The organism is Paraburkholderia sp. NMBU_R16 (genome assembly GCF_013282575.1).
Lineage (GTDB): Bacteria > Pseudomonadota > Gammaproteobacteria > Burkholderiales > Burkholderiaceae > Trinickia.
In genome coordinates, this window is record NZ_JAAAYE010000014.1 from 1 (window position 1) to 57,671 (window position 57,671).

The window sequence follows — 57,671 nt, forward strand, 5'->3', positions numbered from 1 at the left end:
ATGACGGGGGACTGCTCGGCGCGGCGTGGCGGCAGCGGTTCCGGGCTACGCCCTTCACCGCTGCCGCCACGCCAGTACTCTCATCCTGATTGACGCGCTGCTCTCATCTTGTTTGACGCGCGGCATCTGAGCCGATTCTGAGCCGATTTGTGCGCCGGCCCCCCAGATGCTGCGCCTTTGCTTGAGTCGTTACCCGCTGCATCCCGGGAACCTTGCCGCCAAACGAGGGCCTGAGAAGCGATCCGACTGCGCCGGAACGGCGCTCCCATACTTGAACGAAATGATCTGTACATCCCGACAAAGACATATTCCGCACTGCGCGACGCTCTGTGGCGCGTTGCTTTTCGCCTGCCTGCCGGCCGGCGCGCTCGCACAAGCCGCGCCCGCGGCACCGGCAAGATCGGCTATGCCCGCGTCCGCTCCTGAGCCGGCACCCGTCGATCAGGCGGCCTTCGATACCTGGAAGGCACAGTTTCGCAACGACGCGATTGCGGCCGGCATTACACCGCAAACGTTCGACCGTGCGTTCACCGATGTCAGGCCCGACTTGGACGTGATCGCACGAGATCAGGCGCAGCCAGAGTTCGTCGCGCCCATCTGGGACTATTTGGACAACGTACTATCGGCCCAGCGGGTACAGCGCGGGCGCGATGCGTTGGCGGCCAACATTTCGACGCTGGCGGCAGTGTCTTCGCGCTATGCGCCGCCGCCACGAATTCTTGCCGCGATCTGGGGAATCGAAAGCAACTACGGTCAGCAGATGGGAGACCTGCAAGTCATCAGATCGCTCGCCACGCTGGCGTACGACGGACGTCGGCGTGCCTTCGCTCAAACAGAATTGATCTCTGCGCTCAAAATCCTGCAGCACGGCGATGTGACGCCGGGCCAGATGTTGGGCTCGTGGGCTGGCGCAATGGGGCAGACGCAATTCATCCCGTCGACTTACAATCGCTTCGCAGTCGATTTCGACGGCGACGGCAAGCGCGATATCTGGACGTCCAGCGCCGATGCAGTGGCGTCTGCGGCCAATCTTTTGCAATCGCTCGGCTGGCAAGCCGGCCAGCCCATCGCACTGGAAGTCACGCTTGCGGACGGCTTCGACTATGCGCAGGCCGACCTCGGCATCAAAAAGACAGTAGGCGAGTGGACTCGCGCGGGCGTCCGCCTCACTGGCGGCTCACCATCGTCGTTACGCGAAGGCGAGCAGGCATCTGTCCTCTTGCCAGCGGGGTATAAGGGCCCGGCATTTCTCGTGTTCGACAACTTCCGCGCGATTCTCGGCTACAACAACTCGACATCCTATGCGCTCGCCGTGACGCTGCTTGCTCAGCGTTTCGACGGGCAAGGACAGGTACGCGGCGCATGGCCGAAGGACGATCCACCGCTCGGCCGTACCGATCTGACGCAGCTTCAGACTTTGCTCGGACAGCAGGGCTACGATGCGGGCACTGCCGATGGGATGCTGGGGCCGGCTACGCGTGCGGCCATTCGCGCGTACCAGGCAAAAAATGGACTGCCGGCCGATGGGTATGCGAGTGCCTCGCTGCTCGAACGAGTGCGCGGGCATTGATTCGGCGCATGCGGCGCAGGGCTCGCATGCGGTACCGATCCGAACGTCACTGTTCACGGGGCGATTGGTCTGCTTTGCGGTGAAGGCGGCAATGTGCTGCACGAGATCGCGTTCGCAGCGGCCGAAAGCTTCCATACAACGAACCAACCGTCTGGCGCGTCGCCCGCAGGGACATAGTTTTGCATATATGGAAACTTTGAGGTCATCGCGCGGCCCGCATCAATAGTTTCCATTTATTCAAAACTATTGACGCAGGGGGCGCGTCACCGGTGCGATTCGAGGAATTCTTTCAGGCGAGCCATCCCCGCGTCGATCCGCGCTACATCGCACGCGTAGCACCAGCGCACGAATCCTTCGCCTTCGGGCCCGAACGCGCTTCCCGGCGCGAGACCGAGCCCCGCCTCGCGTACGAGCGCTTTGCACAGTGCAAGGCTCTGCTTCGCGCCGGGCATGGAGAAAGAGACATACATGGCGCCGGGCGGCGACGCGGCATCGATACCGGGCAACGCCCTTAGCGCCGCGACGAGATGATCGCGCGACGCGCGCAACTCGCGTACGAGCGTACGCGGGGTCTGCCCATCGTCGCCGAGCGCCGCGATCCCTGCCTGTTGGACGAACGCCGGCGCGCACGACGTGTTGTACTCGATGAGCTTCGCGAGGTCATCCATCAGCGATGCGGGGGCGACGAGCCAGCCGAGGCGCCACCCCGTCATCAGATAAGCCTTCGAAAACGAGTTCACGCAGATGACCCGCTCGTCGCGCGATGCCAGATCGAGAAAAGACGGCGCACAGACGTCCTCATGAACGTCGCCGTAGTAGAGACGCTCATAGACTTCATCGGCGAGGATCCAGATTCCGTGTCGCCGGCAGTGATCGAGGACCGCTTGTTGCTGCTCGGGGGGCATCACCCAGCCCGACGGGTTGTTGGGTGAATTGATGATGACAAGGCGCGTATCGGGCGTCAGCGCGCCAATGAGGCGATCGACGTCGAGCTGCCAACCGCTCGCGCCGTACTCGAGCGACACCGTCTCGACGCAAGCACCGAGAATTTTCGGCATTTCGACGATGTTCGGCCACAGCGGCGTGACCGCGACGACCCTGTCGCCCGCGCCGACGACGAGTTGCGATGCGAGCATCAGCGCGTTGACGCCGGCGCTCGTGACGGCAACATCGCCTGCATCGGTCGGACCATGCCAGGCCGATACGTGGCGAGCGATGGCCTCGCGCAATGGTGCGATCCCGAGGTTGTGCGTGTAGAAGGTATCGCCGGCAGCCAGCGCGGCGCACGCCGCATCGCGGATGAATCGTGGCGTGGCGCGATCCGACTCGCCGAACCAGAACGGCAATACGTCGGGATTTCCGAACCCTGCGTTGGCCACCTCGCGGATTTGCGAAGGTCGCAGCGCGCGAACCGCGTCGCGCGCATGAGGTGCGCCGACGAGCGGTGCGGTCAATGATGATTGGAGTCTTGTCATGGACAGATATCGCCGCGCCCGGACCGGGCGCGGCGCCTGCGGACAACGTTGCGAAGGTTACGCCGCCAGCAACGAGCGCAGCACGTACGGCAGAATCCCGCCGTGCTTGTAGTAGTCGACTTCGATCGGCGTATCGATGCGCAACAACACCGGCACGCGCTGCGACTTGCCATCCTTGCCATGGATGACGAGCGTGACTTCCTGCTGCGGCTTGAAGTCGGCTCCGAGCCCCTCGATATCGTACGTCTCCTCGCCGGTGATACCGAGCGATTGCACGCTGTCCGTTCCCTTGAACTGCAGCGGGAGCACACCCATGCCGACGAGATTCGAGCGATGAATCCGCTCGAAGCTGCGTGCAACGACAGCTTTCACGCCGAGCAATTGGGTGCCCTTGGCGGCCCAGTCGCGCGACGAGCCCGTGCCGTACTCTTCGCCCGCAAACACGATCGTCGGCGTTCCTTCATCGATGTACTTCATCGCCGCATCGTAAATGGAAAGCTGCTCGCCGCTCGGCTGGTGAATCGTCAAGCCGCCTTCCACACGCGTGCCGTCGACCTTCGGCGGGATCATGAGGTTCTTGATCCGCACATTCGCGAACGTGCCGCGCATCATCACGTCATGATTGCCGCGGCGCGAACCGTAGCTGTTGAAGTCGGCCTTTTGCACGCCATTGGCCTTGAGCCATTTGCCGGCCGGCGAGTCTTCCTTGATCGACCCCGCGGGACTGATGTGGTCGGTCGTCACCGAATCGCCGAAGATGCCGAGGGCTCGCGCGCCCGCGATGGCCGCAATCGAGCCGGCCGGCTGCATCGAGAACTCGCTGCCAAAGAACGGCGGCTCGGCAATGTAGGTCGACTTCGGCCAATCGTAGACTTGGCCTTCCTCGCCTTCGATCTTGCTCCAGAGGTCGCCTTCCTTCGTCAGTTGCGAATAGTTCGTGCGGAACGCATCGGCGTCGAGCGCGTACTTGAGCAGCGCGTTGACTTCCTCGCTCGACGGCCAGATGTCGCCAAGATAGATGTCCTTGCCACCCGTGCCTTGACCGACAGGCTCGGTCATCAGGTCGCGCGTAATGGTGCCGGCGATCGCATAAGCGACCACGAGCGGCGGCGAAGCCAGGAAGTTCGCGCGGATGTTCGGATGAATGCGCGCTTCGAAGTTGCGGTTGCCCGACAGCACCGCTGCAGCCACGACGTCGTTATTCGTGATGGCTTCGTTGAGCTCGGGCGTCAGATCGCCCGCGTTACCGATGCAGGTCGTGCAGCCGTACGCGGCCAGCTCGAAGCCGAGCTTCGAGAGGTACGGCATAAGCCCGGTCTTCGTCAGATACTCGGTGACGATGCGCGAGCCCGGCGCGAGCGATGTCTTGATGTGCGGAGCAACCGTCAAGCCGGCTTCGACAGCCTTCTTCGCAAGCAGGCCCGCGGCCAGCAGCACGCTGGGGTTCGACGTATTCGTGCACGACGTGATCGCTGCGATCAGCACGTCGCCGTTCTTCAGCGAAATACCGTTCGACGTCCTGTACTGCGCGTCGAGATCGGCGGGCTTCTTCGCAAAGCCGTTTTCGCCGACAGGCTTCGAGAACAGATCGGCGAATGTCGACTTCACATGGCCGATTTCGATGCGGTCTTGCGGGCGCTTCGGACCGGCGAGCGAGGGCGCGACCGTAGCGAGATCGAGCGTGACGACCTTCGTGTAGTCAATCTGGCCGGCCTTGGGGATGCCGAAGAGCTGTTGCGCCTTGAAGTAGTTCTCGAAGGCGGCAATCTCGGCCTCGGTGCGACCCGTGCCCTTGAAATACTCGATCGTCTTTGCGTCGACGGGGAAAAAGCCCATCGTCGCACCGTACTCGGGCGCCATGTTCCCGATCGTCGCGCGATCCGGCAGCGCGAGCGAAGCGGTGCCGTCGCCAAAGAATTCGACGAACTTGCCGACGACCTTCTCCTTGCGCAGCAATTCGGTAATCGTGAGCACGAGGTCCGTGGCGGTCACGCCTTCGCGTAGCTTGCCCTTGAGTTCGACGCCGACAACGTCCGGCGTGAGGAAATACACGGGCTGCCCAAGCATGCCGGCCTCGGCCTCGATGCCGCCGACGCCCCAGCCCACCACGCCGATGCCGTTGATCATCGTGGTGTGGCTGTCCGTACCGACGAGCGTGTCGGGGTAATAGACGGTATCGCCGCCCTCGGCCTTCTTGTGAACGCCGCGCGCGAGATATTCGAGGTTGACCTGGTGCACGATGCCGACGCCCGGAGGCACGACCTTGAACGTGTCGAACGCCTGCATGCCCCACTTCATGAACTGATAGCGCTCGTTATTGCGCTGAAATTCCAGTTTCATGTTCAGATCGAGCGCGTCCTTCTGGCGGTAATAATCGATCTGGATGGAATGGTCGACGACGAGATCGACCGGCACGAGCGGTTCGATCGCCTTCGGGTCCTTGCCCGTGCGCTGGGCCACGCCACGCATCGCGGCGATATCGGCGAGCAGCGGCACGCCCGTGAAGTCCTGCAACACGACACGCGCGACAACGAACGGAATTTCGTCGACGCGCGCCGCGTTCGGCTTCCAATTGGCGAGTTGCGCGACGTGCTCCGCGGAAACCTTCTTGCCGTCGACATTGCGCAGCACCGATTCGAGCACGATACGGATCGATACCGGCAGACGATCGATCTCGACGTTCAGGGCGCGGCCGAGTTCCGGCAGCGAGTAGAACTTGCCTTTGCCGCTTCCGCTATCGAATTCCTTGAGCGTGTTGTGGAGGTTGTGGGCCATGGTTTTTCCTAGGTTTGGAGCGAGGAAATGACGTTATGACGTTTCTAAAACCTGATGTTGATGCGTTGAAACGATTGCATGCCTGGCGCTAAATCACATAGAGGTCGACGTACTCGTGAACCGGCATGGCTTCGAGCCGTGCCTGATCGAGCGAGACGTCGAGAATCGCTTGCTGCTGTTTGCCGGGAAACCGACGCGCGAGATTCGCCCTGAACTTCTCGACGAGCAGCGGGATGCCTTCGGCTCGGCGGCGTTTGTGTCCGATCGGGTATTCGACGACGACTTCCTCGAGCGACGAACCGTCGTCGAAGACGATCGTCAACGCGTTGGGGATCGAACGTTTGTCGGGATCGTGATAATCCTTCGTGAACTGCGGGTCCTCGACGCATTCGATTTTCGCGCGCAATGCATCGATACGTGGGTCGGCCGCGAGCGCGTCTTCGTAATCGGCCGCCGTCAGGCGCCCGAAAATGAGCGGTACGGCAACCATGTACTGAATGCAGTGATCGCGATCGGCCGGATTCGCGAGCGGGCCTTTTTTGTCGATGATGCGAAGCGCCGCTTCATGTGTGCGGATCGTGATTCTGGCGATATCGGCAACACGCTTGCCGCTCGATCGGAGGCGCCCGTGTAAGGTCATGGCCGCTTCGACCGCGGTCTGCGCATGGAATTCGGCCGGAAACGCGACCTTGAACAGGACGTTCTCCATCACGTACGAGCCGTACGGACGCTGAAACCGGAATGCGTTGCCTTTGAACAGGACGTCGTAAAAGCCCCAGGTCTTCGCGGTCAGTGCCGATGGGTAACCCATCTCGCCGGTCCTCGCGATGAGCGCCAGCCGCACGGCGCGCGAAGTGGCGTCTCCCGCGGCCCACGACTTGCGTGAGCCCGTATTCGGTGCATGCCGATAGGTGCGCAGCGCATGACCGTCGACGAACACGAGCGAGACGGCGTTGATCAATTCGTCGCGCGTCAGGCCCAGCATCTGCCCCACCACGGCTGTCGATGCCAGTTTGACGAGCAGCACGTGATCGAGACCGACGCGGTTGAACGCGTTTTCGAGCGCGACGACGCCCTGGATCTCGTGGGCCTTCACCATGGCGACGAGCACATCGCGCATGACGAGCGGAGGCCGCCCGGCGGCAACGGCGGTACGCGAGATCCAATCGGCCACGGCCAGGATGCCGCCGAGATTATCGGAGGGATGGCCCCATTCCGCGGCGAGCCAGGTGTCGTTGAAATCGAGCCACCGGATCATCGCGCCGATGTTGAACGCGGCCTGAACCGGGTCGAGCTGGAACTGCGTGCCGGGCACTTTCGCCCCGTTGGGGACGATCGTGCCCGGCACGATGGGCCCGAGCAATTTAGTGCAGGCCGGATAGGAAAGTGCCTCCAGTCCGCAGCCGAGCGTGTCGATCAGGCAATTGCGCGCGGTATCGAGCGCAAGCGTGCTCTCGATCCTGGTGTTCAGGACATAGTCGACGATGTCGACGAGCACCTGATCGGGCACTGGCCTGACGTTTTCGATCGCGGCGGACATGGAGGAAGGCTGGCGCCCTGGCGCTCAGTTCGACTTCTGGATGGCGGTGGCCTGTGTCGGCGCCGGCTCGCCTTGCGTCATCGCCGCGGTCTTGCACTCGTCGGCGAGGCGCGCGCTGTCCTTGTCGGAGAACAGCATGGCCTTCGTCGGGATCACGACGAGATCCATGCCCGTCGCGGCATCGTGGAAGCGATCGGCACCCGTCGTCGTCGTTTCGCGCGGCAGCTTGTAGTTCTTGGTGCCCCAGTGCATGGTGACGATCTGATCGCGTTTCATGTCGCCCTTGACCTCGAAGTGCTGACTTTCAGCGCACGACCATTCGACCGAGCCCTCTTCGATGGGATCCGCTTTGGCGGGCGTGGCGCCCGACTTGCGTTTGACGGCATGGTGCTTCGGCGCCGGCTTCTTCACCGTGGCCGAATGGGTGCTCGTCTGGGCGGCCGCGTCGGCGCTGACCAGCAGCATCGTGGCGGACAGCGTGCCGATGAGGGAAGCAAGCAGCAATTTCTTCATGGGAATCGAGACCTTTCGAGTAACTTTGAGACGGAAACGGCCCTGGGTCGATATCTCACCGTCAATTTGGACGGGGGGCGACCTCAGGTGGCCGGGTCTTTTGAGACGCGGCGCTCGCTATTTTCTCCTATTTGGCCGGCCCCGCGAAAAACGATGCTGTTTCTATGGGAAGCGTTTTGCCCGTCGCTCGCGCGCGGCGCAGTACCGACCAGTAGTAGCGGTAGCTCGCGCGGTCATGCAGCGTGTCGCCGTGACGCGTCGGGCCCCACTGCGCGGCCTGGGCTGCAAGCAGAATGTCGGCGGCGAGTGCAACGGCCTCGTCGCGCGGCGCGAAGGCGGCGACGATGACCGGCACTTGCGCGGGATGGATGCTCCACATGCGCGTGTAGCCGAATTCGTCGCGTGCCCGCTCCGCATCCGCTGAGACGATGCCCATATCGCGGACCTCGGTGCTCACGTTGTGCGACGGCACGCGTCCGTGAGCATGGCACGCCGCTGCAATTTCGAGCTTGGCGCGCCGTACCAGCGGATGGTCGAACTGTCCCGGCGAGCGCATGGCCGTATCGGGGATGGCACCGTCGTGCGCCGAGACGAAATCCATGAGGCCGAACGACAGCGCCTCGACGGTCGGCAGCGCGGCCAGCTCGAAGACCCGAGCGAGCGCACCGTGCGTTTCGATCAGCAGTTGCGTCGGGATCGGCGAAGCGATGCCGAACTCACGCCGTGTGGCCTCGATGAAGGCGCACATCTCGGCCGCATCGGCGACATGGCGAATCTTCGGCAGCGTGACGTAGGCCGGCGCGCGCTTCGCGGCGCGCAGGATGAGCCGAACGTCGTCGCGCCAATGCGGATGATGGAAGTCGTGTATACGTACGCCGACGCGGCCGAACGCATCGTGCTCGCTGCCGATGAGCGACGCCACGAGTTCGGCATGCTCGGCCTCGCGGCCGACTTGCGCGCCGTCCTCGCAATCGAGCGTGACATCGAAGACCGGCCCGAGCTCGGTCTGCAGCGCGAGCGATTTGAGCATCAGCTTTTCGCTGCCCGCATAGTGGTCGCAAACGGGCAGGACGCTCGGCGGAGCTTCGCCGTCAAACAACACTTCGGCGGGGGAGAGGGCGCGCATCTTCAGCGTCACAAAGCGTCAGTCGTCGTGAACAAGAGCGGATTCGGGCGGGCTCTGCGGGTACGTGCTCGAATGCAAGGATGCAAGGCAAAGCACGCGCGAATCCACTGCGAAGTCTTGCGGGCGGCGGCGCGTCTGTCAAAGCATGCTGCCGGCGCACCGCGCACCGCGCACTGCAAGGAAGGACTACCCAGGCACGGCGCACCGGTTTTTTGGGCGCCCGCTACTGCGGGCGGACCGGCGCGCTCCGGGCATCGGCTGCGATCAGCCGAGCAGATGCTGAACGCCGTCGCGCTCTTCGAGCAGCTCTTTGAGCGTGAAGTCCATCTTTTCGCGCGAGAAAGCGTCGATTTCGAGGCCTTCGACGCGCTTGTATTCGCCGTTTTCGCAGGTAACGGGCACGCCGTACACGATGTCTTCCGGAATGCCGTAGGATCCGTCCGACGGAATGCCCATCGTAACCCATTTGCCATTCGTACCGAGAATCCAGTCACGCACGTGGTCGATCGCGGCATTGGCCGCCGACGCGGCCGACGACAGGCCGCGCGCCTCGATGATGGCCGCGCCGCGCTTGCCGACGGTCGGGATGAAGACGTTGCGGTTCCACTCGTCGTCGTTGATCAGCTTGGTGAGCGATTGGCCTTCGGCCGTCGCGAAGCGGAAATCGGGGTACATCGTCGGCGAGTGATTGCCCCACACGGCGAGCTTTTCGATCGATGCCACAGGCTTGCCCGACTTGGCGGCCAGTTGCGAGAGCGCACGGTTATGATCGAGGCGCAGCATGGCGGTGAAGTTCTTCTTCGGCAGATCGGGTGCCGACTTCATCGCGATATAGGCGTTGGTGTTGGCCGGGTTGCCGACCACGAGAACCTTCACGTCGCGGCTTGCCGCTTCGTTGAGCGCACGCCCCTGCACCGTGAAGATTTCGGCGTTCGCGGAAAGCAGGTCCTTGCGCTCCATGCCCTTCGAGCGCGGGCGGGCGCCCACGAGCAGCGCGACGTCGGCATCCTTGAAGGCGACCTTCGGGTCGTCGGTCACGACCACGCCCGCGAGCAACGGAAACGCGCAGTCTTCCAGTTCCATTACGACGCCTTTGACGGCGGCTTGCGCTTGCGGCAGATCGAGCAATTGCAGGATGACGGGCTGGTCCTTGCCGAGCAGATCGCCGTTGGCGATGCGAAAGAGCAGCGAGTAACCGATTTGACCTGCGGCGCCGGTGACGGCAACGCGCTTAGCGGACTTAGCCATTGAGAACTCTCCAGGACGATGCGTTGGTGCGTTTTGACTAGGGAAAACGCCATTTTATGCGCGTTACGCGAAGCGTGTAGGCCCAAGCGGCTCGGGGCGAGCGGCATGCCGATACGCGGCGCGCCCCGCGGTTCGCGCTGGAGTGTAGGAGCGCAGTGGAGCAAAGTCAACCTTATCTTATGTCTTATATAAGACACATGAATCGATACGAAGACCTGGACGCGCGAGCCGCGTTTATGTTGAAATGCGCGGCATGAATGCGAACCAGGCGAGCGCTGCGAATCAGAACGGCCAACCCGAAGACGGGGCGGCCGCGCAGGCCACTTCGCCGACGTTCAGCCCGCTTTATCGGCAAATCAAGGCACTTATCACGCAAAGTCTCGAGTCGGGCGAATGGAAGCCTGGCGAGATCATTCCCAGCGAGGTCGAGCTGGCGGTGCGCTACAAGGTGAGTCAGGGCACGGTCCGCAAAGCCATCGACGAACTCGCGGCCGACAATCTGCTCGTGCGCCGTCAGGGGAAGGGCACATTCGTTGCGACGCACAACGAAGAGCGCGCGCAGTTCCGCTTTCTGCGACTGCTGGCCGATGACGGCGCCGAGCACGCGCACGTGAGCCGGCTGCTGGAATGCCGGCGTTTGCGCGCGCCGGCCGAGATTGCGCGCCAGCTCGAATTGAAGCCGTCCGATCCGGTCGTGCAGATCCGGCGCTTGCTCGAGTTCGACGGCGCGACGACGGTTTTCGATGAGATCTGGTTGCCCGGCGGCGTTTTTCGCGGTCTGACGTTCGAGCGGCTCAGCGAGTACAAGGGGCCGCTTTACGCGATGTTCGAAGCGGAGTTCGGCACGCGGATGATCCGCGCGTCCGAGAAGATCCGCGCCGTGGCGGCCGAGGCTCCGGTTTCCGGTCTGCTCGGCGTGCCGGCAGGATTTCCGTTGTTGTCCGTGGAGCGCGTGTCCTATACGTACGGCGATCGCGCGGTCGAAGTGCGCCGCGGTTGGTATGTCACAACCGGGTACTACTATCAGAACGACCTGAGCTGAGGCGCTGCGGTGGCACTGCCAAGCGCTGACAAACCCCCGCTGCGCGGGGCATGTCCGGTTCGGCGAAGTCTCCGCGCGGGCGATCGCCGTCATGAGGTTCGAGGTTTTTCGCTGCGCCGCGGTATGAAAAGGCGCTAAAATCGCGGGTTAGTGTGACTACATAGTAGGGGTCTAGTATGGCAGAAGCCGTAAAAAAGCCGAGGCCGGAGTTCCGGAACATCGGCATCGGTCAGATATTGACGGCGTATCGTCTTCCTCTGGCGGGGCGTGTATCGATTCTGCACCGCGTGAGCGGTGCGCTATTGTTCGTATTCCTTCCGTTTCTGCTCTACCTCTTCGATCAAAGCCTCACCTCCGAACTGAGCTTCGAAGTCTTCAAGCTCTTTCTCTCCAACATCCTCGTCAAGCTCATCACGCTCGTTCTCGCGTGGGCTTTTCTCTTTCATTTCTGCGCCGGTATCCGCCATTTGCTGATGGATACGAACCACGATGCGGTCTCGAAGGAGAGCGGCAAGCGCACTTCCATCGTTGTCTTCGTAGTCTCGTCGGTCCTCACGATCGCCTTCGCGCTCAAACTGTTCGGAGCATTCTGAGAAATGGCAGCCAATAATCGAATCGGCTCGAAGCGCCTCGTCGTAGGCGCGCATTACGGTTTGCGCGATTGGCTCGCGCAACGCATCACCGCCACGATCATGGCGATCTATACCGTCATCCTGCTCGTCTGGTTTTTCGGCGCGCGCGATTTCTCGTACGAGGGCTGGGCATCGATCTTCGCCACGCAGTGGATGAAGCTCGCGACCTTCGTCACGCTGCTCTCGCTCTTCTATCACGCCTGGGTCGGCGTGCGCGACATCTGGATGGATTACGTGAAGCCCACCGGCGTGCGTCTCACGCTGCAAGCGCTGACGATCGTTTGGCTGCTCGCGTGTGCGGGCTACGCTGCGCAGATTCTCTGGAGAGTGTAAAAGAATGGCTGCAATCAAGAATTCTCTGCCGCGTCGCCGCTTTGACGTGGTCATCGTGGGCGCCGGCGGTTCGGGGATGCGCGCTTCGCTGCAACTGGCGCGCGCGGGCCTGTCGGTCTGCGTGCTGTCGAAGGTGTTCCCCACGCGCTCGCATACGGTCGCCGCACAAGGCGGCATCGGTGCATCGCTCGGCAACATGAGCGAAGACAACTGGCACTACCATTTCTACGACACGATCAAGGGCTCCGACTGGCTCGGCGACCAGGACGCGATCGAATTCATGTGCCGCGAAGCGCCGAATGCCGTCTACGAACTGGAGCACTTCGGCATGCCGTTCGACCGCAATGCGGACGGCACGATCTATCAGCGCCCGTTCGGCGGCCACACCGCGAACTACGGCGAAAAACCCGTGCAGCGCGCTTGCGCGGCCGCGGACCGCACCGGTCACGCGCTGCTGCATACGCTCTATCAGCAAAACGTCGCCGCGAAGACGCAGTTCTTCGTCGAATGGATGGCGCTCGATCTGATTCGCGACGCCGATGGCGACGTGCTCGGCGTGACGGCGCTCGAGATGGAAACGGGCGACGTCTACATTCTCGAAGGCAAGTGCACGCTGTTCGCGACGGGCGGTGCGGGCCGGATTTTCGCGGCATCGACGAACGCGTTCATCAACACGGGCGACGGTCTCGGCATGGCCGCACGCTCGGGTATTGCGCTGCAGGACATGGAATTCTGGCAATTCCATCCTACCGGCGTGGCCGGCGCGGGCGTGCTGATCACGGAAGGCGTGCGCGGCGAAGGCGGTATCTTGCGCAACGCCAACGGCGAGCGCTTCATGGAGCGTTACGCGCCGACGCTGAAGGACCTCGCGCCGCGCGACTTCGTCTCGCGCTCGATGGACCAGGAGATCAAGGAAGGCCGCGGCGTGGGCCCGAACAAGGACCACGTGCTGCTCGATCTCTCGCACATCGGTGCGGAGACGATCATGAAGCGTCTGCCGTCGATCCGCGAGATCGCGCTGAAGTTCGCCAACGTCGATTGCATCAAAGAGCCGATTCCCGTCGTGCCGACTATCCACTATCAGATGGGCGGTATTCCGACGAACATTCACGGTCAGGTCGTCGGTACGTCGCGCGGCCACGAAGATCCGGTCAACGGCTTTTACGCCGTGGGCGAATGTTCGTGCGTCTCCGTGCACGGCGCGAACCGCCTGGGCACCAATTCGCTGCTCGATCTCGTGGTGTTCGGCCGCGCGGCCGGCAACCATATCGTCAAGCACGTCAAGGACATCAAGGAGCACAAGCCGCTGCCGCTCGACGCCGCCGACTTCTCGCTCGCGCGCCTCGACAAGCTCGACAAGTCGAGCTCGGGCGAATACACGCAGGCGATTGCCGGCGATATCCGCACCTCGATGCAAACGCACGCGGGCGTTTTCCGCACCTCGAAGCTGCTGGCCGAAGGCGTCGAGAAGATCAAGGAGCTGGCCGAGCGCGTCAATCATGTGCACCTGAAGGACAAATCGAAGGTGTTCAACACGGCACGCGTCGAAGCACTGGAGCTCGCCAATCTGATCGAAGTGGCGCGCGCGACGATAGTCTCGGCCGAGGCCCGCAAGGAAAGCCGCGGCGCGCACGCGCAAAGCGATTACGAGCACCGCGACGACGACAACTGGCTGCGCCATACGCTGTGGTTCAGCGAAGGCGATCGCCTCGATTACAAGCCGGTGCACATGAAGCCGCTGACGGTCGAATCGGTGCCGCCGAAGGCGCGGACGTTCTAACGCGGCCCATTCCAAGGACAGCTGAAAATGGCAAAACGAATTTTCGAAATCTATCGCTACGACCCCGATAAAGACGCGGCGCCGCGCATGCAGACGTACGAGCTCGAACTCGAGCATGAGCGGATGCTGCTCGACGCGCTCGTCAAGCTGAAATCCGTCGACGAAACGCTTTCGTTCCGTCGTTCGTGCCGCGAAGGCGTCTGCGGCTCGGACGCAATGAACATCAACGGCAAGAACGGTCTGGCATGCTTGACCAACCTGAACGAGCTGCCGCAGAAGATCGTGCTGCGCCCGTTGCCCGGCCTTCCCGTGGTGCGCGATCTGATCTGCGACTTCACGCAGTTCTTCAATCAATACCACTCGATCAAGCCGTACCTCATCAACGACACGCCGCCGCCCGAGAAGGAGCGTTTGCAATCGCCTGAGGAACGTGACGAACTCGATGGGCTGTATGAGTGTATCTTGTGTGCGAGTTGCTCCACCTCGTGCCCGAGCTTCTGGTGGAATCCGGACAAGTTCGTCGGCCCGGCGGGGCTCTTGCAGGCGTACCGGTTCATTGCGGACAGCCGCGACCAGGCGACGGGCGAGCGGCTCGACAACCTGGAAGATCCGTATCGTCTGTTCCGTTGCCATACGATCATGAACTGCGTCGACGTGTGCCCGAAGGGTCTCAATCCGACGAAGGCGATCGGCAAGATCAAGGAATTGATGGTCCGTCGTACCGTTTGAGATGGAAGACACCGCGCATCAATCCGACCCACTGCGCCGCGCGCGCCTGCGCTGGCGCGCGCGGCGGGGTCTGCTGGAAAACGATCTTATCTTCGAGCGTTTTTTCAGCCGTTACGAGCAGAGCCTCAGCGACGACGACGTGGGCGCCTTGACGCGCCTGTTCGAGCTGAGCGACAACGACCTGATGGACTTGCTTCTCGCTCGCAAGGAACCGGAAGGCGAACTTTCCGACCCGGCTGTCGTCCGGGTGCTGGGGCTTTTGCGCGCTGTATGAGCGTCGCAGGTGTGGGGCGCCGCGCGCGCATGATCGGAAAACCGTTCCAACTTCGATTGAGGATGCCATGACTCCGTCAGATGTTAAAGCCACGCTATCGTTCAGCGATAATTCGCCGAGCGTCGAACTGCCGATTTACAAGGGCACGATGGGCCCGGACGTGATCGACATCCGCAAACTGTACGGTCAGACCGGCAAATTCACGTACGACCCGGGCTTCATGTCGACGGCATCGTGCAATTCGGCCATTACGTACATCGACGGCGATAAGGGCGAACTGCTCTATCGCGGCTATCCGATCGACGAGCTTGCGCAAGTCGCGGATTTCCCCGAGACGTGCTATTTGCTGCTGAAAGGCGAGCTGCCGAACAAGGCGCAGAAGGCAGAATTCGTGGGCACCGTCACGCGTCACACGATGGTGCACGAGCAGATGCAGTTCTTCTTCCGCGGGTTCCGTCGCGACTCGCATCCGATGTCGATTCTCGTCGCATCGGTTGGCGCGCTGTCGGCGTTCTACCACGACTCGCTCGACATCACGAATCCGCATCATCGCGACGTATCGGCGATCCGCATGATCGCCAAGCTGCCGACGCTCGTGGCCATGGCCTACAAGTACAGCATCGGTCAGCCGTTCGTCTATCCGAAGAACGACCTCTCGTACAGCGCGAACTTCATGCGGATGATGTTCTCGAACCCGTGCGAGGACTACAAGATCAACGACGTGCTGGTGCGCGCGCTCGATCGGATCCTGATCCTGCATGCGGATCACGAGCAGAACGCATCGACTTCGACGGTGCGTCTGGCAGGTTCTTCCGGGGCAAACCCGTTCGCATGTATCGCTGCCGGTATCGCTTGTCTGTGGGGCCCGGCGCATGGCGGCGCGAACGAAGCTGCGCTCAACATGCTCGAGCAGATCGGCTCGCCCGACAACATCCCCGAGTTCATCAAGCAGGTGAAGGACAAGAATTCGGGCGTGAAGTTGATGGGCTTCGGCCACCGCGTCTACAAGAACTACGACCCGCGTGCGAAGCTCATGCGCGAGACGTGCCACGAAGTGCTCGAAGAGCTCGGCCTGCATGACGATCCGCTCTTCAAACTGGCGATGCAGCTCGAGAAGATCGCGCTCGAGGACGAATACTTCGTCTCGCGCAAGCTTTATCCGAACGTCGACTTCTATTCGGGTATCGTGCAGCGCGCACTCGGCATTCCGACGTCGATGTTCACCTGCATCTTCGCAATGGCCCGTACTGTCGGCTGGATCGCTCAGTGGAACGAAATGATTTCGGAGGCCGAACAGAAGATCGGTCGTCCGCGTCAGCTCTTCATCGGCGAAAGCCCGCGCGAAGCCAAACCGATCGATAAGCGTTGATCACGAAGTCTTGATGGGGCCCTGGTATGCCATGGCCTCGACAGCGCCCCGGCAAGTGATTTGGCCGGGGCTTTTTTGCATCCGCGGTCCGCGTGCGTGGAGCAAGCCAGGCGGACCACTCGCAGCTCATCGATGAACGCAGAACGATGATTCCGCGGCAAACAGTTCACTCGTTTTTCAAGCCATCGACAAATGCCGAAAAGCCGAGCCCGGTCTTGCTGTCCAATCGCGCTGCTCGATCGCCGATCGCGTCCCAATCGAGGTCGGGGCGGCCTTTCCAAAGTGCCATCACGCCTTGGACGGGCGAGATCGAAATGAATTTTCTGCACGTGAATACGCTCGATACAGTCGACATGAATCGAGCGGCCCACTCGGCGGTCGGCTCGTAGACGTTCACCGTCATCACACCGCCCGGGCGCAAGATTCGATGACATTCCCGGTAAAAGTCCGGCGTGTGCAACGCATCGACCGGGCGGTAGCCCTCGCCGAACGCATCCGACAGAATCAAGTCGCACTGTTCGTCGCCATGGTTTCGAACAAAGTCGGCGCCATCCTGGACCACCACACGCAATCGTTCATCGTCAGGAGGAAGCCCGAAATGCGTGCGCGCGAGTTCGACCACTTCCGCGTCTATCTCCAATCCAATCGTTCGCAGCTCGGGCAGGTATCGGTGAATGAATTTGGCCTGCTGGCCTCCGCCGAGTCCGATCAGCAAGACGTCGGTCGCTGAGGGGATGAAGGCCAGCGGCAGCAACATCTTTCGCGTGTAGAGAGCGGGAAGATCGTTCGGCTGCGCGAGTTCCATGACCGTCATGGCACCGTTCTCGTCGTTCGCCAAATGCAGAAAGAGGCGCCCGTCGCTCACCTGGACGCGATATTTCTCCGTCCTCTCCACGCAAGAATCGTCAGCCATCGTTCGGTAGCCTGGGTCAGTGTTCGACATGAACGAACCCTAATCTGCGCGATGGATTGCTTCGCTGCCGCGAGGCGAACATTGCGGTTCGTCAGCGAACCGGGAGCCTGCCGGAAGCGAGCAGCGTTTCCGACGCCTCCTTGACATCCGCGATCGTCGTATCGCGCGTCGCCGCACGAATGCCCAATCCGAAGTGCCTCGCGACGCCTGCCGCACGGACATCCGCCATGATCGATGCCGGCTGATCCGTCGCACGCCCGGGCCGCGTTTGCGCGTCCCTTACGGCTTGAACGAATACATGGCTGAGTACCGACATCGGGGAATAAGCCCCGCGGATTGTCTCGAAGTTCACGCCGGGTCGCGACGCTAAGCGGACCCATTTCGATGTCATACGCCGCGCGGTATCTTCGAACGTCCGCATGATTCGCCGATCGTTTTGCATCGCATTCGCCATCTTCCCGACGCCGCTCGCAAACAACCGGGCGCTCGCCTGGGTCAGGGCAAGGTCCAGCGTGACATCGCCTATGACGACCGGCTGATACGGGCTGCCGTCCTGCGTAGGCGGCGAATTCGACGCGACATGCGGCCCCTGACGACGAGAGTCTTCGGCAAGTATTGCGGGCCCCTCCGCCCATGAGTCGAGAATCACCTGTTGTCCTGCGCCGCGCCTTCGTTCGACGTTCGCCCACGTATGTGGAAACGGCGAATAGGCCCCGACGATTGTCAGCATCTCTCGTGCGCCCAGTTTTGGCGCATGTTGGACCAGCGACACATAGGCATGAGCGTCGCAGTATCCGCTTTCGTTCACGATGGAGCCGGCCGCGAGCGCCATGTAGGAACCCATGGCGGCGACACGGCCTGGGGCATCCCCAGTCAGGCCAGTGATCTCTTCTTGCGGCAGCGTATTCGATAGACGCACGCCGGCCGGGTCTTTGGTGCGGCTCTGGAGCACCGATTGCAGCGCGCGCTGCCCAACGAGTGCGGCCTGCGAGCGGCCTACCGCCACGAAATTCGTTTGCAGGTTGTCGTGACGACATTGCCGCGCCCTTTGCGCAGGATCGCTCTGGTTTCCGTCAGCGTGTCTTGCCCGTCGATCAGTGAGGCAGCGTCTTGTGCATCGATCGTTCTTCGAATGGACGCTCGCGCATACAAATATCCGGCGAGCGGTAGACGGGCACGGCCGATCGTCGGTTGCGCGACTTGGGAGCCGGATCCGCCCTCAGTGCGGTCCGCGCGGGGCCGCAGATTTTCGAAGACGGACGATGTCGCGGCACGCATCGCGTTGCCGCCTGGATGCTGAGCGACGGCGTTCCCGATCGCTGGATTGCTGCTGCTCGTCTGTGAAGACGTAGCGCCTATTCTCCGCACATCAAGACTCCTTAGGACGGCGCCGGTCAAGCCGCCGCCCGGAGCGGATGGCCCGGTTGCCCGCTGGGGGCGTGGGCTCGAGGGTGCAGCGCGGCGCAAGACGTACAACGTAGCTTTGAATAGTGTGTCTATCGTTTGCGCACAGCGAAATAACGGCGAAAAACGCGAGACGACCGCGGTTGCAAACGCGCCTCGACGACTGCCATTCGCCGAACTCGCATCTATTTCGCTCGTCAGCCCGAGCGGCCGCGCGCGCATTGCTAAGGTCGGTCCGTCATCGTCGTAGGGACCGGCCATCAGTGCGGAGAAAAACATGAGCAAAGATGTGCGCCTTAGCTCTGCGCAACCTCTAACCAACGACGGACCCTCGATAACGAGCGAACGGCGGACTGCAGATAAGCGTGACGGGCGTTCATCGTCCCGCGCACGGAGCGTCTCGTCGATGCTGGAGCGGCTCAATCCGCTGCGTCGCGCGGGCAAAAAAGCGGGCGCTTCCGAGAACCCTGGCCCGATCACTCAGCCGGTTGCGACTGCTGGGCTCTTGCAGAACGAGACGACCGGACGCCCTCGGGTTTCGTTACGAGAATTGCTTGAAGTAGAGGCGCGGCAAGGCACCGCACCGGCTGGAACGACCGGTGCTCGTCCAGAAGCGCAACCGGCGCAATCAGCCCATCGTTCGGATGTCCTGGCGCCGCCAGCGATGCCGCTCGGCCGCGGCACCGGTGATCCGAGCCGGTCGCTCGATGTGCTCGCCGAGGACGATGAGGAGGAAGTCGACGATGATGGCGGCGCCGAACACGGGTCACTATCCGCAGTCCCTTCTCCGGCGCACGGCACGTCTGCACACGAGGACTTCGGCCTTGCCGATGGCGGACATCCTCATCACGTCGAGCGACACGAGGAGCTCCCGCTAGCCGGCTATCTGCTGGCGCGCGAGATCGACGGCCGCGCCGTGCCGGAGCAGGAGCTTGGGCGCCTGAGGTCCGCCCACGAAACCGTCGTGCAGACGCGCAAGCTGCTTCCATGGGGACGCGGCAACGTCCGTTCGGACGTCGAAGCCACCGGTGGCGAGTCCCTCGCGCGCGCGTACCTCGCTCAGGAACTGGCCCAGGACCTGGCGAAAGGCAAGGCACCCGGATTCGAAGATGCGCCGAACGTTGCAGGTGCGGCGATGTTCGCGCGGGCGGGCGTCTGCAGCAACCACGCTGCTGTCGCCATGCATCTGCACGCTGGGAAGCTGGATGCCCCCGACGAAGCCGTCCATTTCGCAGCGCGCCCGCTGGTCGACCATGCCTGGAGCGAATTGCGCAAGGGCCGGGGCCGCAAGAACGTGATCGTCATGGACGCCTGGTCGGAAGGTTCCGCGGTGTACGCCGAAGACGCGCGCCATACCCGCCTGGCGCTCGGCGTCAAGAGCTACGGCCGCTATGGTGCTTCAAACGGTCCGGCCGCGGCCGACCGGGCCTTCGAGGCGGCGGCGAAACTCACCGAACTTGCGCCTCACGAAACGATCGATGAAATTCGTCATGCGCTCAAGGAGCAGCCGCCGAGCGCCGACAAGATGCTCGACGCCCGAACGGTGCTGGACAGGCGGTTCACGCAGCGGATCGAAAAGAGGATGGCCGCGCCGCTGACGGCGACCCAGGCCCAGCAGATCGGACGCAATCGTTCGGGGCTGGGCGGTGCGTTGAAGGGCAGCCTCTCGGCGCTCGGCATCGCGAAGCGCGATCCGAGCGGGCGGCCGCGCGGCGCGGAACTCGAGCGGGAGGCTCGGCAAATTGCGACGCGACGCATGCAGCGGGCTTCGGGCGCGCCGCGCGACACGGATTGGCCGACGGCTCAACGCGAAGCGAAAGCGCAACTGCGCACCGACTACGCGAAGGCAGAAAAGCGCTTTGCCGCCGCGCAGGCAAGCGTTCGAAACGAGATCAAGGCAATCGGGGTGGCTCGCTCCCTTGGCTGGGCGACGACAGTGAAGGATGCCGTCGCCGATGCGAAAGCGATCGTTGCCGCGGCCCGTGATCTGGAGCGCGCGACGCGCGTGCAAACGTTGCCGAAAGCGGGGGCCACGCAGCAAGACGAGGAGACATGAGCCGAATGCCGGCGCCAGTGGCACAAGTCGCTTTTGCGGCCCTCGGCTCAGCTTCAATTCAACGCTTCAGGGCTGCGGAACAGCGGTTCGATTGGCCGGTACGATCTGCGGCTGAAACGAGAACACCTCACGGCTGCGGTCATCGACGAACACTTTTAACCAATGCACATCGTTGTTGCCGTGAGCCTGGTTATCGCCGAACGTTTCGACGCGGGTGAAGTTCTCGAGCCGTCTGCCTTGCGCGTCAAGAAATGGGCGATCGATGCGGAAATAGTGCGAATCGCCATGCACGTAGGCAACGGGTTTTCGGAAGGCAATCACTTCGTCGCGCAGTGCAAGCAGGAAGTCCTTGAAACCATCGGGAGTGGGGCCGGGATAGGCGGGGTCGGAGCTCGGTAGCGAGTCGTTTTCGACCAGGGTCTTGGGGTCGCGCGTAGGTGCGCGCGTCGCGTCGGAGTTATCCCACCCCGGGTCGGCCTGCGAAATAAACATGACAGCTGAAGCGTGGCGCGCTATGGCCTCCTGAAACGTCTGCTGCATCCAGAGGATATCGGCACGGTTGCGCGCCGCAAATTCCGCGGGGTCCGGTTTCGTATCGCAGAGGTTGTTGCACGAGCCTTGGATATTGAGCGTCGCGTAGACGACACCGTGCAGCATCCAGCGACGATTCTCGACACAGCTTGCGAGTTGATTGTCATTGTTCAGGCAAAGCCGGTCGGTTTGAACCTCCTGAAGCATCGGTCGTTGTCCGAGCGAATAGGGGGAATCGAAGAAGACCTTGCGCTCGTGGTCGAGCCTCTCCCGCGACGAAAAGGCGCCGTTCGAGGCGCGATCGCAGTCCGTCCAGTCGTTGTCGCCAGGAGTCAACATCGCGGCTGACTTCAACGCGTTGAAATATCCGAGCGCCTGCACGTAGAGTGCGTCGCTACACGTTGTAGGCGTTGCCGATCCAGGCGTGCCGCTGCCAGCCTTGAGATCGCCGTCATGAACGGTAAACGCGAGTTTTTGCGAGTTCATGTCCGCGATGAGGTTCGGCACACCGACCTGCGCTTGCATGTCGGAGTACGGCAGATCGCCCCATAGCCCGATGGCGTATGCACGGCTTTCGCTGTTCCCGTCCTCATCGTGGGCGAACGAATCGGCGGCAGGCCACACCGCCGAGGCGGCCGCCACCGCAAGACAGGCGACGTTCCGCAAGAATCGCCACCAATTCACGTTAGATTCAGTCCGCAAGCCACCCTTCACATACCGATCTCTTGTCATCGTTAGCTCCAGTGTCCATCGCGCGAATTGCGCGTCCTGAAGTGAAAGCGCTGTGTGTGACAGGTGTGTGTCGGCGAACGTGATTTGATTTGGCGTGTAGATAGAACGGAACCTTGCGATCGGCCGAGTCGATCGCCGCCTGGGAAAAAAAAGTTCAGTTTCGATAGAGCATATCGACCCCGCGTGCCGCGCAGACATCGTAAAAGTCGCCAGGGTTGAATCCGACAAACGCATCTATCGAAAGCTGGACATCCTGAATCATGGATCGAATTATATGGTCCGTTAGGTTGAGCGTATGATTGGTTTCTTCAAGTACAAAATGCAGAGATTTGTGTCGATACGGCGAGTCGTCGACTAGTGCGGTGCGCGGACGCAGCAGCAAATGTTTGAATCGAATCACCGAATCCTTTCGGCGTGCCAAGCGGGTATCGACGCATTCAAATAGCGTGGGCCACGGAATCAAGAGAGTATGGACGGACAGATCGTCCTCCAACACGCGTGCGGTCGCGTGATGCCTGTCTCTTTCGTTGAGCAGTGCAATCCAATACCCTGTATCGATGAGAATATTTTTTGCCATCAAAGGTCATCCTCGCCAGGCCCGAACTCACCATATCCTTGCCATGGAGATGCTTTCCGCTTGCCGATAATGAATCGTCCTTTATGGGAGCCATCGCCATTCGTCCATACTATGTATACGCGATCTGTTTTCGAAAATTCAACGTTTGATTCGAGCTCCGTCTTGATGAAGTCCGGCACGGATTCATTGTCGTCGATATCGACCTTGAAATAGGCGACGCTATCGCCGCATTCCATGGCCTTTACGTTGTCTAGCCACCGATACAGATTGGCGTAATCGCCTTTGACGCCGAGATCATAGGAAAGCCAAACCGTTTTCTGCATACGACCGAAACTCCACAGAACAAATGACGATGCGCGTATCCCTGCTAGGACCGAGGCACTTCTGTCGCTTGGCAACGGTACGGGCTCCACGAGGGCCTCATGTTACCGTCGCTGGGGGAGCGGCGGAGGTCGACCGAAAGTACTAGTCAAACTGGACGTCCTGGTGCACGACCCTCACTGGCTGACCTGTCGGTCGCCAAACGGGCGACGCGTAGGCTATTGGCATCGCGGGCAGAAGGCCGCCCAACGCTAGCCCGGCGCCGCGGCCCGCGGAGATGGTAGTAGCGATCCAGGTACCGCGACTACCACCATAACCCACTGTTTTTTATCACTTTTTTCACGCATCCAGTACCCCGCGACCGGTCTGCGTGGCATAATCGACCGAACCGAAATCGCCCGTGATTCGATTCATTCCCCCGCATACCATGCCAAAGACTCTTTACGACAAGCTCTGGGATTCGCACGTCGTTCACACCGAAGAAGACGGCACCACCCTGCTTTACATCGATCGTCAACTGCTGCACGAGGTCACGAGCCCGCAGGCATTCGAAGGCCTGAAGCTGGCCGAGCGTCCGGTTTGGCGCGTCAGCGCGAACCTCGCGGTATCCGACCACAACGTGCCGACCACGGACCGCAGCCACGGCATTGCCGATCCGGTTTCGAAGTTGCAGGTCGATACGCTCGATGCCAACTGCGACGCCTTCGGCATTACGCAGTTCAAGATGAACGACCTGCGTCAGGGCATCGTTCATATCATCGGGCCCGAACAAGGCGCGACCCTGCCGGGCATGACGATCGTCTGCGGAGACTCGCACACGTCGACGCATGGCGCATTCGGCGCGCTTGCGCATGGCATCGGCACGTCGGAAGTGGAGCACGTGCTTGCCACGCAAACGCTGCTGCAGAAAAAGAGCAAGAACATGCTCGTCAAAGTCGAGGGCCAACTGCCGCGCGGCTGCACGGCGAAAGACATCGTGCTCGCGATCATCGGCAAGATCGGTACCGCGGGCGGCACCGGCTATGCCATCGAATTCGGCGGCTCGACCATTCGCGCACTCTCGATGGAAGGCCGCATGACCGTCTGCAATATGGCGATCGAAGCGGGCGCGCGCGCCGGCATGGTCGCCGTGGACGACACGACGATCGACTACCTGAAAGGCCGCCCGTTCTCCCCGCAGGGCGCAGAATGGGACGTCGCCGTCGAGTACTGGCGCACGTTCACATCGGACCCGGGTGCCGTGTTCGATCGCGTGGTCGAACTCGATGCGACTCAGATCGTGCCGCAAGTCACGTGGGGCACCTCGCCGGAAATGGTCACGCCGATCGATTCGCGCGTGCCCGATCCCGAGCGCGAGAAAGACCCCGTCAAACGCGCGGCGATGGAACGGGCGCTGCAATATATGGCGCTCGAGCCGAACGTACCGATGGAATCGATCAAGCTCGACAAGATTTTCATCGGCTCGTGCACGAACGCGCGCATCGAAGATCTGCGTGCCGCAGCGTATGTCGTCAAAAAACTCGGCCGCAAGGTGGCGTCCAATATCCGGCTCGCGATGGTCGTCCCGGGCTCGGGTCTCGTGAAGGCGCAAGCCGAGCGCGAAGGGCTCGACAAGGTGTTCCGGGAAGCAGGTTTCGAGTGGCGCGAGCCGGGCTGCTCCATGTGCCTTGCGATGAACGCCGACAGGCTCGAGCCGGGCGAACGCTGCGCGTCCACTTCGAACCGCAACTTCGAAGGGCGGCAGGGCGCGGGCGGGCGCACCCATCTCGTGAGTCCGGCGATGGCGGCTGCCGCGGCCATCGAGGGACATTTCGTCGATATTCGCAAGCTGGGCTGAGGCGGAGCAACCGAACATGGATAAGTTCATCGTACATACGGGCATCGTCGCGCCTCTCGATCGTGAGAACGTCGATACGGACGCGATCATGCCGAAGCAGTTTCTGAAGTCGATCAAGCGCACGGGCTTCGGTCCCAATCTGTTCGACGAGTGGCGCTATCTCGACCACGGGGAGCCGGGACAGGACAATTCGCGCCGCCCGCTCAACCCCGATTTCGTGCTCAATCAGCCGCGCTATCAAGGCGCGTCGATCCTGCTCGCACGCAAAAATTTCGGCTGCGGCAGCTCGCGCGAACACGCGCCTTGGGCGTTGGAGCAGTACGGCTTTCGTGCGCTGATCGCACCGAGTTTTGCCGATATTTTCTTCAACAACTGCTTCAAGAACGGTCTGCTCCCGATCGTCCTGACGGAGCAGCAGGTCGATCACCTGTTCAACGAGACGTATGCGTTCAACGGCTATCAACTGACGATCGATCTCGCTGCGCAATGCGTTCGCACGCCGGACGGCCGCGAGTATTCGTTCGAAGTCGACGCGTTTCGTAAGTACTGCTTATTGAACGGGCTCGACGACATCGGGCTGACGCTGCGGCAGGCGGACAAGATCCGTGCGTTCGAGGCGGAGCGGCTGGCAAAGCAGCCGTGGCTCGCTCACCGGATCGTCGGCTGAACGTCCGTCGGGGCCTGCGGTTCAAGTGGCTGCGGCAGTCCCTCAGACAACCCAACATCACGTACACAGGAAGGATGCATGAAGATTGCAGTGCTGCCCGGTGACGGCATCGGTCCGGAAATCGTCAAGGAAGCGGTCAAAGTGCTCGGCGCGCTCGGCGAGTCGTTCGAACTCGAGGAGGCGCCCGTCGGCGGCGCGGGCTACGAGGCACATGGCCACCCGCTGCCCGAGTCCACGCTCGCGCTCGCGAAGGAGGCGGATGCCATTCTGTTCGGCGCCGTCGGCGATTGGAAATACGATTCGCTCGAACGCGCCTTGCGTCCCGAGCAGGCCATCCTCGGTCTGCGCAAGCATCTGCAGCTTTTTGCCAACTTCCGTCCGGCGATCTGCTATCCCCAACTGACCGGCGCATCGTCGCTCAAGCCCGAGATCGTCTCGGGGCTCGACATCCTGATCGTGCGCGAGCTCAACGGCGACATCTATTTCGGCGCGCCGCGCGGCATTCGCCCGGCACCCGACGGTGCGTTCGAAGGGGAGCGCGAAGGTTTCGACACGATGCGCTACTCCGAGCCCGAAGTGCGCCGCATCGCGCATGTCGCGTTCCAGGCGGCGCAAAAGCGCGGCAAGCGGCTGACTTCGGTGGACAAGGCGAACGTGCTCGAAACATCGCAGCTCTGGAAGGAAGTCATGATCGAGGTCGCCAAGGCGTACCCCGACGTCGAGCTTTCGCATATGTACGTCGACAATGCGGCGATGCAGCTCGTCAAGGCGCCGAAATCGTTCGATGTGATCGTCACGGGCAACATGTTCGGCGACATCCTCTCGGACGAAGCGGCGATGCTGACGGGATCGATCGGAATGCTGCCGTCGGCTTCGCTCGACAAGAACAACAAGGGCCTTTACGAGCCCTCGCATGGTTCGGCGCCCGATATCGCGGGCAAGGGCGTGGCCAATCCGCTCGCCACGATTCTGTCGGCCGCCATGATGCTGCGCTATTCGCTGAACAAGGCGGAGCAAGCCGAGCGCATCGAAAAGGCGGTGCAGCAGGTGCTCGAAGCCGGATACCGGACGGGCGACATCGCGACACCGGGCTGCCGCCAGGTCGGCACGGCCGAGATGGGCGATGCCGTGCGCGCGGCATTGTAAGGACACCGAAAGACGTTTTCGTGTAGACTGTCGCGATGCTGCGAATCCCCTCTATCCCCTCGATAGCAACGCTCGTTGGCGCAACGCTCGGTGCGCAGGGATTCGTCATTGCCGGCGCCATCGGCGTGGCCGGCATCGTTTCGATCAAAACGATTACCCCCAAAACGATCACGAAAAGCTGATCGTCCGCCGTGTCCGCCCGTCTTCCCCGCGCGGTCACGCCGGGCAAGGTTGCGGGGAAGCGTCCATTCGAAGGGATAATCATGAACGTAGGTCTCGTAGGTTGGCGCGGTATGGTCGGCAGCGTCCTGATGCAGCGTATGCAGCAAGAGGGCGATTTCGAGCTGATCGAGCCCGTTTTTTTCAGCACGAGCAACGCGGGCGGCAATGCGCCAGCGTTCGCGAGGAACGAGACCCGGCTCAAGGACGCGACGAATATCGATGAGCTGAAAAAGTGCGATGTCGTCATTACGTGCCAGGGCGGCGACTACACGAACGAGGTCTTTCCGAAGCTGCGCGCGGCGGGCTGGAATGGCTACTGGATCGATGCCGCATCGTCACTGCGGATGAAAGACGATGCCGTCATCATTCTCGATCCCGTGAACCTCGACGTCATCAAGGATGCGCTCGTCAAGGGCACGAAAAACTTCATCGGCGGCAACTGCACCGTCAGCCTGATGCTGATGGCGCTGGGCGGCCTCTTCCGCGAAAACCTCGTCGACTGGATGACGGCCATGACCTATCAGGCCGCATCGGGTGCCGGCGCGCAGAACATGCGCGAGCTGCTCGCGCAAATGGGCGCGCTGCATGGCGCAGCCAAGGATGCGCTGGCCGATCCGTCGTCGGCCATTCTCGATATCGACCGCAGCGTGCTGGCGGCGATGACGAGCGATGCCATGCCGACCGATCACTTCGGCGTGCCGCTGGCCGGCTCGCTGATCCCGTGGATCGACAAGGACCTCGGCAACGGCATGTCCAAGGAAGAATGGAAGGGCGGCGCTGAGACGAACAAGATTCTGGGCAAGCCTGCGATGGGACAGCCCGGCTCGATTCCTGTCGACGGTCTTTGCGTGCGTATCGGTGCGATGCGGTGCCATTCGCAAGCGCTGACGATCAAGCTCAAGAAGGACGTCCCGCTCGACGAGATCGATGGCATCCTCGCGTCGGCCAACGACTGGGTGAAGGTCGTGCCGAACGAGCGCGAAGCGTCGATGCGCGAACTGTCGCCGGCCGTGGTCACGGGCACGCTCTCGGTGCCGGTCGGGCGGCTGCGCAAACTCGCGATGGGTGGCGAATATCTGTCGGCATTCACGGTGGGCGATCAGTTGCTCTGGGGCGCCGCGGAGCCGCTGCGCCGCATGCTGCGGATCTTGCTCGACAAGTGAAGCGTCATCGCGGGCTTGCGCGGTGGTCTTGCCGCGCTTCCTAACGTAAACTACGCGTTTGCGGCGTAGGACCAAAGGCGTCGCGCCGGCCGCGGCGCTTTTTTTTTACGGCCCCAGTTAGCGCTTTAGCGCTTACTGGGGCCCAATGCAGAGCAACGGCCCCAGTTAGCGCTTTAGCGCTTACTGAGGCCCAATGCAGAGCAACGGCCGATGGCGGTGGGTACTTCTCCTGTCGGTCCGGATGAAGTGCGACAGGTGCTTCGTGCACCCATGGCCTCATGCAGAGCACTGTTCCAACCCATGCAAAGCTGCCGTATCAGACCTTGTCCCTTTCCAAACGACATTCATGGCCGCGCCGCGATGCGCGGAACAACCACATGACAGCACGTTCGACGTCTCGCGCGCCTGTGTTGCGGACTGTTGCCGATGCACCTTACGCGCGCGGCGCGGCGGCTGGCATCGCCACTGCCACGGTGTTCGCGATTGCGGTCGCCACGATGGTCTTCGCATCGCCGCGAGCCTTCGCAGCCGATCCGGCGAGCGCAGCCGCGGCGGCATCCGCCCCGGGTGCCGAGTCCGCGGCCCGGTTCACGGTGAAGCCGGGGCAATCGCTGAACGACGTTGCCATCGCCGTCACGCAATCGCACGATCGCGCAGTGTTGTCTCGCGCGTCGAAGGCGATTTTCGATGCGAATCCTTCCTCGTTCATGCGAGGCGATCCGAGCCTCATGAAGCTCGGTGCGATCCTCACTATCCCGCCGCTCGATTCGACGGGGGCCGTCGTTGCCCAGGCTCCAGCGCCGGCGAGCGCGCCCGGCGCTACTTCGGCGACTGCTTCGGCTGCGGCGAGCGCACCTCGCGGCGCTACGCCTGCGCCGTCAGGCGGTGCCGCGTCGTCGTCGGGCGCAAGCGCGCCCGCGCATGGGGCGAGCCCCGAAGCAAGCGCCGCGGGTGGGGCAGTGGCCTCGCCGAACGCTGCCAGCGCGCCGGGTGAGCCGGCGGCGCCTCGGGCCGCCGCGCAGTCTCCGAACGGTGCGGCGCCGGCAAGCACTCCGGTAGCGTCGGCCGCGGGCGGCGCTCACGCGTGGACTGGCGCTATTCAGCAGGCGCCGGCCGTCCCGACGGCGTCCGACATATCGGGAGCGGGCGCCAGCGGAGCCGCCGCGTCCGCGCCCGGCGCCGCATCGACGGCGCCGGCCAGTGCTCCCGCAACGGCGGCACGCCCGCACACGTTCTCGAGTCTGCAGCAGTTGCTGGCGCTCAAGAACCGCGTGTTGATGGATCTGCAACGCCGCGGATTCGGCTCGAAAGCTGCGCGCGAATCGGGCAGCTCAGCGGCTGCGAGCGGCGCGTCGGCCGTCGTGCCATCGCAGGCCCCCAAGCAGACTGGGCCGGCGGTCCTGCCGGCAACGCGTGCGCCGCAATCGGGCGAGCGTTTCATCGGCATCGGCGGCTATGGCATCAGCGTCGCGCGCGGGGCGGTGCCGGCGATCGCCGCAGTTGCGTCGGCGATCGTCGCGGCGTTGCTCGTCTTGATCGTTGCGCTTGCGATGAGCGGGCGCAAACGCCGTGCCGCGCGCGCGACGGCTGCGCCGGCACCGGCGTCGGGGACTGCGTCGGCAGATGCCATCGCTGAGCGCGAGCCCGCACCTGCGCACGCCGAGGGGCCGCGAGATCCGGTCGAGGCCGAGTACCTGTCCACGCTGGCCCGAACGCCGACGAGCAAGCGCGCCCTGATGGGTCTTGCCGGACATTACGCCGAACGCGGTAACGCACGCGGCTTCGATGAAATCGCCCAGCGCATCATGCATTTGTCGGGCGGACGGGGGCCGAATTGGTTGCATATCGCGGCCCTCGGGCGGCAACTCGACCCCGACAATCCGCTGTATGCCATTTCCGCGGAGCAGGCCGAGGATACGCTCGACGAATCGGTGGCCGGCGAGGAAGCACTGCCGCCGCATTCGGCGCAGGCTCAAAGCGGCGAGCACGAGCCGGACGTCGAAGTGAAATTGTCGGGAGTCGGGCATTCCGAATTGCCTGCTGCATCGTCGATTACCGCGACGGAGGAAGCCGAATCGAGCACGCATGCTGCGGCCGCGGAGCCACGCGAGCCGCATGAGGACGAGGCAGCTGTCCGCCCGGTGCCGTCGCCCGCGCCCAACCAAGAGGCCCCGACCGTACAGCAGGCGGCCGATCCGGAGGAACGGACAGTGGCAGGCATGCGCGAGCCGCGTTTCCCCGAAGAAGCGATTGCAGCACTCAACGATCTCGATCTGGGGCTGCCGCCGCGCGTCGAAGCGGCGCCGGAGCATGGCGCGCAAGGTACGCCGCATGAGGACGGAATGGCGGATATGGGCGCTGCCGAAGGGATCGAGCGTGGGTTCACGGTCGAGCAGGAAGATGCGCGCGGCTCAGAGCCAGAGCAGGAACCGCACAAAGTCCAAGCGCATCTTTCTTCGGACGACGCCGAACTCGGGCACGAGCCCGGATTCGCGGATCAGGTCGAGCACGAGCACGAGCACGAACCGGAACTCGATCCCGGTCGCGACGCTGAGCCTCATGCGGCGCCCGCGTCCGAAGCCATTGGCGAATCCGAAGCCCCGCAAAAGACCGAACACGAGCCGGTCGCGTCCGCGGCCATTGCCCCTGCCGTAGCCGGTCTCGGGGCGGCGCGCTTCGGCCCGCTCAAGCTCGCCTTCGACCTCGACCTGCCAGCCGACGACTCGGCCGGGACCGCGGAGTCGACACCGTCGCAACTCGCGTTCACGCCCGAAGAGATTGCGAGGATCGCACGCAACAAGCTCGAGCTGGCGGCTGAATATATCGAGCTCGGCGACCTGGGCGGCGCACGCACGCTGATCCATGAGGTGATCGAATCGAACGATCCGGCGACGCGCGACGAGGCGCGTGCACTGCTCGCGACGCTCGCGCCGCTTTCCTGAAGGACCGCGTCCGCCAATGCGCATCGCTCTAGGTATCCAATACGACGGCACGGCATTCAACGGCTGGCAATCGCAGCCGCACGGCAAGACCGTGCAGGACGTGCTCGAGCGCGCATTGGCCGAGTTCGCGCGTACGCCGCTGCAGACCGTCGTGGCCGGGCGAACCGATACCGGCGTGCACGGCCTCGGGCAGGTCGTTCATTTCGATACCGAACTCGACCGGGCGGCGTTTTCATGGGTGCGCGGCACGAACGCGTTCTTGCCGCGCACGGTAGCCGTGCAATGGGCGAAGCCCATGCCGGGTACGTTTCACGCGCGGTTTTCCGCGTTCGAGCGCACCTACTACTATGTGCTGCATGTGCATCCGGTGCGCTCCCCGATGCTCGCGGGCCGCGCAGGCTGGATCCATACTCCGCTCGACATCGACGCGATGCGCGAGGCGTCGCGATGTCTGATCGGCGAGCACGATTTTTCGGCGTTCCGTTCGTCCGAGTGTCAGTCGAAAACGCCGGTCAAGCATCTGTATCAGATCGACATCCGGGCGGCAGGCGAAATCGTTCACTTGCGTTTTCGAGCCAACGCGTTCCTGCATCATATGGTGCGCAACCTGATGGGTTGCCTCGTGGCGGTCGGGCGCGGGCGCTATCCCGCCACCTGGATGGCCGATGTGCTGGCGAGCCGGGATCGCGACCGCGCAGCGCCCACGTTCATGCCCGAGGGGCTTTATCTGGCGCGCGTGGGATATCCCGAGCCGTTCGCGGTGCCGCCCGCGTCGCTCGGCAGCATGCCTTTCGGCGGTATTTGGAGCGAATGACATGAACTCAACGACAGCAGCCTCGCCGGGACCGGCAGGCCACATGCCGCATCGCACCCGCATCAAGCTGTGCGGGCTGTCGCGTCGCAGCGATGTTGCGCTCGCGGTCGAGCTCGGTGCCGACGCGATCGGCCTCGTCTTCTATCCGCCGAGCCCGCGGGCGGTCGGGGTGGCCGAGGCGATCGACCTCGTGGCGGGCTTGCCGCCTTTCGTGACGGCCGTTGGGCTGTTCGTCAACGCCACCGAGGAATGGATCGGCGAAGTGACCAGCAACGTGCCGCTCGGCATGCTGCAGTTCCACGGCGACGAGACGCCGGGGCAATGCGAACGGCTCGGCAACGTTGCCGGTTTGCCGTGGCTGCGCGCGCTACGCATCGCGGCCGAGACAACGCCGGCCGATTTGGTAGAATCGGCGCTTAACTATTCAGCAGCCGGCGGCCTGCTTTTCGATACCCATGTCGAAGGCTATGGCGGCGGCGGGAAGACTTTCGATTGGTCACTTATCCCTGCAGAGCTCGCGCGTCGGGCCGTTTTGAGTGGTGGGTTGAACGCGCAAAACGTCGGTGAGGCGATTCATCGCTTGCGCCCGTATGCGGTCGATGTCTCCAGCGGCATCGAAGTGCCGGGCGCCAAGGGCATGAAGGATCCTGCCCGAATGGCGGCATTCGTGCGCGCGGTGCGCGAGGCGGATGCTCAGTGAATCGACGCGGCGCGGCAAAGCCTTCGGCGGCCCGTGCGCCGCTTCTGCAAGAGTGACGAATATGTACAACCTTCCCGATCAGCAGGGCCATTTCGGCCCGTATGGCGGCACGTTCGTGGCCGAGACACTCGTTCACGCGCTCGATGAGCTGCGTGCTGCCTATGAACATTTTCGCCAGGACCCGGCGTTCATCGCCGAGTACGAGCGCGAGCTCAAATATTTCGTCGGCCGTCCTTCCCCGATCTATCACGCGCAGCGCTGGAGCGAGCTGCTCGGTGGTGCGCAGCTCTATTTGAAGCGCGAAGATCTGAATCATACCGGCGCCCACAAGATCAACAACGTGATCGGTCAGGCGCTGCTGGCCAAACGCATGGGCAAGGCCCGTGTCATTGCCGAAACCGGGGCCGGCCAGCACGGCGTGGCCACGGCGACGATCGCGGCCCGCTTCGGCATGGAGTGCGTCGTCTACATGGGCGCGGAAGACGTACGCCGGCAAGCGGCCAACGTCTATCGGATGAAGTTGCTCGGTGCGACGGTGGTACCGGTGGAATCGGGCTCGCGTACGCTCAAGGACGCGCTCAACGAGGCGATGCGCGACTGGGTAACCCATGTCGAAAACACGTTCTACATCATCGGCACGGTGGCCGGCCCGCACCCGTACCCGATGATGGTGCGCGATTTCCAGCGCGTGATCGGCGATGAATGCCGCGTGCAGATGCCCGAGCTGACCGGCCGCCAGCCCGATGCCGTGATCGCGTGCGTCGGTGGCGGCTCGAACGCGATGGGCATCTTCTATCCTTACATCGACGACACCGCCGTGAAGCTGATCGGCGTCGAAGCAGCGGGAGATGGGCTCGAAACGGGGCGCCACGCCGCATCGCTGATCGGCGGCAGCCCCGGCGTGCTGCACGGCAACCGCACGTATTTGCTGCAGGACGACGACGGGCAGATCATCGAAACGCATTCGGTCTCGGCGGGTCTCGATTACCCGGGCGTCGGCCCCGAACACGCGTGGCTCAAGGATAGCGGCCGGGCGCAGTATGTCGCGATCACCGACGAAGAGGCGCTCAAGGCGTTTCACGACTGCTGCCGCATCGAAGGGATCATTCCGGCGCTCGAATCGAGCCATGCGCTTGCCTATGCGGCCAAGCTCGCCCCCACGCTGGCGCGTGACAAGTACTTGCTCGTGAACCTGTCCGGTCGCGGCGATAAGGACATGCACACGGTGGCCGAGCGCTCGGGCATCCGCTTTTAGAGCGCGCCGCGATGCGTGAGGTGATCGACGACTTCGAGGAGCCGCAGCCCGGCGCGGGCGGCACGCCCATGCCTGCGGCGGGCCGGGCGGCCGATCGCCCGCTTGCGGCCGCGCAAGCGGCCCATGCCGGCATCGAGCTGCACAACCGCGATTTTCTGGTCGATGCGGCGAATCTGCCCGATGCATCGGTGGACCTCATCGTCGCCGATCCGCCTTACGCGCTTGGCAAAGACTACGGTAACGACTCGGACATGCTGACAGGCGAGGCATTTCTCGCCTGGACGCGCCGCTGGCTGGAGCTCGCCATCCCCAAGCTCAAAGCGACGGGTTCGCTCTACGTTTTTTGCACCTGGCAGTACGCGCCCGAGATTTTCTCGTTTCTCAAGACCAGGCTGACGATGGTCAACGAGATCATCTGGGACCGACGCGTGCCGAGCATGGGCGGCACGACGCGGCGTTTCACTTCGGTGCACGACAACATCGGGTTTTTCGCGGTATCGAAGCAGTATTACTTCGATCTCGATCCCGTGCGGATCCCGTACGACGCTGCAACGAAGAAAGCGCGTTCGCGCAAGCTGTTCGAAGGCAGCAAGTGGCTCGAGGTCGGCTACAACCCGAAGGATGTCTGGTCCGTGTCGCGCTTGCATCGCCAACATGCGGAGCGTGTCGATCACCCCACGCAAAAGCCGCTCGAAATCGTCGAACGCATGGTGCTCGCGAGCTGTCCACCGGGCGGACGCGTGTTGGACCCGTTCATGGGCAGCGGCACGACGGCCGTAGCCTGTGCGCGTCACGCACGCGAGTTCGTCGGCTACGAGATCAACGAAACTTATTGCGCAATCGCGCGCGAGCGTGTGGGTGCGCTCAGGCGCGAGCCTTTGGCTGCAACCGCCGAAGTGCCTGAGTCGATGCCCAGATGAGCCGCGGTGCCGATTCGTTCACGCCACGGCATGACCGGCGCAACCCTTACAAGAGAACTCATCATGTCCCGTATTGAAAAAACATTCGCGACGCTTGCCGCGCAAGGCCGCAAGGGGTTGATCCCGTTCATGACGGCGGGCGACCCCGATCCCGCCCGGACAGTCGAATTCATGCACGCGTTGGTGGCGGGCGGTGCCGATGTCATCGAGCTCGGCGTGCCGTTTTCGGATCCGATGGCCGATGGCCCCGTGATTCAGCGTTCGTCGGAGCGCGCATTGGCGCGAGGCGTCTCGTTGCGCAATGTGTTGGATGACGTGAAGCGCTTTCGCGAGCGCGACACCGAGACCCCCGTGGTGCTGATGGGCTATGCGAATCCGATCGAGCGCATGGGTACGGCGGCGTTCGCGGCGGCCGCGACACAAGCCGGTGTCGACGGGGTGCTCGTCGTCGACTATCCGCCCGAGGAATCGATCGATTTCGCCGCGGCCATGCGCTCGGCTGGCATCGATCCGATCTTCCTGCTCGCGCCGACTTCGACGGACGAACGCATTGCGTCGGTTGGCAAGGTGGCGAGCGGTTACGTCTACTATGTCTCCCTCAAAGGGGTGACAGGGGCGGCAAATCTGGACGTTTCCAGCATCGCGAGTAAAATCCCGGCCATCAAGTCGCGTGTGCGGCTGCCGGTCGGCGTGGGTTTCGGCATCCGTGACGCCAGTACGGCCCGCGCGGTGGCCGAGGTTTCCGATGCCGTCGTGATCGGCAGCCGTATCGTGCAATTGCTCGAAGAAACACCGCCCGAGGCCGCCGCGAGCGCGCTGACGGCGTTCGTCGCCGAGGTGCGTCGCGCCCTCGACGGACAGTAGCCACGAAAATCACAAATGGGGCGGGATCATTTCCGGTCCACGCGACGCATGAGCGGTGCCCGAAGAATGCCAAGAACGTTGACCGACGCCGGCCTGCCCGAGACGGGGCAGGCCGCGCCGGGAGACCATTGAAAGGAACGAGTATGAGCTGGCTCGACAAACTGCTGCCACCGAAGATCAAACAGACCGACCCGAAAAGCCGCAAGGGCATTCCGGAAGGGCTCTGGGTGAAATGCCCCTCGTGCGAAGCGGTGTTGTATCGCAACGACGTGGAAGCGAATCTGCATGTTTGCCCGAAGTGCAGCCATCACATGCGTATCGGCGCGCGGGCGCGACTCGATGCGCTGCTCGATGCCGAAGGCCGCTATGAAATCGGTCAGGAGATCGTGCCGGTCGACGCGCTCAAATTCAAGGACAGCCGAAAGTATCCGGACCGCATCAAGGATGCGATGGACGAGACGGGCGAAACCGACGCGATGGTGGTCATGGGCGGTGCCATTCATACGCTGCCGGTCGTGGTCTCCTGCTTCGAGTTCGCGTTCATGGGCGGCTCGATGGGTTCGGTCGTCGGCGAGCGCTTCGTGCGCGGCGCGCAAAATGCGCTCGAGCAGCAGGTGCCGTTCATCTGCGTGACGGCGTCGGGCGGCGCCCGCATGCAGGAAAGCCTGCTGTCGCTGATGCAAATGGCGAAGACGACGGCCATGCTGACGAAGCTGTCCGAGGCCAAGCTGCCGTTCATTTCCGTGCTGACCGATCCGACGATGGGCGGCGTGTCAGCCAGTTTTGCGTTCCTGGGGGATGTGGTCATCGCCGAGCCGAAGGCGCTGATCGGCTTTGCCGGCCCGCGCGTGATCGAGCAGACAGTGCGCGAGAAACTGCCGGAAGGGTTCCAGCGAGCCGAATTCCTGCTGCAAAAAGGTGCGATCGACATGATTGTCGACCGGCGCAAGCTGCGCGAAGAACTGGCGCGGCTGATCGCTTTGCTCACGCGCCAGCCGGCGGATGCGGTCGCGTGACGACTTACGCCAGTCTCGACGCCTGGCTCGCGCATCTCGAGTCGGCGCATCCGGTCGGCATCGACATGGGGCTCGGCCGGATCGGCAAGGTCAAGGAGGCGCTCGGCCTGAGCTTCACGTGCCCGGTCATCACGGTTGGCGGCACGAACGGCAAGGGCTCGACCTGCGCGATTCTCGAATCGATTCTGCTGCGCGCCGGTTATAAGGTCGGATGCCATACGTCGCCGCACCTGCTCGAATTCAACGAGCGCGCGCGCATCAACGGGGAAAACGCAGCCGATGCCGTGCTGCTGCCGCATTTCGAAGCAGTCGAGGCGGCACGGACGAGCCTGCCCGAGCCTGTCTCGCTGACCTACTTCGAATTCACGACACTCGCGATCCTGCATTGCTTCGCGGCGAGCGGGCTCGATGCGGTGATTCTCGAAGTCGGGCTCGGCGGGCGGCTCGATGCGGTCAATATCGTGGATGCCGATTGCGCCGTGGTGACGAGCATCGACCTCGATCATGTCGACTATCTCGGCGATACGCGCGAGAAAATCGGCTTCGAGAAGGCCGGGATTTTCCGAGCCGGTAGACCGGCGATCTGCGCCGATCCGGCGCCTCCACAGACGCTCGTCAACCACGCGGCCGCCATCGGCGCCGAGCTGTGGCTCTTTGGGCGCGATTTCCGCTACGAAGGGCAAGCCGGCAGCGAGCGCCAGCAATGGAGCTATGTCGGACCGACGATGCGACGCTCGGCGCTCGCCTATCCGGCGTTGCGCGGCGCGAATCAGCTGATCAACACATCGGCGGCGCTGGCTGCGCTCGAGGCGCTGCGCGAGCGGCTGCCCGTTTCGGCGCAGGACGTGCGCCTCGGATTGGCCAACGTCGAATTGCCGGGACGCTTTCAGGTGCTGCCCGGGCGGCCGTCGATCGTGCTCGACGTTGCGCACAACCCCCACGCGGCTGCCGCGCTTGCGCAAAACCTCGGCGGCATGGGCTTTTTCCGCTACACCTACGCCGTGTTCGGAGCGATGCGCGACAAGGATATCGCCGGTGTCGTCAAGCATCTGAAAGGTGAAGTCGACCACTGGTGCGTGACGGATCTGCCGACACCGCGCGCCGCGTCGGCCGAAGCGCTCGAAGCCGAACTGCGCGGCCTGGGCATCGCCGATGGGCCGGACAGCAGCGTCAAGCGCTTTGCGACGCCGGCGCTGGCGTTCGAAGATGCCGTAAGCCGAGCGACGGACGATGATAGAATCTTGGTTTTCGGCAGTTTCTTCACGGTCGGGGGCGTGATGGCCTACCGCAAGTCGCGGCAACATTGACCGGATTCGGGCGCGGGCCAGGATTTCAGCAATTCATGGGACTTTTTTCGTTCGGCAATAAAGACGACGCGCCGCGTCGGCGCGGCGCCAATGTCCGATCGGCGCGCACCGAAGGCAGCCGCCGTCGCACCGAGCGCGCGGCCGATGCGGACGCGATGCTGCTCGATCCCACTCTTCCGGAAAAGCAGCGTGCACGGCGCCGGCTTGTCGGCGCAATTGCGCTCGTGATCGCGGCCGTCGTGGTTCTGCCGATGGTGCTCGATTCGCACCCGAGGCCGGTAACTGACGATATCGCCATCGATATTCCCAACCGTCCCGCTACAGTGCCCTCGCATGCAAACGACGATGCGGCTGGCAAACACGACGTCCCGGCGGACGTGGCACCGGATGGCGAGAGCGGCGCGTCTGCCGCAGTGGCAAGTTCGCCGGCGGCGCGCTCTGGTGAAACCGGCGGCTCGGACAAATCCACTGCATCGGACAAATCGGACAAAGCCGCCCAGCCCCCCGTGAAATCGGCCGGTGCGATGCCGCAAACGGCCCGTAGTCAAGGTTCCTCGAAAGCCGCTGGGTCGGCCGCAAAGACGTCGTCCGGCAAAGAGGCCACCGATGCCACCAACGCGACGGCGAACGAGCCGAATAGCGGTTCGGCCGCGCCGGGTGCGCGTTTTGCGGTGCAGCTCGGCGTATTTGCAGACGACGCGAACGCGAAGCGGTGGGAAAGCAAGCTCAAGGCGGCTGGCGTACCGGCCTATGTCGAACATCGCAAGCAAGCGGATGGCTCGACGCGCTCCATGCTGCGCGCGGGGCCGTTCGCCGATCGGGCAGCAGCATCCGCGGCCATCGCCAAGGTGCGCCAAGCCGGGCTGACGGCCAATTCGGCGCAGTGACGACGTGGCGATGCTGACCGCGTTCGATTATGCCGCGCTGGCCGTGATCGGTCTGTCGGCGCTGCGTGGCGCGTGGCGCGGCCTGCTTGCGGAAGTATTTGGGCTGATTGGCTGGGTGGCGGCTTTTTTTGTGGCCTGCCGCTATGTTGGGCTCCTGGTGCCCTATATTCCAGCTAACTGGCCGGGTGGCGCGTTGACGCAGTGGTTATTGGCGTTCGCGGCGGTCATGGTGGGCGTGGTGCTCGTCGCCGGCATCGTGAGCGCGCTGATTTCGCGTCTCGTCGCGGCAAGCGGGCTGGACGGCGTGGACCGTTCGCTCGGGATGATGTTCGGGATCGTGCGCGGGATCGTGCTCGTTCTCGTGCTCGTCGTGCTGGCGGGGTTGACCGAGCTGCCGAAACAGGAATTCTGGCGTAACGCGTTGCTGCGGCCCTATGCCGTGGAAGGCGTGCACAAGCTGAAACCGCTGCTTCCCGAGGCGCTTGCTCAGTACGTGCGAATCTGATTTCGTATCTTTGAAGGACCTGCCATGTGCGGCATCGTAGGCGTAGTCTCTCACTCTCCCGTCAACCAGCTGATCTACGACAGTCTGCTGCTTTTGCAGCATCGCGGCCAGGACGCAGCCGGCATCGCGACGGCGAACGGCAGTACGTTCCACATGTCGAAAGCCAACGGCATGGTCCGCGACGTGTTCCGCACGCGCAACATGCGCAGCCTGCCCGGCACTTCGGGCATCGGGCAGGTGCGCTATCCGACGGCCGGCTCGGCATCGAGCGAAGAGGAGGCCCAGCCGTTTTACGTGAACGCGCCTTTCGGCATCATCCTCGCGCATAACGGCAATCTCACGAATTGGCAGCAGCTGAAAGACGAGATGTTTCGTATCGATCGGCGCCACGTGAACACGAATTCGGACACCGAAGTTTTGCTGAACGTGCTCGCGCACGAGATGCAGCTTGCGACGTCGGGCCTTCAGCTCGATCCGGCGACGGTTTTCAAGGCCGTTGCCGGCGTGCATCGCCGCGTACGCGGTTCCTACGCCATCGTTTCGTTGATCGCGGGGTACGGCCTGCTTGCCTTCCGGGATCCGTTCGGCATTCGTCCGCTTTGCCTCGGCAAGCTCGAAACGGATGAGGGTGTCGAGTGGATGGTGGCCTCGGAATCGGTGGCCGTCGAGGGTATCGGCTTCGAATTCGTGCGCGACGTTGCACCCGGCGAAGCGATCTTCATCGATCAGGAAGGCCGGCTGCACGCTCAACAGTGCTCGGACAAGCCGAGCCTCAATCCCTGCATCTTCGAATACGTCTATCTCGCGCGGCCCGATTCGGTGCTCGATGGCGTGCCGGTCTACAACGTCCGGCTGCGCATGGGCGATTACCTTGCCGAGAAGATCAAGCGTGAGTTGCCCGATGTGCCGATCGACGTGGTCATGCCGATTCCCGATTCGTCGCGGCCTGCGGCGATGCAGGTGGCCGCGAAGCTCGGCATCGAGTATCGCGAGGGCTTTTTCAAGAACCGCTATGTCGGCCGCACGTTCATCATGCCCGGTCAGGCGGTGCGCAAGAAATCGGTCCGCCAGAAGCTCAACGCCATGACGATCGAATTCAAGGGCAAAAATGTGCTGATCGTCGACGATTCGATCGTGCGCGGCACGACCTCGCATGAAATCGTCCAGATGGCGCGCGATGCGGGCGCGAACAAAGTCATCTTCGCCTCCGCGGCACCGCCGGTGAAGTTTCCGAACGTCTACGGCATCGATATGCCGACGCGCGGTGAGCTCGTCGCGCATGGCCGCACGGACGACGAAGTCGCGAAGATCATCGGCGCGGATCACCTCGTTTATCAGGATGTCGAAGCGTTGAAGCAGGCGGTGCGCGATATCAATCCGTCGCTTGCGCGTTTCGAGGCATCGTGTTTCGATGGCGATTACATCACCGGCGATATCACGACCGAATATCTCGATGTGATCGAACGCGCACGGACGGCGCCGGCATCGCAAGCCGACCGCGACTCGGCCGGGGATGTCAACGACAGCACCGTGACACGTTCCCAGCTGCACTTGCAGTTATCGGTGGAGTGAGTCGGATCGGGGACACACCCGGGCCGTTCTCCTCAACGATTTCAACGAAGCCCGCTTCGGCCAACGCCGAAGCGGGCTTTTCTCTTGTATGGCCCTGCATTTCTCGTTCGACCGGATCTTAGGCGATTGCGCCGCGAATCTCGCATCGGTCACCGGACTCCGTCAATAACGATCCTATTAAAACCGTTGGGATAGATCCACTTCAACCGGATGTATCGTGGTTCCATGCCGTCGAAAATCGGCGCCGGGCCTGGGATCCGCGCAGGCTCAGTCCAGCAAGACGATTGCTGGCAGACCTTTCCGGAGATCGAGAAATGGAAGACCAACAAATGGAATCTAACGCGTCGACTAGCGCAACGATCGAGCACCGGGCCGCTACGTCGAATGCGCCAGGCGGCAACCCTCTCGGTGACCCCACACCTCGCGTCGATACGATCGTGTACGAAGGGCAGAAAGTGCCGATCAGTATCAACACGAATAACCTCGCCGGCGATAGCTATACCGACGTTCAATTCTGCATCGCCGTGGATGACGAGAAAAATCCGTTGCAGAATCCCGATGGCATAAGCGTGACGGGCACTGCGGTCCATCCGGATTCAATGGGTAAGTTGCTTCAGCCAGTGGCTTCCGGTCAATCCGATTATGGAATCGACATTGTCATCCAAGGCAAAGGGGGCGAAATTGCGACTTGGAATGTCTATATCACGGGGAGTGGGGCGACCCCTCCTACCCCGCTGAAATATGCTCCCGACGTCCAATATGTAACCAAGGATGTGTCGCTCAATCCGCTTTGGGCGTATGAATTCCTGCTGCCGGGAAACAATAACCAGGCGACTAACGATGACGGTCTCCACGTAAGCGCTTACCAAGTCATGGACGAAACAGGCGCTGCCGTGCAGAAGCCGTTTTCCGCGAGAATCTTCCTGAGCCCGGGTAGCGCACAAGCCGATCTGACGTGTCTCCACTTCTTCGACGCGAGTAAAACCGAAATCCTCCCCACTGCTGACAAGCAGTCGGTATGGATCGATAGCGACGCGCAGGGCGTACTCGAGTTCTACATTACAGCGAATACGCCGCTCACGAGCTGGAACCTCGTGATGCTGACCATGGACGTCGGAACGGAGGGCATCGTCCTTCCGGGGCTGATCATCGTCGACCTCGCACAAGTTCCGAAAGATGCGCAAGTGGATCCCCCGGCGATCGACATAGCGAGCGGTCAGGTCAACATCGACCCGTCCGGTCCGCCGATGGGTGTCATTGTGCCAAGTACCACCATTTCGAATGGGCAAATACACGTCGACGACACATTGTTTCTTGGCATCAATGGAAGAGTCCTGCCGGAAACCGGAAAGAAAGTCGTGCCGAATGACGAGACTTCGATCCTGACTAACCAGCCCTTTTTTCAGATCCCCCCAAGCTTGTTGAACTATTCGAGTACGGGCGGCGATAACAAAATGCTGATTTTGATCGTTCGGCCAGAAAATGGGGCGGTCAAGTCGACGGAATACACATTCGCTGCTTTTGGGGATGAAAATGATTCCGGAACTGTCTCGCCATTCCCGGTTGGGGATCAGAAATTTCCTCCATTGAGCATTGTGGAATTTAAGCCGGGCCATGTCATCAATGCGCAAGATATAAAAAATGGTTTTACCGCGAAAATCAGCTGGGCATCATGGTTGCCGCAATACAAACCCAACTTGAATGACACATTGACGATCTATGGTCTGATCGCCGGATATGATCGTTTTAGTAATTTTACGCCTGTAATATTTAATGTTACCAGTCTCCCTGTAACGCAGGACAATCTCAACAGTGATTCTATGGAGACGCCGATCAACTCGCCTAGCCTGCGAGGATGGAGCGTTGGTCCTAATGGAGAGAAATCCACCATTATTTTCCAATTCAAGGCGGGCAACGAATACTCGAAGGCAACGCCTCAATACACGATCTATACGCTCCGTGCCGGCGGGGTATGACGAACGTATCGCGGTGCGGCCTGCCATCGAGGTCTTTCGACGTCGGCGGCTGCACTATTGACGGGGCGGATCATGAGAGTTGCGTTCAACGGTCCGGGCGTGGGCCAGAACACCTTGTTGTCGCCGCCGGGCCTGCCGCAGGCCCAAGGCGGGATCCTCGATCTCGGGTCGCCGGACATCACAGCCGGGGGTGCGATAAAGGTGGAGATACCGGCCTACGCGCAGCTCGGATGGGGTGATCGTGTAACGGTCGTCTTCAGAGATGAATACGACAGATCGATCGTCAGGCTCGCATATCTGCCGAATCCGGCGCAATTCAAGGACGCAGCTTACGTCGCCGAAGTGCGTGTACGTCCCTTATCGGCGTTGGCGTCCGGCAGCTATCACGTTGCGTATTCGGTAGCGAGTCGGACAGGAAACATCTCGAGCTCAGAGGCGATCCCAGTGACAGTCACCCATTCGCCGTATGCCGGTGGCGGGCCCGTGAGCACCGTCGGTACGGCATTTTTCGGCACCTACGTCTGCGGCGTGATCGGTAGCTGGGTCGTGCCCGCGGACTATTCGCTCTCGACGAATAGCGACATAGTCGTGCGTTCGTTGAACGTATTCGCTCCGCCCGGGGTGATCACCACCGACGTTCGCTTGAAGATTCAACGAATTCCGCCCGACGGTGGAAGCGAGTCGATTGCCGTCGTGCAATCGAGCGACGGCAATGAATGGACGGTGAGCGCGGTGGGCAACACGAATGTCGACCTTCATAAAGAGGACCTCATTTCCATCGAACTGGATGGGGTGAGTAACGCGCGCTTCTTCGTCGCACTGGCGCTATAGCGGAGCAGGTTTTCCATTATTTCGACGAGAGATTCATGCCGCTGACGCTGACAACGGATTGCCCTTCGCAGGAGATCGGCGGGGAATACGGCTTTTACAACTATCAACGCGTGATATTGACGGCAACGCTCGATCACGCGGAAGGCGACATCGTCGACGGTACGCTCGTATATTTTTCGCACGTTGGCGAATACGAGCAGCTGCAGCCGATCGGCGACAACTGGGTGCCCGTGGACGAGGAGTTCGCGGTCGGTGTGCCGCTATTGAGAGCGCCCGATGCCGGAGAAAAATGGTACGCAAAACTGGTTGTTCGGGTGGCAGGCCGGGATCTTGGGAACGGCATGACTTACGCCTATCTCGACAGCAACCGTCGATCCGCCGATCTCCCTTATACGATCAACCCTGTTTCCTGCGTCTGCCCGAGCTACGTCGACGGATTCGGGCTGGCTTATCCCGAAGAGAATCAATCGTCCGACTTCTGGCTCAATTATGCCGAGGAGGATCAGTCGCCCGATAACCCGGGTAACAACTATCTCTACTATCGGTTTCAAGTCACCGATCCCGAAAGCCAGGTGGGCCTGCCTAAGATCTTCGTGCGGGTGGCCTCGAGCATGTCCACTCCGGAGTTGATCAAAGGCAAGCAGATTCTCTTGTACGACCGTTACAGCGGAGCCCGCGCGCTGAACGACGATGCGGCTCATGACGACGACTCCGTCTACCTCTATACCGACGATAACGGGGTGGCGGAGCTCTATCTGTGTCCGAAGGGCAAGACCTCGAGTATCGGCGCGTTGATGTATCAGATCGGGACCAACGCAGGCGGATTGGGACCTTACCTGATCGTCGATCCGAATGCTCAATGGTCGACCCTCGAGTCGCCTCAGACCGACGACCCGGTTGAACTGAGCGGGCTCTCCTACGAGTTGGCGGACATCCCTCAATACGTGGACATCGGCGCGGATCAATGGCTCTTCCTGCTGTGCAACGGCAGGTTTCAAAGCACGAAAAGGCTCCGGCAATCGGACATCGGGAACGGCGCCGAGATTACGATGCCATTCCAGAAGTCCGTGCTGCGCTCGCAGACGGCCCCGTTCGACGACGCGACGCGAAATTCGATGATCTATGTCGTCTACAGCCTGGTCATACGCGTTTCGAGCAGTTGGGACTTCAACGCAGCCGGTACGCCTCCGCCCGCATCCCTCGATGACGAAGGGAATCGAACGCTGAACGCGCCGCAGCTTCGCGAGAGCCCGGACGGTTGGCCCATCAACGCCGCGCTGCTGTCGCGGGAACTGCATATTCGTGTGCCACTCGATCAGGCACAAATCGAAGTCGGCGATGAAATTCGTCTTCACATCTACTTGAACGCTTACCGGCGCGGTTCGGATGAACCGCTGGGTATATCCCTCGGTGGCCCATTCGATTGGTATGTCACGCGGTTCGACATCGAGAACGGGTTCGTCGAGTGGCCGTTCCTGCCGCAGCCGTTCTGGGGCTTGGGGCAGGCGCAGTCGACGGGCGACGTCGGGACGATGCGCGTGAATTACGACGTGGTGCGCGGCACCCACGTGGAAATAAAACGCATCGCCTATTCCTCTCAGGACCTTTTGATCGGCATCGACACCATTTTGCCGAACGGATACACCGCCGAGCTGTTTTGACGAACCGTTCGATTACGTCATGGGGGAACAGGTGAAAATCGAAGCCAACGCTGCCCTGCCATCGGTCCGGCTTTTTCAAGCCACCGATGGCGTGCTCGATCTGCAGCGCCTCAATCCGCCTAACCCCGAGATCGTCAACGACCCGGGCGACCCGGTGGTGGTCAGCGTTCTCGTGCCATACGGTCAAACGGGGGAAGTCATCGTTTGGTTCGGCGATAAGAGCCAGAATTTTCCGGTTAACGATCCAAAGCGCGCCGTACAGGATGTCTGCTTTACAAAGGCTCGATTGCCGACACCAGGGCAGTGCTACGACGTTTACTACGAATTCGGCGGGAAGCGTTCGGAACCCGTTCAAATCATGCTGATCGACTCGGGCGACCGGCCTCCCGTCGTGGCGCGTCACACGTGCAGCCTCTTTGGCGCCTACGCCAAAGGTGTCGTGGCGGCCTGGGTGATCCCAGCGTCGCGGACATTGGCGAGTGACGATCCGGTCATTCGCTCGGTTCCCGGCGGCAGTCCATCGGAAGGCGCCAGCCTCGCGGTGCTTTGGCAGTCCGGAGCGAGTCAACCCGCCCGGATCGGCGAAATCGTTTATGGGCACAACGAATGGTCGATCACGCTCGATCAAGAGGTCATGCAACTGAACCGGTTGGATATTTTGGCCTTGCAGGCCAGTGCTGATCGGACCTTTCTGAATTTTTCTCTCGACATGTAGCACACCTGCAATGCGGAACGAAACCCCACATCGTCAGCGATTGAAATATAGCGCGCTCTTTGCATCGCTGATTTCAGCCGGCGTGGTGTACACACCGGCACGAGCGGCATGCACAAACGGGTACATGTGGGTCGGCAATCCGGTAACGAGCAATCTAGGCGTGTGCCAGACGGTCTATTTCGCAGACACGCGGACGCAGAACCTTTTTTCGAACGACGACACGGGAACGACGATTACCGCGAGCGGCGACGACATTTACACGGATCAGCGTGGACCCAACGCCGGCGATGGTGCGTCGGCCGTTGCGACGTTCATCAATGTCAACTCGAATTCGCTGAGCACGGCGATCGAGTTGCAGGGCTCGCAAAAGATCGTGGGTCTTGCCACGAGCGGCACAGAGACCGGGATATCCGTTGGCGGCTCGAGTGCCGGTTCGACGGCATCGTTATTGCTGAACGGCGCGGATTTACAGATCAACCTGCTAACGCGCGCGGGAACCGGTATTTTCATCTCCGGGAATAGTGTCGCCCCATTGACTGGGCCCTACTCGGCGTCTGCCACGCTGACGGGGGGCACGAAGGTGGCAATCGATGCAACGCTTCTAGGCATCTACGTGGAGAAGGGCGGGGCATGGAACGGCAACGATCCGACGGGCTCGTTGACGATCGGCGGGACCATTTCGCCCAATGACGGGATCAAGCTGGTGAACGCGGGCAGTTTCGTATCCACTTCGACCATCAACGTCACCGCGAATCACAGTGGCATATCGGTGGGCAACGTCGATCGGTTCTCGTTGGATGGCGGCGATCAGACGAGGAGTGCGGTCAATGTTTCCGGCTGGAGTGCGAGCGGGACATACGCTTACGAAACCGGGATCGACTATTCCGGCGTGGGGACAGCGACAGGACTCGTCAAGAACCTGACGATCAATATGCTGGATACCGGAGCCAACGGCTTTTACGGCAACGGTTACGGCATCAATATGCAAAAGGGCAGCCTCACGCTCGATCACGTGGCGATCAATTCGCAAAATTTCGACGGTGCGGCAGTGACGGGTATCGGCGGTACGCTGAATGCCACAGCGCTCACCATCAACGCGGAGGGTAAGGGAACAGCGGGCATTCAGTCTGAGCGCAACTCGCCCAATCCGATGTCGTTCACGCTTGGCGGTGCGACGATGAACACGGTGCAAACAAACGGCGACGCCGATCCATCGAGCACGGCATTCGGCAGCTATAAATACGCAGCAGGCATCAATCTGCTCGACGGGGCCATCGATGTTTCGAATACGAACGTCATCACGACCGGTACGCAGGCCTATGGAATCTATCTAAGTCAGGGGAGACTCAATGCTCACTTGTTCGCGGGGCAAGGAACAGGCGTTAGCATTCGAACGAGCGGGGCGGGTGCGGACGGTGTGGTTTACAACCCTCAGAATGCGAATACGTCGGGGCTTTCCGTCGCGTTCGATCCGAGCACGAAGATTTCGACAACGGGCGAGAACGCCAACGGCTTCGCGGCCGATGGCGAAAACCTGAACCATACGACGAGCCCGTTCTCGCTCTCCTTCGCGTCACTAGGTCTCGATCTCGCGAACTTCTCTCTGTCGGGCATGGGCGCGGCCGCGATCGATGCACGCAACGGCGCCGAGGTCGTACTCGGCGGCGAGAACCTCGGCGCGGCGACGCTCTCATCGGGATCGTTCGGCGCAAAGGCGGAGGCCGGTGGCAAGGTCACGTTCACGAACACCGCTCGCACGGGTGGCGCGGCACTCTGGGGTGCGCAGGGTGGCACGTTAGCGTTCCAAGGCAACTCTGATGCGTCCGGTTCGACGATCGTGCTCGATCAGGGGGCGGGCGCGGACGGTGGCGGTGTGCTCGATCTGAGTGGGAGAAGCTCCGCCTTGACGGCCGGCCTGCTGGCGTCGAACGGCACGGGTGCGCTCAACGGCACCGTCAATCTGGGCGGCAACACGCTCGTTCTCAACGGAACGGGAACCGCGGCACCGTTCCGGGGCGCGATCCAGGGCTCGGGTGGATTGACGATGGCGGGCACGGGGACCCAGGTTCTGTCGGGTGCCCATGTATTCGACTACACGGGCGCGACGACGATCCAAAACGGCACGCTTGCCGTGCAAAACGCCGCGACCGGCAAAGATGCGGCCGGCAACTGGAAAGTGTTTCAGATCGGCGCCCCCGGACAGAACAGCGGGACGCTCGACATTCACGACAATGGCGGCGAATTCCAGCTCGGCGCCATTTCGGGCGGCGGCTCCGTCAACCTAGGGACGAACGGTGGCCCCCTGTCGACTCTCGTACTGGCGGGCGCCGGCACCAACACGTTTTCGGGCACGATCTCGGGCGATGGCGGCGTGACCGTCCAAGGCGGCACTCAAACATTCTCCGGTTCGAATGTCTTCGACTACACGGGCGAAACGCAGATTGCGGGGGGCACGCTCAAGGTCGGCGGTGCCGGCGGCAACCACGTGGCGTCGAGCCTCTTCCATTTCACATCGACGGGCGGCACGCTCGACGTCAGCGGCGGCGGTTTCACGTTGGGCGGCATCGCCACCGAGGACGGCGCCGCGAATGCAACGGTCACGTTGGGCAGTCCGAGTGCACCGGCGAATTTGGCGATGGCGGGATCGGGCAACTACGCCTATGCAGGCACGATCTCGGGTACCGGCGATATCGTCAAGAACGGCACCGGTGTACAGACGCTTTCCGGCACCGCCGCCTTTGCGAACACCGGCAAAACCGTCGTGCAAGACGGCGTGCTCGAAATCCGGAACATCAGCAATCCGGCGCAGTTCAATTACACGGTCGAGTTGAACGGTGGCTGGCTCGATCTATCGGACAGCTCGTTCGATCCGACCGGTGCGACAGCGACGCAATGGGCCCAATTGCATGTCACCGATGGCGCGAACGCAGCGCGCGGCGGCATTCTCGCCGGCAACGACAAGATCACGCTGGGCCGCAACGGTGCCGATCAAAGCGAAGCGGCACAGATCGGCGGGGACGGCTCGAACGTGAACCAGCAGGGTGTGTTCGTCGTCAAATCTGGCTCGAATACCGTCACGCTCGCGGGCGATAACCATTACGTCGGTTATACGCGTATCGCCGGCGGCACGCTGAAGGTCTCGCAAGACAGCAATCTCGGCGAGACGAACTGCTCCGTGAGCGCTGCATGCGAGCGCGAGGTGATACTCGACGGCGGCAACCTGGAAATCGCCGGCGACTTTACGTCGCAACGTCAACTCCAATTGCGGCAAGACGGCCAGGTTCGCGTCGATGCACCCGGCGCGGCAGCGACGACTGCCACGTTCGGCAGTGTCGCGGGTGAGGACAGGACGCTGACGAAAACCGGCGCAGGCACACTGGTTTTGACGGGCGAAAGCTTCTTGGGCCACGCGGATGTGCAGCAAGGCGCGCTCGACTTGGGGCCGGCCGTCGTCGATGCGACGAAGATGGCGGGCTCGAACGCGATCACGCAAGCCGGGGGTACGACGGTCAACGTCACCGGTGGCGCAATTTCGAGCGCGACCGACGCCGTCGTGGCCAACGGAACGAGCACGTTCAATCTGTCGAGCGGGACGACGGTGACGGCGGGCGCGGGCAGCGCGCTGTATCGCGTGACCAGCGGAACGGGCACATTGAACGCGACATCCGTCGAACTGACCGGCCTCTTGCAGGCGCAGGGGGCGGGCAGCCAGCTCGCGCTTCATCTCGCAGGAGGCAGCATCTATACGGGCACGCCGAGCGTGGTCAATGGCGCAACGGCGAGCTTGTCGACCGATGCCACGAGTACATGGAACGCGACCGCGGATGCCGCGCTGACGGGGCTCGACAACCAAGGCACGATTGTCTTTGCGGATGCAGCCGCTACGGCACAAGGCGTCAGCAGCGCGGCAATGAAGGCAGCGCAGACGAGTGTGCCGGGTTATCACGCCATTACGGTCAACGGCAATTACATCGGCGGCGGTACGGTGAAGATGCGGACCGATCTGAGCAACATCGGGACGGCTGCGAATCCCAATACGGACCGTTTGCTGATCTCGGGCAGCGCAAGCGGGCAGACCACGCTCAGCGTATCGGTCTCCGGAAGCAGCGCCATCGTGGCACCGGCGTCCACCGGAGAGCCCACGTCGACGCAAGGCATCTCGCTCGTGCAGGTCGGCGGGTCCGCCGGTGCGAATTCGTTCAAGCTGGCGGGTGACTATGTCGCCGTGCCGGGCAGCCCGTTTCAGTATCGTCTTTTCTCGTACGGTCCAAGCGGAGAGGGTCTGCCTGATTACACGCAAAGTGCCTTGCCCGCAGGCCAGGCCCAGCAGTGGGACTATCGGCTCGAGGCTGCATATGACGATCCGACGCCCACGACGGGGCGGCTCGCGCTCGTTCCTCAAGGCAGTACTTATCTGACCGCGCCGCTCGCGCTCCAGCACTACGAGGAAACGGTCGTCGACAACTTGTATCGCCGCCTCGGCGATATTCGTCATAGCGTGTCCGATCCCAGCAGCGCTGAGGGCGAAGTCTTTGCGCGAACGATCGATTCGCGCGGCGCTTATCACAGCGACCTACCGTATCAAAGCTACGGATTCAACTTCAATCAAACCATTACCGCACTGCAATTCGGCGGTGATTGGTTGCACCGCTCGAGCCCGGACCACGATATGCGTCTCGGGGTTGCTTTCACGCTGGGCCACACGTCGGTGACGCCGCAGGCCGCGGCGGCGAGCGCCAGTACCGCCTCCATCGACACCTACGGGCTTGCGCTGACGGGCACATGGCAGCGCCACGATGGGTGGTATGTCGACGGTGTCCTGTCCGTTGGGCGGTACGTCGGTACGGTGAACTCGGAGCAGCGAGGCGAGGTGGGCCGCATTTCGGCGAACGGATACGACGCGTCGGTGGAGACCGGGCGCACGTTCGGTTTGCCCTATGGCATCGAGATGGAGCCGCACGTGCAGTGGCTCGCTCAAGCCATTCAGTTCGACAGCGGAAAGGACAAAGACGATGTCGTCGACTCGACGAGCGATCTCTTCGCCTTGACCGGGCGGCTCGGCGTGCGCTTTTCCATGGGTGTTCCAGGAACGCTGTCGTGGCGACCGTATATGCGCATCGACCTATTGCATACCTGGATGAATTCGCCGAAGGCCACGTTGTCGGGCCAATCGTTCGACCTCGGCAAGCCGGGCAGCGCGATGGAACTCGGCATCGGTGCAACGGGCATGCTCACGCCGGCACTGTCGATCTACGGCGAATTTTCGGGAAGACAGCGGCTCGGGCGTGGATTCAGCGATATCGGCGCAACGCTGGGCGTGCGTTATTCGTTTTAAGCGAGGAGATCATCGATGTTGCCAATTGCCACAAAGAACGACTTGGGTGCGGTGAAGATTGGGGCAGGGCTGCAAACGGATGACGCCGGGACATTGAGTGTAATCGACGAGGGCAGCGCAGGCAGCGTGTTGTCGATGATCGTGACGTACGGCAGCCCCCGAGCCGATAACTCGATGGCCACCTGGCTTCCGGCCAACATCGTCAGCGTGTATGGCCCTCCGGGCATGCCCGTGCTCGTTACCGTGACCGACGGTGCCACGTTCGTCGACCCCGATCCCGGTTCGGCCGACATGAAATCGCTGCAGCTCTCGGCGCGGGGTACGGCGCAGGCTCAGGTTCAGCTCGCAGCCGGTTCCGGCGACCGTGCGGTATCGGTCGTCGCCGCACCCTATATTCAGCCCGCGGACGTAGTCGGCGCCGAGGTGCTTGCGGCGCTGGCCGTCGCGGGACCTGTGCAATGCCCGGCGTTCTTTTATCCGACGATGCACGACGCGTCATGGAAATTCTTCCAGACCTTCGGCTATACGCGAGGCGCACCGAGCGATGGCGTTACCCCGTGCGTGGTCAGTGTGTTCGTGGACACTTCCTTGCCTAATGCAAATGACATCCAGAAGCTGCAGATGAAAGTGACCAGCGGCGACGCGGTCTTCGATAAAGGAGCGCAAACCGCCACTCCCGCAATAACCCAAGCGGCGCAGGATGTCGGCCTTGCGACGGCGAATATTTATAGCGCGTCGCCGGGGGTTTCGACGATCGAGGTTTCCGTACCCAACGATGTTTTTCCTGACAAGGCGCTCGTCTATGTGTCATTCGTCGCACTGCCTGTCAACGAAGCAGTCATGCATGAATCGGAGGATGTGTGAACGACGACCGTGATTTGCAAATCAAGCTCGATATCCGAAACGATCCTCAACCTGCCGACGATACGAGCCTCATCTGGATCAGGGCGCAAGTCTATACGGTTGTCGGAAGCGAGACGTATATTCCGCCGCCGCAGGACGTGACGTTCGCAATCGAAGATGGGGGCAAGGGACAAAGCAATGCCGAGTTCGTGGGCACTGGCACGAAGCAAGCCCATGGAAAAAGCAATGAAACGACAGGCTGGACCTCGTGGCAGTACTTCAAGAGTGCGCAGGACGGGCCTGGTACCGTGAAGGCGTCTCTGACCGCGAATACGAACGTGTTCGATACAAAGCACTTTTCGTTCGTGCCGGCCATCGGAACTCTGCCGTCGGGCGGCATTTTGGAAGTGTTTGGGCAAGCCTATTATTGGACGAGCGAGTTCAGTTACTTGCCGACGATCATCGGCGCATATGCCCCGAGCCGTTATTCCGCCTCCGGGTTTTATTTCGAGCCGGCCGGAAAAGACGCGATCAAGATCCGGGACGCGCGCAACCGCTACGTGAACGTTGGCCCTGGGAACTCTTTCCTCGGCATGGAGGGGCCCGGAACCGTTTTTACAGTCGGGGTCGTAAAAGGTCAGAACGCCGTTATCACGCTCGAGGCGAACGGCCGTTACGTCTGTGCATACTGGGCCGGAAATGACGGTTGGGATGGCTTCAATCTCCTGGCGAACGGCACGAATCCCGACGATCAGGCAGCGCTTTTCCAGGTTCAGCTTCAACCTGTGCCGCCATATAAGCTGTGCATCACGAAGTGTCCCGCTTCGATGGAGGCGGGCGAAAGCGCCAATGTATCGGGCACGTTAATCGGGTTGAACGGGCCGGTGGCATCGGCCGTTTGCAATGTGAACTATCGAAACGCGCTGAGAGGTCCGTCGACGACGCAATGCACCGATGGTAACTTTTCATTTACGGTTACTGCGGATGCGATGCCTGCGGCATCGGAGGCCCTCGTGGCCGTCGCCTATGAGACGCCCGACTATACGGCGGCCGACGGGAGATGGATCAAAATTACGGGGCAAGGATGAACGACGATCGAACACAATTCCTGTCGGAAACCGCACCAAGGCCCGCGTCCGCACCGACATCGCGTACCTTCACGATCCGCCTGAACGGAACGCCGTACTACTGGTCCTACTCACAAGATCTGTTTGCGCCAGGCAAGATTGTTGCTGACGCAACGAGTCCGACCGACGCGCGAGCCAACTTCACACTGGAGATCGTACGGCAGGTAGCGCCACAAGTTCATGCAGTAAAGATACGCGACGACAAGGGATGTTACGTGAAGGTGGAGGGCAACGTTCTTTATGCGACTGGGCTCGACGCGACGATCTTTCGGATGACGACGGTCGATGACTCGACAGTCAGATTTCGGCAATCCAACGATGAATATGTGTACGGAATCGCAAATGGCGCTCAGGACGCCTATGATCTCTACGCAGACGGGCAAGGCGGCGACGGGGAGGTCATCGATTTCGAACTCGTCGACACGTCGATGCCGACTTCGATCACGCTGCAGTCAGTTCCGCTCCAACTGGGACTGCATGGTTACGCATCGAACTTCGGGTTGGGCAATGTCATCGCCGCCGACACCGTTGCCGATCCGACAGACAGCGTATTTCAAGTCATCGATGCCGGTGGCGGAAATGTTGCGTTGAAGGCAAGCAACGGTCAGTTCATAGGTGCGTTCGATGGATCGTACAGCGCACATATGCCCGTTTTTGTCTTCAATAAAGTGATGTGTGCGAACGTGGAATCGAGTGACGATCCGAATGCGTTGGTGCGTGTCGACGTCGTCAGCGGAGATCGCGGGTATGGAAGTGTCGTAAGGCTCTTTCACCAACAGTCGGGCATGTATTACAAAGTTGTTTTACAAGGAAGCGATTACTGCGTCCAGGCCATCACGACCGACCCTGATGATGTTTTCACGCAGTTCCATATCGGCAACCCGGATGCCGTACCGGCTACAAGCGAAGATTCGGACAACTAGGATGGCCGCGGGGCACCGTCATGGCGCCCCGCATGGCCTGCCGTGGTGCGAGGAGGTATCATCCCCTATTCGCCGACTCCCTCCCAGCCATTGCGACCATGAACGACCCTTTGAATCTGGATACGCTCGCCGTGCGCGCCGGCACGGTTCGCACCGAATACAACGAACACTCTGAAGCGCTTTTCCTGACGTCGAGCTTTTGCTTCAAGAGCGCGGCCGAAGCGGCCGAGCGCTTCAAGCATTCCGAGGACTACTACACGTACTCGCGGTTCACGAACCCGACCGTCACGATGTTCCAGGACCGTCTTGCCGCGCTCGAAGGCGGCGAGGCCTGCATTGCGACGGCCTCGGGAATGAGTGCGATTCTTTCGGTGGTGATGGCGGCGCTGCAAGCCGGCGACCACATCGTCAGCTCACGTGCGTTGTTCGGCTCGACGCTCGGTCTGTTCACGCAGATCTTCGGCCGTTTCGGCATCGCAACGACCTACGTGGATCCGAACGATCTCGATGCATGGCGCGCCGCCGTTCGTCCTGAAACGAAGCTGTTCTTCGTCGAAACACCTTCGAATCCGCTGACGGAGTTGTGCGATATCGAGGCCATCGGCCAGATTTCGAAGGCAGCCGGTGCACTGTTCGTCGTCGACAATTCCTTTTGCAGCCCAGCCGTTCAGCAGCCGTTGAAGCTGGGAGCCGATGTCGTCATGCACTCGGCCACGAAGCTCATCGACGGGCAAGGACGCGTGCTCGGCGGAGCGCTCGTCGGTACGCGCCAGTTCATCATGGAGAAGGTATTCCCGTTCGTGCGCACGGCGGGCCCGACGCTGTCGGCCTTCAACGCCTGGATTTTGCTCAAGGGCCTCGAGACGTTGTGCCTGCGGGCCGAGCGCCATTCGGCCAGTGCGCTGACGCTCGCGCGCTGGCTCGAGGCGCATCCGCGCGTCAAGCGCGTCTACTACCCGGGGCTCGAATCGCACCCTCAGTATGCGATCGCGCAACGACAGCAGCGCTCGGGTGGATCGGTGCTTGCGTTCGAAGTCATCGGCGACACACCCGAGGCTCAGCGTGCGAATGCGTGGCGCGTCATAGACGGTACGCGATTGTGTTCGATCACGGCCAACCTCGGCGATACGCGCACGACGATCACCCATCCGGCCACGACGACGCATAGCCGCATCACGCCCGAAGCGCGGGCGGCCGCAGGGATCACCGAAGCGCTGCTGCGCGTGGCCGTCGGACTCGAAGATGCGGGCGATATCTGCGCGGATCTCTCACACGGTCTCGATGAGTGAGCCGTTCCATAGGTAAACAGACCCTAGTGTCCGGGCGAGGCTCGCCATTGCCCGGGCGCGATGCCGAAGCGGCGCGTGAAGGCATGCGTGAACGCGCTTTGATCGCCAAAGCCGACGCCAAGCGCCACCTCGGCCAGCGAGTTGCGCGGATCGCGCAATAGTGCGAGCGACGTGTCGAGCCGCAATCGCTGCAAATAGCGATGCGGCGTCGTGCCGAAGGCCTCGTCGAAAAGCTGATGAAAACGACGCATGCCGAAGCCGCAATACGCCGCGAGATCGGCCACGCGCAGCGGCTCCGACAAACGTGCGCGCAGCCAACCGTCGATGCGTGCGAAATCGAGCCTCGCGGCCGGCGCGGCTTCCGTCAGGCCACCCAGCGCGGCGAGTGCCGAGGCGAGGCGTGTGGCGGCCTCCCATCCGAATCGACGCGCGGGCCAAGTTCGGTCGGCGCCTGCCGCGCCCGTTAGCCCCATCTGCGCACGCACTCGCACGATATCGGCAACGAGCGCCGTCATGGACTCGTCGAGCGTCAATACCAGCGCTCGCGCAAAGAGCCGCTCGGGAATGGCGAGCGAGGCAGGCGGTAGATCGACCACGAGTTGCCGGTTCTCGCCGATGCCGGCGTATTCGTGTAACGCGCCTGCTGGCACGAGCCAGGCGCGGCCGCGGTCGATGCGCTCGCCGATGCCATCGACCGTCATCTCCATCGCACCCTCCGAGCCGATGACGACCTGATGGAACGCATGCTCGTCACAGGCGCGGGATTGCTCGAAGCGCCGCAGCGAAACGCCCGGTGAGGAAAGGACAGGTGTGCTCATATCGGCCCGTGCGATGGCCAGATCGGGATCGATAGGAATCCCGACGAATGGACCGTCGATCAGACGTCCAGCAATTCCACTTCGAACACGAGCGTTGCATTGGGCGGAATGACTCCGCCGGCGCCGCGTGCACCGTAACCGAGCTGCGGCGGAATCGTCAGGCGTCTGACCCCGCCGACCTTCATGCCTTGCACGCCCTCGTCCCAGCCCTTGATGACCATTCCGCCGCCGAGTACGAATGCGAACGGGTCGTTGCGGTCCTTGCTCGAATCGAACTTCTGTCCGTCGGTCAGCCAGCCCGTGTAATGGACGCTGACGGTACGGCCGGCCGTGGCTTCGGCGCCGCTGCCTTCGGTCAGGTCTTCATATTGGAGGCCCGACGCGGTGGTCACGCTCGACATGAGATTGCTCCTTGAATCGCAATGGAAACCGCCATTGTAGGCGCTTGCCGTCAGGCAAGGTGCCTATAATGTGGTTTCCCAACATGCCCGGGTCCTTCGCGAGTCGCCGACGCAGATTTCGCGACCGTGCCGCGCAGGGGCGCGAAACGCGGGGCAACCGGACACTCATCCATCCAGAGGCCGATCGTGTCGACGTCTTTCAATGCCGTTGCCGCTGCCACATCCGATGAACGCTTCGCGCGCATGCGCGCGGAGACGGCGCTGTTCATGCGCGACCATGTACTGTCGATCGTGTCTCACGATCTGCGCAGCCCGCTGAACGCGATTCATAGCTGGGCTTATGTGCTCGAACGCAAGATCGATCCGAACGATCCGGCTGGGCTGCGCGCCCTCGCGGGAATCCGTTCCGGTGTCGAACAACAAGTCAAGCTGCTCGAACACGCTGTCGACGGTACGCGCGCCGAGACGAAAGCGTTGCCGATCGAGCGTGCCGCTTTCCAATTGCGCCCGGTGCTCGAGCGCTCCCTCGACGAGCTCAGGCGCTCGCTTGCCGAGGCGAGAGGCGTGTCGTTCAGTTTCGATTCGCCGCTCGACAGCGAGCAATGCGATGGTGACAAGGAGCGCCTGCTGCAAGCCATATGGGTGATGCTCGCGTTCGGCGTCGAAGGCAGTGCGCCCGGCGCGGCCGTGACGCTCCAAAGCAGTATCGACGGCGGCTTTTGGCGCACCGAAGTCAGTCATACGATCAACGCACCTGCGCTGACGGATGCGGAATTGCCGCACGCATTCGAACCGTTCGCGCGCAAACAGGTGTTGCTGCCGCGCGAGGCAGGCCGCGTTGCCTGGGTGCTCGCGCTGCCTCAGCGCGTGGCGATCGCGCATGGCGGCACGTTCGAGCAGAGCGGCGCCGGTAATGGCGAAATATCTCGGCTTTCGTTGCGCGTTCCGCTGATCGCGGTCTGACCGACCGCGGGGATGTACGTCAGATCGCCGTT

Annotated in this window: 48 protein-coding genes; 35 read left to right on the forward strand and 13 right to left on the reverse strand. The window is 62.2% G+C overall.

Annotated elements, in window-relative coordinates; all coding sequences use genetic code 11:
- The first annotated feature begins 406 nt into the window (after window positions 1–406).
- Complete coding sequence (locus tag GWC77_RS09250; RefSeq protein ID WP_217283223.1) at window positions 407–1,570, forward strand: lytic murein transglycosylase; 1,164 nt, start codon at window positions 407–409, stop codon at window positions 1,568–1,570.
- 263 nt (window positions 1,571–1,833) lie between these two features.
- On the opposite strand, the gene GWC77_RS09255 is transcribed toward GWC77_RS09250, so the two are convergent.
- From GWC77_RS09255 to GWC77_RS09280, 6 genes are all read right to left on the reverse strand, one after another.
- Window positions 1,834–3,045 carry a pyridoxal phosphate-dependent aminotransferase gene (locus tag GWC77_RS09255; protein WP_173256614.1) on the reverse strand — a complete coding sequence of 404 codons (1,212 nt, stop codon included), beginning with the start codon at window positions 3,043–3,045 and terminating at the stop codon, window positions 1,834–1,836.
- A 57-nt stretch (window positions 3,046–3,102) separates the two neighbouring features.
- The gene (gene acnA, locus GWC77_RS09260) at window positions 3,103–5,820 is read right to left on the reverse strand and encodes an aconitate hydratase AcnA (RefSeq protein WP_173256615.1); all 2,718 of its coding nucleotides are present in this window, start codon (window positions 5,818–5,820) and stop codon (window positions 3,103–3,105) included.
- Between the two features lie 88 nt (window positions 5,821–5,908).
- Window positions 5,909–7,360: a bifunctional 2-methylcitrate dehydratase/aconitate hydratase gene (locus tag GWC77_RS09265; RefSeq protein ID WP_173256616.1), complete on the reverse strand. Its 1,452-nt coding sequence runs from the start codon at window positions 7,358–7,360 to the stop codon at window positions 5,909–5,911.
- Between the two features lie 24 nt (window positions 7,361–7,384).
- Entirely contained in the window at window positions 7,385–7,873 is a 489-nt protein-coding gene (locus GWC77_RS09270) for a hypothetical protein (protein WP_173256617.1), read from the reverse strand.
- Between the two features lie 127 nt (window positions 7,874–8,000).
- Window positions 8,001–8,999, reverse strand: coding sequence for a CoA ester lyase (locus GWC77_RS09275; RefSeq protein ID WP_173256704.1), 999 nt, complete (start codon window positions 8,997–8,999; stop codon window positions 8,001–8,003).
- 264 nt (window positions 9,000–9,263) lie between these two features.
- The gene (locus GWC77_RS09280) at window positions 9,264–10,247 is read right to left on the reverse strand and encodes a malate dehydrogenase (RefSeq protein WP_173256618.1); all 984 of its coding nucleotides are present in this window, start codon (window positions 10,245–10,247) and stop codon (window positions 9,264–9,266) included.
- A gap of 253 nt (window positions 10,248–10,500) precedes the next feature.
- Here GWC77_RS09280 and GWC77_RS09285 point away from each other — a divergent pair, with 253 nt between their 5' ends.
- From GWC77_RS09285 to gltA, 7 genes are all read left to right on the forward strand, one after another.
- Window positions 10,501–11,289 carry a GntR family transcriptional regulator gene (locus GWC77_RS09285; protein WP_173256619.1) on the forward strand — a complete coding sequence of 263 codons (789 nt, stop codon included), beginning with the start codon at window positions 10,501–10,503 and terminating at the stop codon, window positions 11,287–11,289.
- Window positions 11,290–11,465: 176 nt separating this feature from the next.
- Window positions 11,466–11,882 (forward strand): succinate dehydrogenase, cytochrome b556 subunit, encoded by a 417-nt coding sequence (gene sdhC, locus GWC77_RS09290; RefSeq protein WP_173256620.1) that lies wholly within the window; start codon window positions 11,466–11,468, stop codon window positions 11,880–11,882.
- A gap of 3 nt (window positions 11,883–11,885) precedes the next feature.
- Entirely contained in the window at window positions 11,886–12,254 is a 369-nt protein-coding gene (sdhD, locus tag GWC77_RS09295) for a succinate dehydrogenase, hydrophobic membrane anchor protein (protein WP_173256621.1), read from the forward strand.
- A 4-nt stretch (window positions 12,255–12,258) separates the two neighbouring features.
- The gene (gene sdhA / locus GWC77_RS09300; protein ID WP_173256622.1) at window positions 12,259–14,034 is read left to right on the forward strand and encodes a succinate dehydrogenase flavoprotein subunit; all 1,776 of its coding nucleotides are present in this window, start codon (window positions 12,259–12,261) and stop codon (window positions 14,032–14,034) included.
- A gap of 27 nt (window positions 14,035–14,061) precedes the next feature.
- A complete protein-coding gene (locus GWC77_RS09305; protein ID WP_173256623.1) occupies window positions 14,062–14,763 on the forward strand; it encodes a succinate dehydrogenase iron-sulfur subunit in 702 nt (233 codons plus the stop codon).
- 1 nt (window position 14,764) lies between these two features.
- Entirely contained in the window at window positions 14,765–15,037 is a 273-nt protein-coding gene (locus GWC77_RS09310; RefSeq protein ID WP_173256624.1) for a succinate dehydrogenase assembly factor 2, read from the forward strand.
- A 67-nt stretch (window positions 15,038–15,104) separates the two neighbouring features.
- Window positions 15,105–16,406, forward strand: coding sequence for a citrate synthase (gltA, locus tag GWC77_RS09315; protein ID WP_173256625.1), 1,302 nt, complete (start codon window positions 15,105–15,107; stop codon window positions 16,404–16,406).
- A 166-nt stretch (window positions 16,407–16,572) separates the two neighbouring features.
- Here gltA and GWC77_RS09320 read toward each other — a convergent pair whose 3' ends face one another.
- Together GWC77_RS09320 and GWC77_RS09325 are read right to left on the reverse strand one after the other, a co-directional pair.
- On the reverse strand, window positions 16,573–17,319 hold the full coding sequence (locus GWC77_RS09320; RefSeq protein ID WP_173256626.1) for a methyltransferase domain-containing protein: 747 nt from the start codon (window positions 17,317–17,319) through the stop codon (window positions 16,573–16,575).
- Between the two features lie 91 nt (window positions 17,320–17,410).
- The gene (locus GWC77_RS09325) at window positions 17,411–18,325 is read right to left on the reverse strand and encodes a hypothetical protein (RefSeq protein ID WP_173256627.1); all 915 of its coding nucleotides are present in this window, start codon (window positions 18,323–18,325) and stop codon (window positions 17,411–17,413) included.
- 1,062 nt (window positions 18,326–19,387) lie between these two features.
- On the opposite strand from GWC77_RS09325, the gene GWC77_RS09330 reads away from it, so the two are divergent.
- Window positions 19,388–20,779, forward strand: coding sequence for a hypothetical protein (locus GWC77_RS09330; RefSeq protein ID WP_173256628.1), 1,392 nt, complete (start codon window positions 19,388–19,390; stop codon window positions 20,777–20,779).
- A gap of 66 nt (window positions 20,780–20,845) precedes the next feature.
- On the opposite strand, the gene GWC77_RS09335 is transcribed toward GWC77_RS09330, so the two are convergent.
- From GWC77_RS09335 to GWC77_RS09345, 3 genes are all read right to left on the reverse strand, one after another.
- On the reverse strand, window positions 20,846–22,042 hold the full coding sequence (locus GWC77_RS09335; RefSeq protein ID WP_217283224.1) for a hypothetical protein: 1,197 nt from the start codon (window positions 22,040–22,042) through the stop codon (window positions 20,846–20,848).
- A gap of 154 nt (window positions 22,043–22,196) precedes the next feature.
- Window positions 22,197–22,619 (reverse strand): hypothetical protein, encoded by a 423-nt coding sequence (locus tag GWC77_RS09340; protein WP_173256629.1) that lies wholly within the window; start codon window positions 22,617–22,619, stop codon window positions 22,197–22,199.
- Entirely contained in the window at window positions 22,619–22,942 is a 324-nt protein-coding gene (locus tag GWC77_RS09345; RefSeq protein ID WP_173256630.1) for a hypothetical protein, read from the reverse strand. The genes GWC77_RS09340 and GWC77_RS09345 overlap by 1 nt, the downstream gene beginning before the upstream one ends.
- 425 nt (window positions 22,943–23,367) lie before the next feature.
- Between GWC77_RS09345 and leuC the strand changes: the two genes are divergently transcribed.
- From leuC to GWC77_RS09470, 25 genes are all read left to right on the forward strand, one after another.
- Window positions 23,368–24,777, forward strand: a complete 1,410-nt coding sequence (gene leuC, locus GWC77_RS09350; protein ID WP_173256631.1) for a 3-isopropylmalate dehydratase large subunit — start codon at window positions 23,368–23,370, stop codon at window positions 24,775–24,777.
- A 16-nt stretch (window positions 24,778–24,793) separates the two neighbouring features.
- Window positions 24,794–25,444, forward strand: a complete 651-nt coding sequence (gene leuD, locus GWC77_RS09355) for a 3-isopropylmalate dehydratase small subunit (RefSeq protein ID WP_173256632.1) — start codon at window positions 24,794–24,796, stop codon at window positions 25,442–25,444.
- A gap of 78 nt (window positions 25,445–25,522) precedes the next feature.
- Complete coding sequence (gene leuB / locus GWC77_RS09360; RefSeq protein WP_173256633.1) at window positions 25,523–26,590, forward strand: 3-isopropylmalate dehydrogenase; 1,068 nt, start codon at window positions 25,523–25,525, stop codon at window positions 26,588–26,590.
- Between the two features lie 35 nt (window positions 26,591–26,625).
- Window positions 26,626–26,772 (forward strand): hypothetical protein, encoded by a 147-nt coding sequence (locus GWC77_RS09365; protein ID WP_173256634.1) that lies wholly within the window; start codon window positions 26,626–26,628, stop codon window positions 26,770–26,772.
- A gap of 81 nt (window positions 26,773–26,853) precedes the next feature.
- Entirely contained in the window at window positions 26,854–27,975 is a 1,122-nt protein-coding gene (asd, locus tag GWC77_RS09370; RefSeq protein WP_173256635.1) for an aspartate-semialdehyde dehydrogenase, read from the forward strand.
- A gap of 377 nt (window positions 27,976–28,352) precedes the next feature.
- On the forward strand, window positions 28,353–30,917 hold the full coding sequence (locus tag GWC77_RS09375) for a FimV/HubP family polar landmark protein (RefSeq protein ID WP_173256636.1): 2,565 nt from the start codon (window positions 28,353–28,355) through the stop codon (window positions 30,915–30,917).
- 16 nt (window positions 30,918–30,933) lie between these two features.
- A complete protein-coding gene (gene truA / locus GWC77_RS09380) occupies window positions 30,934–31,731 on the forward strand; it encodes a tRNA pseudouridine(38-40) synthase TruA (protein ID WP_173256637.1) in 798 nt (265 codons plus the stop codon).
- Window position 31,732: 1 nt separating this feature from the next.
- Window positions 31,733–32,431, forward strand: a complete 699-nt coding sequence (locus tag GWC77_RS09385) for a phosphoribosylanthranilate isomerase (RefSeq protein WP_173256638.1) — start codon at window positions 31,733–31,735, stop codon at window positions 32,429–32,431.
- 61 nt (window positions 32,432–32,492) lie between these two features.
- Window positions 32,493–33,686, forward strand: a complete 1,194-nt coding sequence (gene trpB / locus GWC77_RS09390) for a tryptophan synthase subunit beta (RefSeq protein WP_173256639.1) — start codon at window positions 32,493–32,495, stop codon at window positions 33,684–33,686.
- A gap of 68 nt (window positions 33,687–33,754) precedes the next feature.
- The gene (locus GWC77_RS09395; RefSeq protein WP_254366890.1) at window positions 33,755–34,606 is read left to right on the forward strand and encodes a site-specific DNA-methyltransferase; all 852 of its coding nucleotides are present in this window, start codon (window positions 33,755–33,757) and stop codon (window positions 34,604–34,606) included.
- 63 nt (window positions 34,607–34,669) lie between these two features.
- Window positions 34,670–35,470, forward strand: coding sequence for a tryptophan synthase subunit alpha (gene trpA, locus GWC77_RS09400; protein ID WP_173256641.1), 801 nt, complete (start codon window positions 34,670–34,672; stop codon window positions 35,468–35,470).
- Window positions 35,471–35,613: 143 nt separating this feature from the next.
- On the forward strand, window positions 35,614–36,486 hold the full coding sequence (gene accD, locus GWC77_RS09405) for an acetyl-CoA carboxylase, carboxyltransferase subunit beta (RefSeq protein WP_173256642.1): 873 nt from the start codon (window positions 35,614–35,616) through the stop codon (window positions 36,484–36,486).
- On the forward strand, window positions 36,483–37,793 hold the full coding sequence (gene folC, locus GWC77_RS09410; RefSeq protein WP_173256643.1) for a bifunctional tetrahydrofolate synthase/dihydrofolate synthase: 1,311 nt from the start codon (window positions 36,483–36,485) through the stop codon (window positions 37,791–37,793). The genes accD and folC overlap by 4 nt, the downstream gene beginning before the upstream one ends.
- A 35-nt stretch (window positions 37,794–37,828) precedes the next feature.
- The gene (locus GWC77_RS09415) at window positions 37,829–38,680 is read left to right on the forward strand and encodes an SPOR domain-containing protein (protein WP_173256644.1); all 852 of its coding nucleotides are present in this window, start codon (window positions 37,829–37,831) and stop codon (window positions 38,678–38,680) included.
- Between the two features lie 10 nt (window positions 38,681–38,690).
- Window positions 38,691–39,185, forward strand: a complete 495-nt coding sequence (locus tag GWC77_RS09420) for a CvpA family protein (RefSeq protein WP_173256645.1) — start codon at window positions 38,691–38,693, stop codon at window positions 39,183–39,185.
- A 24-nt stretch (window positions 39,186–39,209) separates the two neighbouring features.
- A complete protein-coding gene (gene purF / locus GWC77_RS09425) occupies window positions 39,210–40,757 on the forward strand; it encodes an amidophosphoribosyltransferase (protein WP_173256646.1) in 1,548 nt (515 codons plus the stop codon).
- Window positions 40,758–41,071: 314 nt separating this feature from the next.
- Entirely contained in the window at window positions 41,072–42,733 is a 1,662-nt protein-coding gene (locus tag GWC77_RS09430) for a hypothetical protein (protein WP_173256647.1), read from the forward strand.
- Window positions 42,734–42,805: 72 nt separating this feature from the next.
- The gene (locus tag GWC77_RS09435) at window positions 42,806–43,564 is read left to right on the forward strand and encodes a hypothetical protein (RefSeq protein ID WP_173256648.1); all 759 of its coding nucleotides are present in this window, start codon (window positions 42,806–42,808) and stop codon (window positions 43,562–43,564) included.
- 35 nt (window positions 43,565–43,599) lie between these two features.
- Entirely contained in the window at window positions 43,600–45,225 is a 1,626-nt protein-coding gene (locus tag GWC77_RS09440) for a hypothetical protein (RefSeq protein ID WP_173256649.1), read from the forward strand.
- Window positions 45,226–45,256: 31 nt separating this feature from the next.
- On the forward strand, window positions 45,257–45,940 hold the full coding sequence (locus GWC77_RS09445; RefSeq protein WP_173256650.1) for a hypothetical protein: 684 nt from the start codon (window positions 45,257–45,259) through the stop codon (window positions 45,938–45,940).
- Window positions 45,941–45,980: 40 nt separating this feature from the next.
- Window positions 45,981–51,275: an autotransporter outer membrane beta-barrel domain-containing protein gene (locus GWC77_RS09450; protein WP_173256651.1), complete on the forward strand. Its 5,295-nt coding sequence runs from the start codon at window positions 45,981–45,983 to the stop codon at window positions 51,273–51,275.
- Between the two features lie 15 nt (window positions 51,276–51,290).
- Window positions 51,291–52,139, forward strand: a complete 849-nt coding sequence (locus GWC77_RS09455) for a hypothetical protein (RefSeq protein WP_173256652.1) — start codon at window positions 51,291–51,293, stop codon at window positions 52,137–52,139.
- The gene (locus tag GWC77_RS09460; protein ID WP_173256653.1) at window positions 52,136–53,206 is read left to right on the forward strand and encodes a hypothetical protein; all 1,071 of its coding nucleotides are present in this window, start codon (window positions 52,136–52,138) and stop codon (window positions 53,204–53,206) included. The genes GWC77_RS09455 and GWC77_RS09460 overlap by 4 nt, the downstream gene beginning before the upstream one ends.
- Complete coding sequence (locus GWC77_RS09465; RefSeq protein WP_173256654.1) at window positions 53,203–54,168, forward strand: hypothetical protein; 966 nt, start codon at window positions 53,203–53,205, stop codon at window positions 54,166–54,168. Before GWC77_RS09460 ends, GWC77_RS09465 begins: the two co-directional genes overlap by 4 nt.
- 98 nt (window positions 54,169–54,266) lie before the next feature.
- Complete coding sequence (locus GWC77_RS09470) at window positions 54,267–55,457, forward strand: O-succinylhomoserine sulfhydrylase (RefSeq protein ID WP_173256655.1); 1,191 nt, start codon at window positions 54,267–54,269, stop codon at window positions 55,455–55,457.
- A gap of 23 nt (window positions 55,458–55,480) precedes the next feature.
- Here GWC77_RS09470 and GWC77_RS09475 read toward each other — a convergent pair whose 3' ends face one another.
- Together GWC77_RS09475 and GWC77_RS09480 are read right to left on the reverse strand one after the other, a co-directional pair.
- Window positions 55,481–56,275: an AraC family transcriptional regulator gene (locus tag GWC77_RS09475; protein ID WP_173256656.1), complete on the reverse strand. Its 795-nt coding sequence runs from the start codon at window positions 56,273–56,275 to the stop codon at window positions 55,481–55,483.
- Between the two features lie 59 nt (window positions 56,276–56,334).
- Window positions 56,335–56,676 (reverse strand): FKBP-type peptidyl-prolyl cis-trans isomerase, encoded by a 342-nt coding sequence (locus GWC77_RS09480; protein ID WP_173256657.1) that lies wholly within the window; start codon window positions 56,674–56,676, stop codon window positions 56,335–56,337.
- Between the two features lie 186 nt (window positions 56,677–56,862).
- Here GWC77_RS09480 and GWC77_RS09485 point away from each other — a divergent pair, with 186 nt between their 5' ends.
- On the forward strand, window positions 56,863–57,639 hold the full coding sequence (locus tag GWC77_RS09485; RefSeq protein ID WP_367949028.1) for a sensor histidine kinase: 777 nt from the start codon (window positions 56,863–56,865) through the stop codon (window positions 57,637–57,639).
- The last annotated feature ends 32 nt before the right edge of the window (window positions 57,640–57,671 follow it).

What these genes read in the sequence shown, in the direction of transcription:
- GWC77_RS09250 (WP_217283223.1), top strand. Translation starts at nt 407, where the DNA reads ATGCCCGCGTCCGCTCCTGAGCCGGCACCCGTCGATCAGGCGGCCTTC.
- GWC77_RS09255 (WP_173256614.1), bottom strand. Translation starts at nt 3,045, where the DNA reads ATGACAAGACTCCAATCATCATTGACCGCACCGCTCGTCGGCGCACCT.
- acnA (WP_173256615.1), bottom strand. Translation starts at nt 5,820, where the DNA reads ATGGCCCACAACCTCCACAACACGCTCAAGGAATTCGATAGCGGAAGC.
- GWC77_RS09265 (WP_173256616.1), bottom strand. Translation starts at nt 7,360, where the DNA reads ATGTCCGCCGCGATCGAAAACGTCAGGCCAGTGCCCGATCAGGTGCTC.
- GWC77_RS09270 (WP_173256617.1), bottom strand. Translation starts at nt 7,873, where the DNA reads ATGAAGAAATTGCTGCTTGCTTCCCTCATCGGCACGCTGTCCGCCACG.
- GWC77_RS09275 (WP_173256704.1), bottom strand. Translation starts at nt 8,999, where the DNA reads ATGCGCGCCCTCTCCCCCGCCGAAGTGTTGTTTGACGGCGAAGCTCCG.
- GWC77_RS09280 (WP_173256618.1), bottom strand. Translation starts at nt 10,247, where the DNA reads ATGGCTAAGTCCGCTAAGCGCGTTGCCGTCACCGGCGCCGCAGGTCAA.
- GWC77_RS09285 (WP_173256619.1), top strand. Translation starts at nt 10,501, where the DNA reads ATGAATGCGAACCAGGCGAGCGCTGCGAATCAGAACGGCCAACCCGAA.
- sdhC (WP_173256620.1), top strand. Translation starts at nt 11,466, where the DNA reads ATGGCAGAAGCCGTAAAAAAGCCGAGGCCGGAGTTCCGGAACATCGGC.
- sdhD (WP_173256621.1), top strand. Translation starts at nt 11,886, where the DNA reads ATGGCAGCCAATAATCGAATCGGCTCGAAGCGCCTCGTCGTAGGCGCG.
- sdhA (WP_173256622.1), top strand. Translation starts at nt 12,259, where the DNA reads ATGGCTGCAATCAAGAATTCTCTGCCGCGTCGCCGCTTTGACGTGGTC.
- GWC77_RS09305 (WP_173256623.1), top strand. Translation starts at nt 14,062, where the DNA reads ATGGCAAAACGAATTTTCGAAATCTATCGCTACGACCCCGATAAAGAC.
- GWC77_RS09310 (WP_173256624.1), top strand. Translation starts at nt 14,765, where the DNA reads ATGGAAGACACCGCGCATCAATCCGACCCACTGCGCCGCGCGCGCCTG.
- gltA (WP_173256625.1), top strand. Translation starts at nt 15,105, where the DNA reads ATGACTCCGTCAGATGTTAAAGCCACGCTATCGTTCAGCGATAATTCG.
- GWC77_RS09320 (WP_173256626.1), bottom strand. Translation starts at nt 17,319, where the DNA reads ATGGCTGACGATTCTTGCGTGGAGAGGACGGAGAAATATCGCGTCCAG.
- GWC77_RS09330 (WP_173256628.1), top strand. Translation starts at nt 19,388, where the DNA reads ATGCCGCTCGGCCGCGGCACCGGTGATCCGAGCCGGTCGCTCGATGTG.
- GWC77_RS09335 (WP_217283224.1), bottom strand. Translation starts at nt 22,042, where the DNA reads ATGACAAGAGATCGGTATGTGAAGGGTGGCTTGCGGACTGAATCTAAC.
- GWC77_RS09340 (WP_173256629.1), bottom strand. Translation starts at nt 22,619, where the DNA reads ATGGCAAAAAATATTCTCATCGATACAGGGTATTGGATTGCACTGCTC.
- GWC77_RS09345 (WP_173256630.1), bottom strand. Translation starts at nt 22,942, where the DNA reads ATGCAGAAAACGGTTTGGCTTTCCTATGATCTCGGCGTCAAAGGCGAT.
- leuC (WP_173256631.1), top strand. Translation starts at nt 23,368, where the DNA reads ATGCCAAAGACTCTTTACGACAAGCTCTGGGATTCGCACGTCGTTCAC.
- leuD (WP_173256632.1), top strand. Translation starts at nt 24,794, where the DNA reads ATGGATAAGTTCATCGTACATACGGGCATCGTCGCGCCTCTCGATCGT.
- leuB (WP_173256633.1), top strand. Translation starts at nt 25,523, where the DNA reads ATGAAGATTGCAGTGCTGCCCGGTGACGGCATCGGTCCGGAAATCGTC.
- GWC77_RS09365 (WP_173256634.1), top strand. Translation starts at nt 26,626, where the DNA reads ATGCTGCGAATCCCCTCTATCCCCTCGATAGCAACGCTCGTTGGCGCA.
- asd (WP_173256635.1), top strand. Translation starts at nt 26,854, where the DNA reads ATGAACGTAGGTCTCGTAGGTTGGCGCGGTATGGTCGGCAGCGTCCTG.
- GWC77_RS09375 (WP_173256636.1), top strand. Translation starts at nt 28,353, where the DNA reads ATGACAGCACGTTCGACGTCTCGCGCGCCTGTGTTGCGGACTGTTGCC.
- truA (WP_173256637.1), top strand. Translation starts at nt 30,934, where the DNA reads ATGCGCATCGCTCTAGGTATCCAATACGACGGCACGGCATTCAACGGC.
- GWC77_RS09385 (WP_173256638.1), top strand. Translation starts at nt 31,733, where the DNA reads ATGAACTCAACGACAGCAGCCTCGCCGGGACCGGCAGGCCACATGCCG.
- trpB (WP_173256639.1), top strand. Translation starts at nt 32,493, where the DNA reads ATGTACAACCTTCCCGATCAGCAGGGCCATTTCGGCCCGTATGGCGGC.
- GWC77_RS09395 (WP_254366890.1), top strand. Translation starts at nt 33,755, where the DNA reads ATGCCTGCGGCGGGCCGGGCGGCCGATCGCCCGCTTGCGGCCGCGCAA.
- trpA (WP_173256641.1), top strand. Translation starts at nt 34,670, where the DNA reads ATGTCCCGTATTGAAAAAACATTCGCGACGCTTGCCGCGCAAGGCCGC.
- accD (WP_173256642.1), top strand. Translation starts at nt 35,614, where the DNA reads ATGAGCTGGCTCGACAAACTGCTGCCACCGAAGATCAAACAGACCGAC.
- GWC77_RS09415 (WP_173256644.1), top strand. Translation starts at nt 37,829, where the DNA reads ATGGGACTTTTTTCGTTCGGCAATAAAGACGACGCGCCGCGTCGGCGC.
- GWC77_RS09420 (WP_173256645.1), top strand. Translation starts at nt 38,691, where the DNA reads ATGCTGACCGCGTTCGATTATGCCGCGCTGGCCGTGATCGGTCTGTCG.
- purF (WP_173256646.1), top strand. Translation starts at nt 39,210, where the DNA reads ATGTGCGGCATCGTAGGCGTAGTCTCTCACTCTCCCGTCAACCAGCTG.
- GWC77_RS09430 (WP_173256647.1), top strand. Translation starts at nt 41,072, where the DNA reads ATGGAAGACCAACAAATGGAATCTAACGCGTCGACTAGCGCAACGATC.
- GWC77_RS09435 (WP_173256648.1), top strand. Translation starts at nt 42,806, where the DNA reads ATGAGAGTTGCGTTCAACGGTCCGGGCGTGGGCCAGAACACCTTGTTG.
- GWC77_RS09440 (WP_173256649.1), top strand. Translation starts at nt 43,600, where the DNA reads ATGCCGCTGACGCTGACAACGGATTGCCCTTCGCAGGAGATCGGCGGG.
- GWC77_RS09455 (WP_173256652.1), top strand. Translation starts at nt 51,291, where the DNA reads ATGTTGCCAATTGCCACAAAGAACGACTTGGGTGCGGTGAAGATTGGG.
- GWC77_RS09465 (WP_173256654.1), top strand. Translation starts at nt 53,203, where the DNA reads ATGAACGACGATCGAACACAATTCCTGTCGGAAACCGCACCAAGGCCC.
- GWC77_RS09470 (WP_173256655.1), top strand. Translation starts at nt 54,267, where the DNA reads ATGAACGACCCTTTGAATCTGGATACGCTCGCCGTGCGCGCCGGCACG.
- GWC77_RS09475 (WP_173256656.1), bottom strand. Translation starts at nt 56,275, where the DNA reads ATGAGCACACCTGTCCTTTCCTCACCGGGCGTTTCGCTGCGGCGCTTC.
- GWC77_RS09480 (WP_173256657.1), bottom strand. Translation starts at nt 56,676, where the DNA reads ATGTCGAGCGTGACCACCGCGTCGGGCCTCCAATATGAAGACCTGACC.